Raw genomic sequence first — 55397 nt, 5'->3', positions numbered from 1 at the left:
GCCGATCGGATCGCCGTCATGCGCGACTCGAAGCTGGTCGAACTCGGGCCGAGCCGCGAGCTTTACCAGCGTCCCTCGACGGAGTTCACCGCGAGCTTCCTCGGCGCGTCCAACCTCATCCCGGTCGAGCTGATCCAGGCCGACGGCACCCGGGTCCGGCTCGGTGATCGCGAACTGGCGGCCGATCCGTCCGGGACGTTCCGGGCCGGGCAGCCCGTCGCGCTCGGCGTGCGGCCGCACCGGGTCGGGATCACCGCCGTGGACGCCCCCGGCGCGCTGCCCGCGGTCCTGCGCGGTGTCCAGTGGCGCGGCACGGGCTTCCGGCTCGACCTCGAACTCGCGCACAACGGGGACGAGGTCCGGGCCGAGGTGCCGGACGTCGAGGGGCTGCCCGGCGTGGGGGAGAAGGTCGGAGTGTCCATTCCGGACGGTTGCCCGCTGGTGGGCATCGGATGACCGGCCTCGCACTGGCCGCCACGGCGGCACCGGCGCGGCGGCGGGAGAAACAGCCTGGCAGTGGCTGGCTCCTCCTGCCGCCGGTGCTCGTCCTGCTCGGCTTCTTCGGCTACCCGCTGGTGCTGGTCGTCCTCCAGTCCCTGGAATCGAAAACCGGCGAATTCGGGCTTTCGGTGTGGCTCGATGTCCTGGGCTCGGCGGAATTCCGGGACGCCGCCTGGAAGACCGTCGCGCTCGCGCTCGGCGCCACCGCGGGCTGCGTGGTGCTCGGGACGTTTCTCGCGCTGGTGATCGCTTTCGTGCCGTTCCCCGGCGCGAGGACGCTTTCGCGGCTGGTGGACACCGTGCTCGCGTTCCCGTCGTTCCTCATCGCGCTCGCGTTCACCTTCATCTACGGCAGCGCGGGCATCCTGGGCGCGGGCGGATTCCTGTACTCGCCGTTCGGGATCCTGCTGGCGGAGATCACCTTCTACACGCCGTTCGTGATGCGGCCGGCGCTCGCCGCGTTCGGCCAGGTCTCGGCGGCGCAGATGGAGGTCGCGGCCAGCCTCGGCGCGAAACCCGGCCGGGTGCTGCGCCAGGTGATCCTGCCGGAGGCCTTGCCGTCACTGGCTTCCGGCGCCTGCCTGACCATGCTGCTGGCGATGAACGAGTTCGGCATCGTGCTGTTCCTCGGCGCCAAGGACGTCACGACGCTGCCGATGTTGGTCTACGGCAAGGGAATCGTCACCTTCGACTTCCCGCAGGCGTGTGTCATCGCGGTGGTCAACGTCGTGTTCTCCCTCGCCCTGTACGGAACCTACCGGGGACTGACGAAGGGAGACCGTCGTGCTGCTGTGGACCAGGCGTAGCCGTTTCCTGCTGTGGGCGGTGTTCGCGGTGCTGTTCACCGCGATCGTGCTGGCGCCGCTGCTGATGATCGTGCTGGCGTCGGTCGCCGGGAACTGGACGGGGCTGCTGCCGGGCGCGCTCACCGGCTCGCATTTCGCGCAGGCGTTCTCCGGTGAGACGTTCGCGAGCCTTTCGGTGAGCATCCAGACCGGCATCATCGCGTCGGTGGTCTCGGTGCTGCTGGGGACGTGGGCCGCGCTCGCGTCGCAGTCCGCGCCGTCCAGGCTGAGGAAGGCCGTCGACACCCTGTTCCACCTGCCGATCGCGGTGCCGTCGGTGGTGCTGGGACTGGCGCTGCTGGTCGCGTTCAGCCGTCCGCCGCTGGCCTTCAACGGCACGCGCTGGATCGTGCTGCTGGGACACGTGATGATCCTGCTGCCGTTCTCCTACAGCACCGTTTCCGCCGCGATCGCGCGGATGGACCCGCTGCTGGCGCAGGCGGCGGCGAGTCTCGGCGCCGGGCCGGTCCGGGTGCTGTTCCGGGTCCGGCTGCCGGTCTTGCTGCCGTCGATCTCGGCGTCGGCGAGTCTCGCGCTGGCGATGTCGATGGGCGAATTGGGCGCGACGATGATGCTGTACCCGCCGGACTGGCGGACGCTGCCCGCGAGCATCTTCGCGCTCACGGACCGGGGGCAGGTGTTCCTGGCGTCGGCGAGCACGGTGCTGTTGCTGGCTGTCACGCTCGCTGGGGTGGTGATCCTCGGACTGGCCCGCGGGCGAGCCGTCCAGCGTTGAATGACAGAGCGCTGATGCAACCTTTCCCGGTCATGGCTCCGTCTTCGGGCCATGAAGAACGCAGCGAAGACGCTGGGCGTGGGGCTCGTGCTCGCCGCGACGGCCGCCTGTGGCGCGGGCGGCCCGGGAGCACCGGCGGACACGAGCGCCCCTCCGGTCGTCATCACCCCCTCGGATCTGCCCACCTCGCTCCCGGCGAGCCCGCCGGTCGCGAAACCACCGATGTCCCGGCCGACCGTCGGCCCGCCGCCCATGGACAAGATGCTGCTGCCGGGCCAGGTCGACGCCAAAGTGCCCGCGCAGGTCAGCGCGGAGAACGGCGGCCTGAACGTCCACATCGAGCTGAGCGGTTGCGACGAGGCGACGGCGAACCTCGCCGACCAGAACGCGCAGCGAGTCGTGGTCAAGGTGAAGATCGACCACGGCAAGCCGGGCCAGATGTGCCCGCAGGTCATCCGCTACGCCGTCCTGCCGGTGAAACTCGCCGAGCCGGTCGGGACGCGGACCGTCGTCCTGGAAGCGGGTTGAGATCATGTGCAACCCCACGACGGCCTCGTTCCGTCCTAGCCGCATGAGGTACTTAACGAATGTCATCGGCCTTGGCCTGATCGTCGTTGCGGTATCCGCTTGCGGGGCACAGAACCAGGCAGCGGAACCCGCGGCCGGACCCGGGAGCGGCACCCTGAGTACCGTGCCGCCGCCGTCGCCGACCGTGCCGCCGTCTTCGTCGGCGCCGTCCGTGCCGGGCAGCCTGCCCGGGCAGCCGGGCGCGCCGCGGCAGGAAGTTCCCGAAGGCAGCACGAAGGTGCCGGAGAAGCAGCTCGACGCGGCCGCGCTGCCCGCGGACTATCCGCGCGAGGTGTACACCAGCAACGGCGGGACGATCCTGAACATCCGCGGCCAGGAAGGCGGCTGCGGGCACGCGACGGCGGAGGCCGCGCAGCAGGACGGGAACCGCGTCACCATCAACCTGACCGAGCTGAAGGGCCAGACCGGCCAGATGTGCACCATGGACATCCGGCATCCGGTGATCTCGGTGGCGCTTTCGGCGCCGCTGGGGGAGCGGACCATCGTGCTGAAGCAGATGCGGTAACGGCAGAGGTACAGGAAGGCCCCCTTCCTTGCGCTAGACGCAAGGAAGGGGGCCTTCCTGTACTAGCGGAAGCTGATCTGCAGCACCGGTTCCGAAGTGGCCTCGAAGAAGTCGTTGCCCTTGTCGTCGATGACGATGAACGCGGGGAAGTCCTCGACCTCGATCTTCCAGACCGCTTCCATCCCCAGCTCGGCGTACTCGAGGACGTCGACCTTCTTGATGCAGTCCTGCGCGAGCCGCGCGGCCGGGCCGCCGATCGAGCCGAGGTAGAACCCGCCGTGCTCGTCGCACGCGGCGGTCACCTTCTTGGACCGGTTTCCCTTCGCCAGCATCACCAGCGAGCCGCCCGCCGCCTGGAACTGCTCGACGTAGGAGTCCATGCGGCCCGCGGTGGTCGGCCCGAAGGAACCCGACGCGTAGCCCTCGGGCGTCTTCGCCGGGCCCGCGTAGTACACGGGGTGGTCGCGAAGATACTGAGGCATCTCTTCACCGGCGTCGAGCCGCTCGGCGATCTTCGCGTGCGCGATGTCGCGGGCGACGACGAGCGGGCCGGTCAGCGACAGGTGCGTCTTCACCGGCAGCTGCGAGAGCTGGGCGCGGATCTCGGCCATGGGGCGGTTGAGGTCGACGGTCACCACCTCGTCGGACAGGTCGTCCTCGGTGACGTCCGGCAGGAACCGCGCCGGGTCGCGCTCCAGCTGCTCCAGGAACACGCCGTCGGCGGTGATCTTCGCCTTCGCCTGGCGGTCGGCCGAGCACGAGACGGCGACGCCGACCGGGCAGGACGCGCCGTGGCGAGGCAGACGGATCACCCGGACGTCGTGGCAGAAGTACTTGCCGCCGAACTGCGCGCCGATACCGAACTGGCGCGTCATCTCCAGCACCTGCTGTTCGAGGTCGACGTCACGGAAACCGTGGCCCAGCTCGGAACCCTCGGTGGGCAGGTCGTCGAGATAGCGGGCCGAAGCCAGCTTCGCGACCTTCAGGTTGAACTCCGCCGACGTGCCGCCGACGACGATCGCGAGGTGGTACGGCGGGCAGGCCGCGGTGCCGAGGCTGCGCAGTTTCTCGTCGAGGAACTTCGCGAGCCGCTTCGGGTTCAGGACCGCTTTCGTTTCCTGATAGAGGAACGTCTTGTTCGCGCTGCCGCCACCCTTGGCCATGAACAGGAATTCATAGCTCGGGTCGCCTTGCCCGTCTTTGTGATAAAGCTCGATCTGCGCGGGCAGGTTGGTGCCGGTATTGCGCTCATCCCAGAAATTCACCGGCGCCATCTGCGAATAGCGCAGATTCAGCTCCTGATAGGCGTCGAAAATGCCCCGCGACAGCGCGCGTTCGTCTTCGGCGCCGGTGAGCACGCCTTCGCCGCGTTTGCCGATCACGATCGCGGTGCCGGTGTCCTGACACATCGGGAGGACGCCGCCGGCGGAGATCGCCGCGTTGCGCAGCAGGTCCATCGCGACGAACCGGTCGTTGCCGCTCGCCTCGGGGTCGTCGACGATCGCGCGCAGCTGAGCCAGGTGTGACGAGCGCAACAGGTGCTGGATGTCGGTGATCGCCGTCTTGGCGAGTTTGGTCAGCGCCTCGGGCTCGACCTTGAGGAACTTGCGCCCCGCGGCTTCGACGACCTCGACACCATCGGTGCCGAGAAGCCGGTATTCGGTGCGGGTGTCCTTGGCGAGCGGAAGGACTTCGGTGTGCTGGAACGTGGTGGGCGCCACTGAGCGGGCTCCTTTGCCGGCATCGGGAACCCGCTCACGGTACCCAAGCCCGGGCGTCGTGGCGGAGAGGCCACGGCTGAAGTAACCGGGACCACTGCCGGAGGGCGCCGACGCGAGTGGGTCGTGAGTGGTAAGTGCCGTTAGAACGGCACTTACCACTCACGACCAACGGGACCGCCTGCAATTCCCGGGCTGCAATTTGTCGCTGCTCTCCACAAATTAGTTCGGGAGGCCGGGCCCACCCCGACGGACCCGACCTCCCGGGGAAAGCGATCCGGGCGCGAACACCCGACCGCGAAGACTTATTTACCTGCTCGACGGTCTCGTGACGCAGGTCATAAGTCAACGCTGCCGAACGGGTGTTGCTTTTTCCGCGCCGAAAGGCTCAGTGGGGACTACGAAGCGTAGGCGCGCAAGCGGTCTGCCCGCTCACCCTGACGAAGCTTCGACATGACCTCTCGCTCGATCTGCCGAACGCGCTCACGGGAGAGCCCGAAGAACTTGCCGATCTGGTCAAGCGTGCGCGGCTGGCCGTCGTCGAGGCCGTAGCGCAGGCGGATCACCTGGGACTCCCGGTCGTCCAGTGTCGCGAGCACGCGGCGCAGGTCGTCCTGGAGCAGACCGGAGATCACGGCGCTCTCGGCGTCGGTCGCCTCGGAGTCCTCGATGAAGTCACCGAGCGGGGCGTCCTCCTCGGTGCCAACCGGCATGTCGAGGCTCACCGGGTCCCGCGAGTGGTCGAGCAGATCGGAGATCTTGTGCGCCGGAATGCCCGATTCGGCCGAAAGTTCCTCGTGGGTCGCGTCACGGCCGAGCTGCTGGTGCAGGTCGCGCTTGATGCGGGCCAGCTTGTTCACCTGTTCCACCAGGTGGACCGGCAGCCGGATGGTGCGTCCCTGGTCGGCCATCCCCCTGGTGATGGCCTGGCGGATCCACCAGGTGGCGTAGGTCGAGAACTTGAACCCCTTGGAGTAGTCGAACTTCTCCACCGCGCGGATCAGACCCAGGTTCCCCTCCTGGATCAGGTCGAGCAGCGGCATCCCCCGGCCGGTGTAGCGCTTCGCGAGCGAGACCACGAGGCGGAGGTTGGCCTCCAGCAGGTGGTTCTTCGCGACGTGGCCGTCACGCACGAGAGCGGACATCTCCGAACGCCGCTTCGGCGTGAGGCTTTCGGCCGTGTCCAGCATGTGCTGGGCGAAAACCCCGGCTTCGATGCGCTTGGCCAGCTCGACCTCGTCGGCGGCGGACAGCAGTGCCGTCTTGCCGATTCCGTTGAGGTACACGCGAACGAGGTCCGCGGCAGGGCTCTGGGCGTCGAGATCGGCGTCGGTGAACACCCCCGTGCTCACCGGCTCCTGGGTGGATTGCGCCGGGATACGGCGCTCGCGAATCCCGCGCGCTTCGCGTTCGAGAGTCTGGACTGACATTCTGCCTCCCCGGTCACGGGCTGAACGTGCTGCGATGTGTCCGCCGGATCCGCCTCGGCGTAGCAAGCCCTGTGGAAAACCCGCTACTCCTCGTCGGCCCAGCTTGGCTGGACACTTTCCTCAACGCCGGGAGGTCCCGAAACGTTCCCGGCCGCTACAGAGGAGACGGGCGGCTGACCTGGGACGTTGCTCGACCAACCCTGAGCTTTTCCTGAGAATGACCGCGCGCGGGAGAAACCAAGGTGGTCTAGACCTCTATGAGGAGCGTGAACGGACCGTCGTTCACGCTCCGGACCGCCATCATGGCCCCGAACCGGCCGGTCTCGACCCGCGCGCCGCGTTCGCGCAAGGCGTCGACGACGGCCGTCACGAGAGGTTCGGCGACTTCGGGGCGGGCGGCCGCCGTCCACGACGGACGGCGGCCTTTGCGGGTGTCGCCGTAAAGGGTGAACTGGCTTACGACAAGCAGGGGAGCGCCGGTGGTGGCGCAGGACTCCTCGTCGCGAAGAATGCGAGCTTCGTGCAGTTTGCGTGCCATCGTCGCCGTCTTCGACACATCGTCGTCGGCATGGATTCCCAGCAGTACCAGCAAACCCGGCTCGTCGATGGCGCCCGTCACCTCGTCGCCGACGGTCACGCTCGCTTCCGTGACCCTCGCCACCACCGCCCGCATCAGGCGGCGGGGAGGAGCATGCCGTGCCGGACCAGGTTCCGCACGACGGGCAGCGCGGCTTCGGCCAGTTCCTCCGGTTCGAGGCCCTGAGCGGCCGCCAGGAGGACGATCAGGTCCTCCAGTGGCAGCGCGCCCTGGCAGCCCGCGAGCAGCCGGGTCGCGAGTTCGTCGACCTCGTGTGACCACCCGGGACCGTCGGTGCGGTGCAGGCGCTGGACGGTGGTGGCCCAGCCCTTGTCGCCCGGCTCGGCGACGCTCTCCAGAAGAACGCTTTCCGGCACCCGGAACCGGACATCGAGGAGGGAATCGCCGTTGGCGCGCAGCCATTCCACGCGATCCAGCCAGTTCGCCGCCTCGGCGCCCAGCGGGTCGTCGTAGGCCTGGCGCAGGTCCTCGCACACGATCGTCGGTGTCGCGCCGTCCGCCCGGCGAAGGGTGACGAAGCCGAAACCGATGCCCTGGACGCTGTTTTCGGCGAACCAGTCGAGCCAGGCGCCGGATTTCGCGCGGCCCTCGGGGGAGCGGGGGTCGATGCCCGCGTCGCGCAGCCACGTGCCGACGTACAGGCCCGGATCCGCGATGTCCCGCTGGACGAACCACGCGTCGGTCTCGGCGGGCAGCCAGCGGGTCACCCGATCGCCCCAGTCCTCGCCCTCGACGTGCAGCCAGGACGCCAGGAGCTGGCCCGTGCCGCCTTCGTTGAGGAACCCGGGCAGCTGCCGCACCACGAGCGCGCTGGCGTCGTCACCGGCGAGACCGGAGTCGCGGTAGGTGTAGTCGACACGCGGCGGGCCGACCACGAACGGCGGATTGCAGACGATCTGGTCGAACCGGCGCCGCGCGACCGGTGCGAACCACTCGCCCCGCACGAGTTCGACGTCCAGTTCGTTGAGCCGGAAGGTGGCCGCGGCCAGGGCCAGCGCGCGGGCCGAGACGTCGGTCGCGGTGACCTTCTTCGCGTGCCGGGTGGCGTGCAGCGCCTGGACGCCGTTGCCGGTGCCGACGTCGAGCAGGCTGCCGACCTGGCGGCGGCTGGTGGCCCGGACCAGGCTCATCGAGGCGTGCCCGACGCCGAGCACGTGGTCCTCGGGCACGGACTCGCCCAGGATGTCGGCGTCGAGGTCGGAGACGACCCACCACGAGCCTTCGTCGTCGCCGTGCGGCCGGATGTCGAGACCGGCCCGGTAGCCGTCGGCGGCGGGCACGAGCAGCGTGGCGGCGACCGCGTCGTCGAGGGACAGCGGCGCGAAAGCGGCCTCGACGTCCTTCTCCGGCTCGGTCGAGCCCAGCAGGAACAGCCGGATCAGCGTGCCGAGGTCGCCGGAGTCGCGGGTCGCGCGATAGGCGAGTTCGGGTTCGCCGCGCCCGAGGGCGGCGTGCGCCGAGCCGAGGGCGTCGACCACGCCGTCGGTGTCGTAACCCGCCCGGCGGAAGGCGTCCCGCAGCCTCGCGCAGACGTCGTCGGACAGGTCGGGGAGGGCCGCTCGTGTGCTCACGGTTAGTAATACTGCCAGGATGAGGTGGTGAGCCTCGAAAGTGTCCTGGCACCGCTGCAGGCGGCGCTGCCCGGATTGGAAGACCTGTACACCGACCTCCACCGGCATCCGGAGCTGTCGTTCGCCGAAACCCGCACCGCCGCCGAACTGGCCCGGCGCCTGGAGGCCGACGGTTACGAGGTGCACACCGGCATCGGGCGCACAGGCGTCCTGGGCGTGCTGCGCAACGGGCCCGGCCCGAAGGTGATGCTCCGCGCCGACATCGACGCGCTGCCGGTCGAGGAGAAGACCGGCCTGCCCTACGCGAGCACCGCGCGCGGGGTCGACGCCGAGGGCCGCGACGTCCCGGTGATGCACGCCTGCGGCCACGACATGCACGCCACCTGGCTCTCCGGCGCCGCCTCGCTGCTCGCGGCCGGACGCGAGCACTGGTCCGGCACGCTGATGGTCGTGTTCCAGCCGGGTGAGGAGGCAGGCGACGGCGCCGTCGGCATGGTCCGCGACGGGGTCTTCGGGCCCGCCGGCAAACCTGACGTCGTACTCGGCCAGCACGTCGTCCCCGGTCCGGCGGGCTGGGTGCTGACCAGGCCGGGCGTGATCATGGCGGCCACCGACGCGCTCCGCGTCACGCTGCACGGCCGGGGCGGGCACGGCTCGCGCCCCGAGACCACGGTGGATCCCGCCGTGCTCGCCGCGTCGGTGGTGCTCAAGCTGCAGACCATCGTCTCGCGGGAGATCTCGGCGACCGAGTCGGCGGTGGTGACCGTCGGCTCGCTGCACGTCGGCACCGCGCACAACATCATCGCCGACCACGCCGTCCTCGAGGTCAACATCCGGTCGTTCGACCAGGCCGTACGGGAGAAGGTCGTCGCGGCCGTCGAGCGGATCGTCCACGGCGAGGCCGCCACCGCGGGCGCGCCGAAGCCGCCGGAGATCGAGCGGATCGGCACGTTCCCGGTCACCGAGAACGACGAGAAGGCCAACGAAGGACTCACCGCCGCCTTTGTCGACCACTTCGGCGAGGGCCGAGTCATGCCCGCGCCGCTGGTCACCGGCAGCGAGGACTTCAGCGAGTTCGGCCGCGCCGCCGGCGTTCCGTCGGTGTTCTGGCTGGTCGGCGGACTGGACGCGGAGAAGGTGATCGCCGCGATGACCGCCGGCCGGTTCGAACAGGACATCCCGTCGAACCACTCGCCGCTCTTCGCGCCGATCCCGCATCCGACGCTTTCGGCCGGCGTCGAAACGCTTGTGGTCGCGGCCCTGCACCGGCTCACCCACCCGGGTGTCGGATGAGGCCGGGGAGTGGGAGCATGGAAGCCGGAGGTGGTGCTGTGAACGCGCCCGCCCACGGTCCCGAACCGAGGGAACCCGCTCCGGTGCTGATCACCGAAGCCGCCCCGTCCTACGAAGAACAACTCGCCAAACGGAAGCGGAAGTACATCATCATGATGTCGTTCCGCATCCCGTGCCTCATCCTCGCCGGCATCTTCTACGAGACGTGGTGGCTCGCGCTGGCGCTGATCGCGATCTCGATCCCGCTGCCGTGGATCGCCGTGCTGGTGGCCAACGACCGGCCGCCGCGCAAGAGCGAGTCGGTCAACCGTTTCCAGGCCGAACCGACCCGCATCGAAGGCACTACGCACCGCGTCATCGACGGCGGCTGAAGGCCCCTTCCCAAGTACATGAAGGCCCCCTTCATTGCGCCAGGCGCAATGAAGGGGGCCTTCATGTACTGAGGGGGCTACGGCTGCGGCCCGACCTTCGCCACGGCGCGGGCGCCCAGCCGGGTGCCCGCGCGAAGGACCTCCACGGTGGACTCGCCGCGCAGCCACGCCGCCAGCACCCCGGCGTCGAAGGCGTCCCCCGCGCCGGTGGAGTCGACGCATTCGGCCGGTTGCGAAGGCACCGAAGTGATGGTGCCGCCCGCGTCGACCCAGCTGGCGCCGTCGAGACCGGCGGTGACCACGACCTCGCCCACGTAGTCCAGCAGTTCTTTCGCCGCTTCGGGATCGCTCGACCCGGTCAGCGCGATGAGTTCGCTGGTGTTCGGCATCAGCAGGTCGACGCCGCGCACGTCGTCGAGGAAGGCCGCCGGATCGGTGATCAGCGTCGCCGCCTGCGGGTCGACCGACGTCGTCAGCCCGGCCTTCTTCGCCGCCGCCAGCGAGGCGAGCGCCGCGGGCCGCGACGACGGGTACAACAGGACGTAGCCCGAGAGGTGCAGGTGACTCGCCCCGGCCAGCGCCTGCTCGGTGATGTCCTCGGGGCTGAACTTCGCGTTCGCGGCGCGGTCGGCGAGCATGCTCCGCTCACCGGCGCCGTCGACGAGCACCACGACACAGAACGTCGGTTCCTCGGGGTCCACGGCGAACTCGCAGCGGACACCGGCCGCTTCCAGTTCGCCCTTCACCATGCGGCCGCCGGAATCGTCGCCGATCCGCGCGACGAGGGTGGTCTCCGTGTCCTCGGCCCGCAGCCACAGCGCGGTGTTCGCGCCCGCGCCGCCGCTGGTGAAGTGGACCTTCGCGCGGATGTCGCCCCCGTGCGGGATGGGGCCTTCGTGCCGCGCGACCACGTCGAGGCCGACGTCGCCGACGACGACGATGCTGCCGCTGCCGCCGCTCATGCCGCGTTCCCGGCGAGCTCGACGGCCACCGCGGTGGCCAGTTCCGCGTTGGACAGCACCAGCGCCTCGTTCGCGTCGAGGCTCACGCCGCCGCTCGCGGTGTGGAAGTGCTCCAGCAGCACCGGCGTGACGTCCTTGCCGTGCACCCCTTGCGTCTTCAGGAGTTCCAGCCCTTCGGCGAGCAGCCGGTCGTGCAGTTCCTTGTCCATTTCGGACGCTTCGGGGATCGGATTCGCCAGCAGCACCCCGGAATCCGCGTGCGCGCGGTGCGCCGCGATGACGGCGGCGGCCTGCGCGGCGTCGTCGACCCGCCACGGCACCTCGAATCCGGACGAGCGGAGGTAGAACGCGGGGAACTCGCCGGTGCGGTAGCCCAGCACAGGCACCGAGTTGGTCTCCAGCAGTTCGAGTGTCGCGGCGATGTCGAGTACCGACTTCACACCGGAGCAGACGACCGTTGTCGGCACCTTCGCGAGCACGCCCAGATCCGCCGAGACGTCCCAGCTCAGCTCCGCGCCCTGGTGCACGCCGCCCAGCCCGCCGGTGGCGAACACGCCGATCCCGGCCGCGGCGGCCAGTGCCGCGGTGCTCGCGACCGTCGTCGCCCCGGAGCGGCCGAGACCGACCGCCGGGCCGATGTCGCGCAGGGAGAGCTTGTCCAGGTCCGCGCCGGGCGCGCAGACGCGTTCCAGCTGCTCGCCGGAGAGACCGACCAGGGGGACGCCGTCGAGCACGGCGATGGTCGCGGGGACGGCGCCGCCGTCCCGCACGACCTTCTCCAGCCGCCGGGCGACGTCGAGGTTGCGGCCGGGCGGGAGACCGTGGGAGAGGATGGTGCTCTCCAGCGCGACGACGGGGTCACCGGCGGCGAGGGCGGAGGCGACCTCTTCGTGAAGGGACAGTTGCGGAGTCACGAACGAACATCATCGGTGATGTGGGTCCGCGTCACGCCATCGGGTCAGTTCGTTCGTGAGGTTCTCGCGCGCCTTGCTCTCCCAGCGTGCCCGCGCGATGTCGCTGCGGTACAGCCGCGGCCGGGCCAGCAGGTTCTCCAGCACGGCCGAGCGGCCCGCACGCCAGTCCTCGTCGGAGTAGATCGAGTACTCCTCGCGGACACCGGCCGCGTACTGCGCGTAGCTCTCCGGTGGCGCGCCGAGGATCGCGAGATCGGCGTCGAGCAGCGCCGTGGCGAGGAGGTCGGCGTCCGGGGCGGAGTGGTGGATCGTACTGAGGACCAGGTCCTCCGCGCGGGTGACGTCGGCTGCCGGGACCCGGGCGTTGGTGAGCTCCTCGCGGGTCCAGGCCGCGCTCGCCTCTTCGTCCTCGCCGGGCCGGGCGTCGTAGACGACGTCGTGCGTCCACGCGGCGACGGCGACGAGGGCACGCTCGCGGGCGCTCAGGCCGAAGGCGACGGCGAGGGCCCCGCTGTCGCGGGCGACGGCCGTGACGTGCCGCAGATCGTGGTAGCGACGATGCGGCTCGGCGTAGCGGGTCCGGAGGTCGTTCCACGCGACGGCGGCGATCCGGTGATCGCCGCCGAGCCTGGTGATCGCTGTCGGCCAGTCCATCTCAGTCGAAGATTCCGCGTGATTTGGCCACCTCGTGCAACCACCCTTCGAGCTGTGGCTCCCATTTGACCCGGTCCAGCGCGGCGTGTTCGACCTTGAACAGGCCGAGGAACTCCTGCCCGCGCCCGCCGAACCCGCCGGTCTTGGACACCCGGACCCGCTTGGTCACCTCCAGCACGACCTGCGTCTCCGACGGCGAGGACAAGAACGTCACCGCCACCGAGGTGAAGACGGGCGCGAACCGCGGCGACGGGGTGAAGCGGATCTCCTGGAAGAACGGGAGCTGCTGGGTCGCGCCGTTGATCCGGCCGCGTTCCAGCACGGCCTCGCGGAAGACGAAGCCGATCCGGCTGAAGGCGTCCAGTATCCGTTTCTGAGCCGGCAACGGCTCGATCGAGGCGCCGTCGACGTCGACCGGGTCGGTGACGGAGTTCGCGATGTCGAGGCTGGTCTGCAGGCCGACGGCCATCCCGTTCAGCGGTTTGCCGAAGACGCTGGAGATCGGCGTCTCCCAGGGCAGGGCGACCTCGAACGGGATCCGGACCTGCTGGCCCGGCCCGATCCGCTCGCTGCCCGCCAGCTGCTGGGTGCCGAACTCGAGGTCCTCGACGCCGGGGGAGCGCTCGTCCGGCGTCTGGACGCGGGCGAGCAGCTTCACCGAGAGACCGTTGATCTCTTGATCGACTTCGCCGCCGAGCAGCAGGACCTCACCGCGCAGGGGTCTGCCGGGGGAGACCGAGCGGTCGAGCAGCCGGGCGTCGATCTTCGCCCCGCCCGAACCGAATGTCGCGAGCACCTTCTGGAACATGGGCGAGATCCTGCCAGGTCGCCGGTGTGCGCAGGAGGATTTGGGGCATTATGGAGGGGTGAGTACACAGACCCTTCCGAAGCCGGATACCCGTCCCGAGGGCACCGACGGCACCGATGACGACGCGCCGAAGATGTTCCACTACGTGCGCAAGAACAAGATCGCCGAGAGCGCGGTCATGGGCACGCACGTCGTGGCGCTGTGCGGCGAGGTCTTCCCGGTGACGAAGTCGGCGAAGCCCGGTTCGCCGGTCTGCCCCGACTGCAAGAAGATCTACGACGGTCTCAAGCCGGGCGACTGACAGCCGTCCGTCCGGTGTCCGAAACCGGACAAAATCTGAAAATCCTTCACATGGTGGCTGCCCGTCCCGGTGATCGCTGGTAATCAGTACCCGCCAGCGAAACCCCGCCGGGACGGAGCCTTCATGCGTAGAACCGGGATCGTGCTCGCCATCGCCGCGTTGGTCGCGGTGTTCTCACCCGCCGCCGCCCAAGCCGTCACAGGCTGGACCACGGTCGGTTCGGACAACGCCCGCCCGCTCGACGAGGGCCAGGGCCTGGCCACCATCGAGCGGCCTTCCGGGACGATCTACCGCTACACCGGGATCACGACCGTTCCCGTCGACCTCGCCTCTCAGGGCTGGAAGCATGTCGGCGACCCTGGCTCCGCCCAGGGTTGGTACGTCGAGCCGTACCAGCGTGACGACAGGGGAGAGAAGCTCTTCCGCGTCGAGTCGCCCGACGGGAAATGGGCGAACTACAAGCACGCGCTGGAGTCTTGGGAAGCGAACAACAACTCGTTCGCCGCCGTGACACCCGACGCGCGCTGGATGGTGGCGGGTGAGTGGGGAACGATGGACAGGCTCCTCGTGCACCCGATGCCCGGCGTCGCGCACACGAACCCGTCGGCGAACCTGCCGTACTCGTCCGCGATCCGGCTCGACAAGCCGGTGCGGGACATCCAGGGCTGCGACTTCGTCACCGCGACGCGCCTGCTGTGCGCGTCCGACGATCCCGAGGGCTCGCTCTTCGGGACGACCAAGCCGCTGCTACAGGTCGATCTTTCCGGCGCGCTGTCCGGTTCGGACGTGACCGGGCGGGTGACCTCGCTGGGGCAGCTGCCGCTGAAGAGCACCTGCAGCGGGAACTTCGAGACCGAGGGCATCGACGTGGCCGCCGACGGGACGCTGCGGGTGGTCGTGCTGTCGCCTTCGTGGTGCGTGGCGTTCGACAGCAAGACCTGGCGGTTCCGGAAGGCGTGAACCCCGTGCTTGAAGCCGTGACTCACGTGCTTGAAGCCGTAACTCGCGTGTTTGGAGCCGTAACTCGCGTGCTTGAACGCGTACCTGGCCCAAGCACGCGAGTCACGGCCCCAAGCACGCGAGTTCCGGCTCCAATCACGCGAGTCACGGTTCGAGACACGGGGCCCTGCCCGCGTCGGCGCAATTAGTCGACTAAACGCGAAGCGACGAAAGGCACGCCGGGCGTCCCACCGGCCCGGCGTGCCTTCCTCCCCCGCCCCCAGGTCTCGCGGTCTCGTGAGTGGCTAGGACGGTTAGAACCGTCCTAGCCACTCACGAGCCAGCTACGAAGTCGGCTCGGGCGTCAGCGTCTCGGAAGCCGGAGCCTCCGAAGACCGCGACCGCCGAGCGTCCTTCTTCGCGCGACGCTTCTCTTTCCGCGTCTCGACCATCGTGTACAACGTCGGCACCAGGATCAGCGTCAGCAGGGTCGAGCTGACCAGCCCGCCGATGACCACGATCGCCAGCGGCTGCCCGATGAACCCGCCCTGGCCGGTCAGGCCGAGCGCCATCGGGACCAGCGCGAAGATGGTCGCCGCCGCGGTCATCAGGATCGGCCGCAGCCGTCGCCTGCCGCCTTCGACGACGGCGTCCGCGACGCTCATCCCCGAAGCCCGGTACTGGTTGATCAGGTCGATCAGCACGATCGCGTTGGTCACCACGATGCCGACGAGCATCAGCATCCCGATCAGCGCGGGCAGGCCCAGCGCGGTCCCGGTGGCCAGCAGCAGCCCGATCGCGCCGGTCGCCGCGAACGGGATCGACACCAGCAGGATCAGCGGCTGGATCAGGCTGCGGAACGTCGCCACCATGATCAGGTACACGATCGCGACCGCGGCCAGCAGCGCGAGGAACAGGTTCCCGAAGGCTTCCTGCTGGTCCTCGCTGACGCCGCCGAGCTTGTACGCCGCGCCGCCGGTGAAGGTCAGTCCGTCCAGTTTGGACTGGATGGCCTTCGTGGTGGCGGCCAGGTCCGCGCCGGTGTTCTTGGCGGTGACCGTGGTGCTCAGCTCGCCCGAAGTGCGGTGCACCGCGGCGGGGCCGTCCACTGTGGACACGTTCGCGATCGCGTCCAGCCGGACGACGCCGGTCGCGCTCGGGATCGGCAGCGCCTTGACCGCGTCCACCGACACCGGCGCGGAGCCCGCGCGCAGCACGATGTCCGTGCGCTGACCGTCCACCGGCAGCTGGGTCACCGTGCGGCCGGCGATGGCCTGGTTCGCGATCTGGCCGATCGTGGTCGCCGAAAGCCCGCTCGCGGCGGCCTTGGCGGCGTCGACCTCGACCTGCACGCGCGGCGAACCCTGCGCGAGGTCACTGGTCACCTCGGTCAGGTCCGGCACCCCGGACAGGGCCTGGCGGATCTGCTCGGCGGCGGGCTTCAGCGCGCCTTCGTCCGGTGCGGTGACGGTGATCGAGACCTGGTCCGAGTTGAACCCGCCCGCTTCCGCGCCGACCTTGACCTCGCCGAGTTCCGGCTTGTCCAGCTTGCCGCGCAAGCGATCCGAGAGCGCGTCGAGGTCGGTGTCCTTGGCGACGGTGGCCTGGATGTTGGTCGCCGTCCCGCCTCCGCCGAAGAAGCCGCCTCCGCCGATGCTCACCTGGTAGGTCTCGACGGCGGATTCGGCGGCGAGCGCCTGTTCCACCGCGCCGGCGGCCTTCTCCTTGGCTTCGGGGCTGGTGCCGGGCGGCAGCTTCTGCGACAGGCTCAGCGTCGTCGAGCCGGACTGGTCGAGGAAGTTCGTGTTCAGCCGCGAGGCCAGCCCGACCGTGCCACCGAAGATGATCAGCGCCAGCAGTACCACGGTGACACGGCGCTGCGTGGCGAACCGGATCACCGGCACGTACCCGCGCTGAAGCGGCCCGCGGCGTTCCTTGTCCTCGGCGGCCAGGCGCATGAGCTCGGCTTCGTGCTCGTTCGCAGGGGTCTTGGGCGGCTTGAGGAACCAGTACGCCATCACCGGCACGATCGTCAGCGAGACCAGCAGCGACGCCAGCAGCGCCACGGTGACTGTGATCGCGAACGGTGAGAACAGCTCGCCGACGAACCCGCCCACGAAGGCGATCGGCAGGAACACCGCGACGGTGGTGAGGGTGGACGAGGTTACGGCTCCCGCCACCTCACGCACGCCGTCGAGGACCGCGCGCTGCTTCTCCTCGCCGTACGCCAGATGTCGTTTGATGTTCTCCAGCACCACGATCGAGTCGTCGACGACCCGCCCGATGGCGATGGTGAGCGCGCCGAGGGTGAGCAGGTTCAGCGACAGATCACCGGTCCACAGCGCCAGGAGCGCCACGACCACCGAAAGCGGGATCGACACCGCCGTCACGAGCGTGGAACGCAGCGACATCAGGAACAGCAGGATCACGATGACCGCGAAAGCCAGTCCCAGCAGGCCTTCGGTGGTCAGCCCGCTGATCGCGTCCTTGACCGGGGTGCCCTGGTCGAACACGACGCTCATCTCGGCGCCGATCTTCTTCGACAGCTCGGGCAGCTTGTCCCGCACCGATTCCGAGATCGCGACCGCGTTCCCGTTCTCCACCATGGTGATCGACAGGCCGAGGCTCGGCTTGCCGTTGGTGCGCGTGATCGACGTCGGCGGCGCGAACCCGGCCTGGACGTCGGCGACGTCGCCGAGCTGCACCGGCTTGGGAGCCTGGGCGCCGGGACGCGCTCCCGGGGTGGCCGACGGCGTCAGGTAGAGGTTCTTGATCGTGTCCACTGTGGTCGGTCCGCCGCCGACCTGGACGGTGAGCGTCTTGTCGCCTTCGGTGAGCGTCCCGGCCGGGACGGCGGCACCGGCGGTCTGCAGCGTGGTGGCGATCGACGACGGGTCGACGCCCGCGGCGGCCAGTTTCGCGTAGTCCAGCGCGATGGTGACCCGCGGCTGCCGCGCGCCGGTCACCTCGACGTCGCGGACGCCGTCGATCTTGCGCAGTTCCGGCGCGACCTCCCCGGTCAGCGCGGGTGCGAGCGCCTGCGGGTCACCGGTGGTCCCGGCGGCGAGCAGCACGACCGGGAGGTCGTCGGTGGACCCCGCCGAAACCGACGGCTCGCTGTTCTGCGGAAGCCGCGCCTTGACCCCGTCGACGACGCGCTGGATCTGCCCGACGGCCGCGTCGATGTCGGTGCCGAACTCGAACTGCGCGGTGATCCGCGACAGTCCTTCCGACGACGACGAGTTCAGCTCTTCGAGCCCCTTCAACCCCTGCAGCCCGCCTTCGAGCGGCTCGGTGACCTGGCGGTCGACCGCGTCCGGTGAGGCGCCCGCGTACGGCGTGATGATCTGCGCCTGCGGGAACTGCAGGGACGGGAACAGCTGCTGCTTCAGCTGTGGCAGGGCGAAGGCGCCGAAGCCGATCACCACCAGGGCGAGCAGCCCGATGAGACTTCGGTTGCGCAGGCTCAGTCTGGCCAGCGTGGACATGACGGGATCCCCCAGAAAGGCGATTCGGAACGTGCGATTACCGCGAGCTTTTCATGGCGGAGGGTGGACTGGATTCACACCACGGGTGGAATCGGAGTACGACTTCGGGATGAGGTCGTCCCCCGGACGACGTCAATTTCGCCGTTCTGTCACCTGATCGGTTTCGCTCTGCGTTTCTTCGTTCACCGATTGTTCCGACGCGTGTTCGGCGTCACCTTCGGGAGAATCGCCGTTCTGGCGGGGACGGCGCAGCGGGACCGTCGTCCGTTCCCACAGTTTGCGACCCTCTTCGGCGCGGATCCGTTCCCCGGCGCGCTCCATTTCCAGCCGCCGCCATTTCCGGCGCTGGCGTTTCGTGGCCTTGGCGGGCCACAGTTCCTGGATCGCGCTGTTGAAGTACGCGCCGCCGACCACCGCGAGCCCGATGAAGAACATCAACAGCAGGAACGCGATCGGCGCGGCGAGCGCGCCGTAGGTGTAGCCGGTCTTGGTGATCCAGTTCAGGTAGATCCGCAGCCCGATGCTGGAGAGCAGGAAAACGCCCATGGCGAGCATCGCGCCCGGCAGCCCGCGGTGCCACGGCAGCCGACGCGGCAGCGAGAGTTTGTAGAGCGTGGTGAGCGCCAGCACGATCATCACGGCAAGCACCGGGTAGTACAGCGTGCCGACCCAGAACGCCACCGTGTCGCGCCAGTCGTTCGGGAAGAACTGGGGGAGCAGGTCCGGCCCGATCGCCAGCAGCGGCAGCCCGACCACCAGGATGACCAGCCCGGCCAGGTACAGCAGCAGCGAGAAGATCCGCTGCCAGACGTCGTTGCGGACGCCGTACTGGTCGTGCGCCACGGTGATCGCGTCGACGAACGAGGACATCGCCGACGAACCCGCCCACAGGGAGATCAGGAAGCCGATGGAGACGATCTCGCCCTTGCCGACGAACAGGATGCTGTTGACCGTCGGCTCGATGATGTCGTGGACGGCGTTGTCGCTGAAGATCGTCTTGCTGAAGGTGATGATCCGGTCGTGGACCGCGGTCACGACCTCCTGGCCGAACCAGTCGCCGACGAAGCCGAGACAGCCGAGGAGACCCAGCAGGAGCGGTGGCAGGGACAGCGTCTGCCAGAACGCGGCTTCGGCGGCCTCGGAGAAGATGTTGCCTTCCCACGCCTTGTTGAGCGTGCGGCTGAGCAGGCGCAACGGCCCCTTGCGGGGCACCTTGGCGGCCGGTGCCCGCCCGGCGGCCGTTTCGGGACGGCCGTTCTCCTCGCTCATGCAGCTCCTCCGCCGGCGCCTGGCGCCCTTGACGGTGTCAAGCATGGTCCATGCGCGGGCATTCGGCTCGTCACCCCTGGGTTTTCGGGTGAGTAAACCGACAACGGGGGTGGCGCTTCCGGCGTTCCACGGACCCGGCAGGTAGGCTCTCTGGAGTGCCCTCACCTCAGGCGCCGGCGTCGCGGCCGGCTGGCAAAGTGAGGGTTTTCGCTTGTGACAGGGCGTGTGACCAGGGGTTTCGGGTGAGGGAGGAGGGGAACCGGCATGTCTGAAACGGTTGAGCGCAATCGAGGCGAGCTGGGCGCGCCTCCCGCGGCGAAGGACAGCACTGCCCGCCCGCTGCGTGCCTGGCAGCGCCGTGCGCTGACGAGGTACCTGACGAAGAAACCGAAGGACTTCCTGGCCGTCGCGACGCCGGGCGCGGGCAAGACGGTGTTCGGTCTCCGGATCGCCGCCGAGCTGCTGAGCGACCGGACCATCGAAGCGATCACCATCGTCGCGCCGACGGAGCACCTGAAGCACCAGTGGGCCGCCTCGGCGGCGGCCGCGGGCATCGCGATCGACTCGAACTTCCGCAACGGCGCCGGTGCCACGTCACGCGACTACCAAGGTGTCGCGCTGACCTACGCGCAGGTCGCGGCGCATCCGACGCTGCACCGCGTGCGCACCGAGAACCGCAAGACCCTGGTCATCCTGGACGAGATCCACCACGGCGGTGACGCGAAGTCCTGGGGCGACGCGGTCCGCGAGGCGTTCACGCCCGCCGTCCGCCGTCTCGCGCTGACCGGGACGCCGTTCCGCAGCGACGACTCGCAGATCCCGTTCGTCACCTACGAGCCCGACGGTTCGGGCTTCCAGCGCAGCAAGGCCGACCATTCCTACGGCTACGCCGACGCGCTCGCCGACGGCGTGGTCCGGCCGGTCGTCTTCCTTGCCTACTCCGGTGAGGCCTCCTGGCGCACGAGCGCGGGGGAGGAGTTCACCGCGCGGCTCGGCGAGCCGCTGACGGCCGAGCAGAACGCGCGGGCCTGGCGCACGGCGCTCGACCCGGCGGGCGAATGGGTCCCCGCGGTGCTGCAGGCCGCGGACACGCGCCTCGCGCAGCTTCGCGCCAACGGCATCCCGGACGCCGGCGGCCTGGTCATCGCCACCGATCAAGAGTCCGCGCGCGCCTACGCCAAGATCCTGGAGCGCCTCTCCGGCCAGACCCCGACGGTCGTCCTCTCCGACGACCCCAAGGCGTCCGGGCGGATCAAGGAGTTCGCCGACTCGACAGACCGCTGGCTGGTCGCGGTCCGGATGGTGTCCGAAGGCGTCGACGTCCCGCGCCTGGCCGTCGGCGTCTACGCCACGAGCGCGTCGACCCCGCTGTTCTTCGCGCAGGCCATCGGCCGGTACGTGCGTTCGCGCAAACCCGGCGAGACGGCCTCGGTCTTCCTGCCGAGCGTGCCGGTGCTGCTGGAACTGGCCAGTGAGCTGGAGGCGCAGCGCGACCACGTCCTCGGCAAGCCGCACCGCGAGAAGGACGGCTGGGAGGACGAGCTCCTCGCCCAGGCCAACCGCACCGAGGACGAGCCGGGCGAGGAGGAGAAGGCGTTCACCTCGCTGGGTGCCTCCGCCGAGCTCGACCAGGTCATCTACGACGGCAACTCCTTCGGCACCGCCGTGTTCTCCGGCTCCGACGAGGAGCAGGAGTACCTCGGCCTGCCGGGGCTGCTCGAACCGGACCAGGTCCGCGCCCTGCTGCGGAAGCGGCAGGAGGAGCAGCTCTCCGACGACAAGCGGCGCAAGCCGAAGGCCGAGGAAGCCGCGCCGGTCGCGCGGCCTCAGTCAGTCAGCGAGCGGCTCGGCGCCCTGCGCAAGGAGCTGAACGCGCTGGTGGGCGTGATCCACCACCGGACGCGGAAGCCGCACGGCGCGATCCACAACGAACTCCGCCGGATCTGCGGCGGGCCGCCGACCGCGATGGCGACGGTGGAACAGCTCGAAGAGCGGATCGTCACCCTGCGCACCTGGTAGCGCCCCGTACCCGTGTAATGAACGGGACTTTCATTGCAAAATTCGCAATGAAAGTCCCGTTCATTGCATCCGGGGCCAGGACGGTGAGCCGCGCTCATCACCCTGCGTAAGTGGTGGCGGTCACACCGTCAGCGGACCTAGACTTCGTACGCCTTGCTACGGCCACGTTGCCAAACCGTGTCCATTTGATGAGGCTTAATCGATCCAGCCATCTTCCGCGAAACACGTTCGGCGGCATATGTTGTCGCCCACAACATATGCGCGATGGTGCGACGGGTCCTCCAGGATCGCCGCCCGCGAGCAAGATCGGAGAAGGAACGAGGATGCGCAGCAGAACCCTTACCCTCCTCGCCGCGACGGTGGGCGCCGGCCTGGTGCTGTCCGCCTGTGGCGCCAACACCGCAGACTCGGGCGCCAGTGGCAACTCCTCGCAGTCCGCCCCCGCCCCGGGCGGTGCCGCCGCCGGCGGCAAGGTCGGTGTCATCCTGCCGGAGACCGCCACCTCCGCGCGCTGGGAGTCCTTCGACAAGCCGTTCCTGACCAAGGCACTCAAGGACGCGGGCTTCGACGCCGACGTCCAGAACGCCCAGGGCGACGTCCAGAAGTTCACCACGCTGGCCGACGGCATGATCGCGCAGAACGTCAAGGTCCTGATCATCGCCGCCATCAACGGTGAGGTCGGTTCGGCGGTCGCCAAGAAGGCGCAGGCCGCCGGTATCCCGACGATCGACTACGACCGCCTGAACCTCGGCGGCAGCTCCGACTACTACGTCTCGTTCGACAACGAGAAGGTCGGCCAGCTGCAGGGCCAGGGCCTCGCCGACGCGCTGAAGGACAAGAAGGGCGCCGAGGTCGTGATGATCGAGGGTGCCCCGACCGACAACAACGCGACGCTGTTCGCCAACGGCCAGAAGTCCGTTCTGCAGCCGAAGTTCGCCAGCAACGACCTGAAGCTCGTCCGTGAGCAGGCCATCGACAACTGGGACAACCAGAAGGGTGGCCAGACCTTCGAGCAGATCCTGACCGACAACAAGGGCAAGGTCGACGGCGTCATCGCCGCGAACGACGGTCTCGCCGGCGCGGTCATCACCGTGCTGAAGAAGAACGGCCTCAACGGCAAGGTCCCGGTCACCGGCCAGGACGCCACCGCGGACGGCCTCATGGCGATCCTGCGCGGCGACCAGTACATGACGGTCTTCAAGCCGATCAAGGAAGAGGCCGAGGCCGCGGCGAAGCTCGCCGTCCTGCTCGCCAAGGGCGACAAGGCCGGTGCCGACGCGCTGGCCACCGGCAAGGCGAAGGACCCGAAGGGCAACCGCGAGGTCAAGTCCGTGCTCCTCGAGCCGAAGCTGACCACCAAGGAAGGCGTCAAGGAGGTCGTGACGCAGGGCTACGTCAAGGCGGCCGAGATCTGCGGCGGCGACCTGGCGGCGGCGTGCACGCAGCTCGGTATCTCCTGACCCGTTAAATCCAGACAACCGGGCCGGGCCGCGCTCGGACACAGCGCGGCCCGGCCCGGTAACCAGCCGGGAGAATTCGAGAAACCCCCATGAGCGAACCCATCCTCGAACTGAAGCAGCTGAACAAGAGCTTCGGGCCGGTCCACGTCCTCCACGACGTGGACTTCAACGTGCGCGCCGGTGAGGTCACCGCACTGGTCGGCGACAACGGTGCCGGCAAGTCCACTTTGGTCAAGTCGATCGCCGGCATCCACGGCTACGACTCGGGCACGGTGACTTTCCAGGGCAAGCCGGTGCACATCCACGGCCCGCGTGACGCCGCGGACCTGGGGATCGAGGTCGTCTACCAGGACCTCGCCCTGGCCGAGAACCTCGACATCGTGCAGAACATGTTCCTCGGCCGGGAGCGCGGCAGCAAATGGCTGCTCGACGAGGCCAGCATGGAGAAGGCCGCCCGCGAGACGCTCGCGTCGCTTTCGGTCCGCACCGTGAAGTCCGTCCGCACGCCCGTTTCCGCCCTCTCGGGTGGGCAGCGGCAGACCGTCGCGATCGCCAAGTCCGTGCTGTGGGACTCGAAGGTGGTCCTGCTCGACGAGCCGACCGCCGCGCTCGGTGTCGCGCAGACCCGCCAGGTGCTCGACCTCGTCCGCCGCCTCGCGGAACAGGGCCTCGGTGTGGTGCTGATCAGCCACAACATGGCCGACGTCTTCGAGGTCGCCGACCGCATCGCGGTGCTCTACCTCGGCCGCCTCGTCGCCGAGGTGCACACCAAGGACGTCACCCACGGCCAGGTCGTGGAACTGATCACCGCCGGCCGCTCCGGCGATCTCGGCCTTGCCCGCCCCGAAGCCGCCGTCCTCTAGTACGAGGCGAGAAAGAACCGGAAATGACTGAGACACCTGCAAAGCCCGCCTCGCCGGAGGGGGGCAAGCCGGCGGCCGCCGCGCTCAACCCGTCGGCGGCCATCACGGACTTCGGCATCGACACGACATCGATGTCAACGGGTGAGGCGATCGGCGACTACTTCTCCCGGCTCAAGGCGGGACAGCTGGGTTCGCTGCCCGCGCTGCTCGGCCTGCTCGTGCTGGTGATCGTGTTCGCCTCGCTGTCGGACACCTTCCTGACGATGAACAACATCGCGAACCTGATGGCGCAGGGCGCCGGCAAGGCGATCATCGCGATGGGCATCGTGTTCGTGCTGCTGCTCGGTGAGATCGACCTGTCCGCGGGTACCGCGTCCGGCGTCACCGCCGCCGTGCTCGCGATGCACTACGTGCGCAACGGGAACCTGCTGGGCGGTATGGGGAACGGCGTGTTCATCACGTTCCTCGTGGTGCTCGCGATCGCCGGTCTGCTCGGCGTGATCCTGCGGATCTGGGCGGGTGTCGGGTTCGCCGTGCTCGCCATCGCGCTGGTGCTGTCGGGAGCCGCGGCCAACCCGTGGATCGAGATCGTGCTCGCGATCAGCGTCGGCGGCGCGATCGGTGTCCTCACCGGGTTCCTCGTCTCGAAGATCGGGATGCCCTCGTTCGTCGTGACGCTGGCGCTCTTCCTCGCCTGGCAGGGTGTCATCCTCCAGTTCATCGGCGAGGGCGGCACGCTCGGCATCAGCACCTCGGATGTGCTGTTCAAGGTCGCCAACGGCAACCTGTCCACTTTGGGCAGCTGGATCCTCTTCCTCGTCTTCGCGGGCGGTTTCGCCGCGGTGAGCCTCGGCCAGCACTTCTCCCGGCTCAAACGCGGCCTGGTCACCCAGCCGACGCCGATGGTGCTGTTCAAGGTCGGCGCGATCGGCGTGGTCGCCGCGATCGCGACGTACCTGCTGACGCTGAACCGCGCGCCGAACCCGAACATCGTGATCTCCGGTGTCCCGTACGTCGTGCCGATCGTGCTCGCCCTGCTGGTGCTCGGCACCTACGTGCTCAACCGCACCCAGTACGGCCGCCACATCTACGCCGTCGGCGGCAACCGTGAAGCGGCCCGCCGCGCCGGTATCAACGTCGAGAAGATCCGCGCCTCGGTGTTCGTCATCTGCTCCGCGGTGGCGGCGATCGGCGCGATCGTCTACTCGTCGAAGGTCGGTTCGGTCGACCCGCAGGCCGGTGGCCTCAACACGCTGCTGTTCGCGGTCGGTGCCGCCGTCATCGGTGGTACGTCGCTGTTCGGCGGCAAGGGCCGGGTCGTCGACGCGGTGATCGGTGGCCTCGTGCTCGCGGTCGTCGAGAACGCCTTGGGCCTGCTCAAGCAGTCGGCGGCGGTGGTCAACATCGTCACCGGTCTCGTGCTGCTGCTCGCGGCCACGGTGGACGCGCTGTCCCGGCGCCGCGCGGCTGCGTCGCCGCGCTGAGTCCGCATGGAATGATGAAGTCCGTGACCAGCACACCCGTTGCACGACCAGACGAGGTGCGCAGGCACAACCGCACGACCTTGCTCAGGTTGCTGCACGTCAGCGGCCCGAGCACCAGGGCGACCCTGGCCACTTCGCTGGGGCTCAACCGCAGCACCATCAAGACCCTCGTCGACGGCCTCGCGGAAGCGGGTGTCGTCGAGGAGCGGGTCCCCAGGCCGGGACGAGGGGCGGGCCGCCCCTCGCTCCTGGTCCTGCCGCAGCCGCACGCGGCGGTGGTGCTCGCGGTCGACCTCCAGGTCGAACACGTGGCGATCGCGCTGGTCGGGTTCGGCGGCCAGATCCTCGGGCGCAACAGCTGGAACCTCCGCGGCCGGATGCGGGAGGCCGACGAGGTGATCACGCACGTGATCGAGTCGACCACCGTGCTGGCGGGCGACCTCGGCGTGCAGCCGATCGCCGCGGGGGTGTCCGTGCCCGGTGTCGTCCGCCGGACGGACGGGTACGTCCACGAGGCGCCCAACCTGCGCTGGACCGACGTGGCGCTCGGGGAACGGCTCGGCGGTGTGCTGCGCATTCCCATCCTGGTCGGCAACGACGCCGAACTCGGGGCCATCGCCGAACACCTGCGCGGTGCCGCGCGGGGCTCGTCCGACGCCGTGTACGTCTCCGCCGACGTCGGTGTCGGGGGAGGGATCATCGCGGACGGTTCGGCGCTGCGCGGTGGCGCCGGGTACGTCGGCGAGATCGGGCACATGGCGATCCGGCCGGGCGGCCGTCCCTGCTACTGCGGATCCAGCGGCTGCTGGGAGACCGAAGTCGGCGAAGCGGCCCTGTGCCGTGCGCTCGACCTGCCCGAGGACACCCCGCGTGGCGCGATCCTGTTCGAACTGCGCGAACTGGGCCGTGACCCGCGCGCGGCCGAGGAACGGCTCTCGGAGTTCGCGGAATGGCTGACGCTGGGCCTGGTGAACGTGGTCAACCTGCTCGGCCCGCAGCTGGTCGTGCTGGGCGACCTGCTCACCGTGCTGCCCGATTCGGTCGTGCGGACGGTGGCGGCCGAGGTGCGGCGGCGGAGTCTCGTCAGCCGCGCCGTCGGCGGGACTCAGATCGTGAGCTCGGCACTTGGCGCGGACGTGAAGCTGCTCGGCGCGGCCGAAGCGGCGTTCGAGATGATCCTGGACACGGTTTAGCGCGCGAGCCCCGACAGCAGGGCCACCAGAGCGGCGAGGGACTTCTCCTTCGCCGCTTCGGGGTCTTCGGCATGCGCGATCATCAGCGCCGCCTCCGCGCAGGCGCTCAGCACCAGCTGGGCGAGCTCCGGGATCGGCCCGTCCACCAGCCGCCCTTCCGCGGCGACACCTTCCAGGAACTCCGTGATCAGGCCCAGCCCATAGCGGTTCTCCAGCTCGCGCCAGGCCGGCCAGCCGAGGACGGAGATGGCGTCGGTGAGCGAGATCCGGACCACCTCGGGCCGCAGGCACAGGTCCAGGAAGCGGCCCAGCGCGCCGATGGCCGCCGACCACGGGTCGTCCACCGACCGCGCGAACGCCCGGAGCTCCTCGGTGATCTCGGTTTCGATCTGCTCGATCACCGCGCGGAACAGCCCCTGTTTGTCCCCGAAGTGGTGGTACAGCGCGCCACGGGTGACGCCTGCCGCCCGGACGATCTCGTCGGCGGGGACGGCGGCGTACCCCGGGTCGGCGAACAGCTTCCGCGCCGCGGTGATCAACGCGGCCTGCGTCGACTGCGATCGTTCGGTCTGGCTACGTCGTGGCGTGGGCACGCAGGAATTCCACCATCATGCCGCTCAGCCGCTCCGGCTGGTCCTCCGGCACGAAGGTGTACGAGTCCTCGATCGTCTTCAGTTCGGCGTCCGGCAGCACCTCGGCGAGCTTGCGGCCCAGCCACAGCGGGAAGTGGCGGTCTTCGGGCGCCCAGACCAGCAGCACCGGTTTCCCGAACGCGGGCAGCCGCTCGGCCGCGGTCAGCGTGTAGCGCTTGTCGACGCTCGCCATGAACCGGCGCAGGTCGTCCCGGATCTCCTGGCTCCGCCTGCTGGGCAGTAGGTACGCGTCCAGGACGTGGTCCGGGACCGGGCGTTTGGTCAACCAGAGGAAGTCCGTCTTCTTCAGCAGCCATCGCCAGCGCATCGCCTGGACCACCACCCGGGTGCCGCCGGGGATCCGCGCCAGCGGGCCCAGTGCGGAGAACGTCGGCGGCAGGAACCACTCGAAGCAGTCCGACGGAGTCAGCACGACGCGGCCCACCCGTTCCGGGGCCGTGGTCATGAGCAGCTGGGTGAGCGCGCCGCCGGTGTCGTTCGCGACCACGGTGACGTCGGTCAGGTCGAGTACTTCGAGGAACCGCGCGATCAGCGCGGCGACCCCGGGCGGGCTGAGGTCGGCATCGGGAACCGGGATCTCGTGCGAGCCCAGCGGCCAGTCCGGGGTCAGGCAGCGGAAGCCGGCGTCGGCGACCGTGGGGGTCACCTTGCGCCAGAGCAGGCCGTTGGTCAGCAGTCCGTGCACGAAGACCACGGGAGGGCCTTCGCCACGGTCGCGGTAGCGGATGCGGGCGCCGCCGAGGTCCACCTCGTGCGTCTCGCCCAGGAGCTCGCTGGTTGTCATACCAACTAACATACATGCTGTCTGTATGTTTTTGAACGGCAAAAACAGGGCGGCCGGCTCTCTCCCTGGGGAGTAGCCGGCCGCCGGTGGTCGTGGACTGGTGGACTACCGCTGAATGTCCGCGGACATTTCTTTGAGCTTCGTTTCGTGTGCGCGGGCGTGGTGACCACAGAAGAGCAACTCGCCACCGGTGCTGAGAATGGCTCGAACCTGAGCTGCCGCACCGCACCGGTCACATCGGTCGACAGCGGTCAGTTCGGGGCGGGTGAGCGTCGGCGAAGTCATTGGAGTCTCCCTCCGTCCCGGCACCGGTGACCCGGTGCCATCGATCCAGCTACGACCACTTCGGCACTGATGCCGGAAACGTTCGTTCCCGGCCCCGCCGTGTTCGTGCTTCCACTCTTCCAGACGTTTGGCGGCCCGCAAGTGTTCCCGTGCGGGTGTCTCGTTTGTCACTGGTAATTACCTCGGATGCCGTAGCGTAATCACGCAAAGTAGGAGAAGACTCCCCGCTGAACCGCCTTTTCCCACGTCAGGCACCATGCGGGGGTGGGTATCGCAGTCGTCCGGAACCGCCTTCCGAGCGTGCCGGCACCGATCTTGTTCGTTCTCAGCGGAATTTCCATGTACGCCGGTGCGGCCGTCGCCGTAGGTCTCTTTTCGGTCGCCTCCCCCGCGGGGGTGGCTTGGCTCCGCTGTCTCGGGGCGGCGATGGTCCTCCTCGCGTGGCGCAGACCGCCCCGCTCGGCGTGGACCGGGCACACGTTCCTGCTCGCGGGCGCCTTCGGCGTCGTCACCGCCGGGATGAACGTGCTCTTCTACGAGGCGATCGCCCGGCTGCCCCTCGGCACCGCGGTCGCCCTCGAGTTCACCGGGCCCGTGGTGGTGGCGGCGTTCGGTTCGCGGACCCGCCGCGATGTCTTCGCGCTGGTGCTGGTGGCGGCCGGGGTGGTCGCCATCGCGGACGTCCGGCTGGACGGCAGCCTGCCCGGCGTGCTCTTCGCGCTGGGCGCGGCCGCCGCCTGGGCCGGGTACATCCTGCTCGGGAAGCGGGTCGCGGTCGGCGGGAACGGCATCGACGGGCTGGCCGTCGGGTTCACCGTCGGCACCGTGGCGCTGTCGCCGCTGGCGCTCGGGACCGGCGCGGTGTGGGGTTCGCCACGCCTGCTCCTGCTGGGCGTCGGGGTCGGTGTGCTCGCGACCGTCGTGCCGTACGCGCTCGATCAGGTGGTCCTGCGCAAGGCGGGGCAGGCGCGGTTCGCCCTGCTGCTCGCGCTGCTGCCGGTCACGGCGGGGGTGATCGGGTTCCTCTGGCTCCGGCAGGTCCCGGCCCTGCCCGAGGCGCTCGGCACGCTGGCCGTCGTCGCCGGGGTGGCGCTGCGCTCGCCGGGGAAACGTGATGGCCCGGCGCCCCTCTGAGCGGGATACTGACCAGTCTGTGGCGCTTCGAGCACCAGGAGGACACGTGGCCGAGATCCGGCGGGCCAAGACCGTCGAAGAGGTCGTCGCCGCCCAGCACCTGTTCGACGGGCCCGCGGAACGGACGGCGTCCGAAAAGTTCCTCGCGGGGGAGGAGAACCACCTCCTGATCGCCTACGAAGACGGCGAACCCGCGGGGATGATCACCGGCACCGAGGTGACGCATCCGGACAAGGGCACCGAGATGTTCCTCAACGAACTCGACGTCAGCCCGGACTACCAGCGGCGCGGGATCGGCCGCGACCTGGTCGACGCGCTGGCCGGGATCGCGCGGGAGCGCGGCTGCCGCGGGATGTGGGTCGGGGTCGAAACGGACAACGAGGCCGCGCTGGCGACCTACGCTTCGGCCGGGGCGGCGAACGAAGGGCCGTTCGTCATGCAGTCGTGGACGTTCGAAGACTGATGTCCTCCGGAATCGACGGCGACCGGACGGGTCTGTCCGGTCGCCGCTGGCTGCCCGGGGGCGAGCACCTCGTCGCCGTCGCGCGGGCCGAACTCCCGCAGAAGGACGGGCTCGCCGGGCCGTTCACGGCGCTGGCGGCCCTGCGCGCGGCGGGGTTCGACGTCGCCGGCCAGGACGACGTCGCGGTTTTGTCGGGAACCACGATGGAGGGCCTGTCGCGGGCGATCAACACGCTGTCTGGCGGACGGCTCGTGGCGGTGCCCGCCCTCGGTGACCGGTCACCGCAGTCGGTGTTCATGCTCCTGGCCGCGCTGTGGCCACTGCCTCGGGTCGCGGTGATCGCGGAGGTCGACCCGGCCGAGTTCGGCGCGCACGACACGCCCGAGCGGGCGCTGCTCGACTACCTCGATACCGGTATCCCACCCCTGTGGTCGTCCCGCTGGCGACCGGCCGAGGCGCATTTCGTGCTGACGGCCGGGATGCGGATCGGCACCGAGGGAACTCTGGTGTCCATTATGGATGGTCGGCACGGGTTGCACGACCAGCCGGTGGAATGGCTGGCCGCGGCGCTGAAGCGGATGCTGGTCGTGGTGGACGACGGCGACACCGGTGCCGCCGTCGCCGCGATCACGACGGCCGGTCTGTGGAGCTGAGGTCGTCCTTGGCGAAGCGGGAATGCTTGCGCCCGTAGAAGACGTAGATCAACAGACCGAGCACCAGCCACGCGGCGAACCGCAGCCAGGTCATCACGTCCAGGTTGAGCATCAGGTAGAAGCACGCCAGCGCCGCCACGATCGGCAGGTAGGGCGAGAACGGCACGGTGAACGGGCGATCCAGGTCCGGACGGCGCTTCCGCAGCGCGGGGACCGCCAGCGCGACGATGATCATCGCCGACAGCGCGCCGATGCTGACCATGTCGGCGAGTTCGGAGATCGGGACCAGCGCGGCCAGCACCGCGATCAGCACGGCACCGGCGATGGTCATCCGGTGCGGGGTGCCCCAGCGCGGATGCGCGGTGCCGAACTTCTTCGGCAGCAGGCCGTCGCGGCCCATCGCGTACCCGATCCGGCCGATCGTCACCAGTTCCACCATCATCACCGACGTCAGCCCGGTGACCGCGCCGAGCGAGATCAGCGCACCCACCCAGTGCTGCCCGACCCGGTCGAAGGCGTCGGCGAGCGGGGCGCCCGTGTCGATCTCGGCGAACGGCACCATCCCGGTCAGCACCAGCGAGACCCCGATGTAGAGCAGCGCGCAGACCCCGAGCGCGCCGAGGATGCCGACCCGCAGATCGCGTTTGGGGTTCACGGTCTCCTCGCCGAGGTTGGCGAGCGCCTCGAAACCGGTGTAGGCGAAGAAAACGACCGCGGCGGCCGTCACCATCCCGGCGATACCGTAGACGGACTGTTCGAGCCCGAGCGCGGCTTGCACGATCGGCTGATGCAGAGTCCCGGCCGCCTCGGTCGGTGGCTGGGCGGCCGGGATGAAGGGCGTGAGATTCTCGCCGCGGATGTAGAACACGCCGACCGCGAGGATCAGGACGCACACCGCGACCTTCACCAGCACGAGCAGATTCGTCACCCGCGCCGACTCCTTGATCCCGATGACGGCGATCACGGTCAGCACGGCGATGATCGCGACCGCGCCTATGTTCACCTTCGCGTCTTCGCCGAACCACTCGGGGGAGAGCCCCATCAGATTCGCGAGATAGCCGGACCAGCCGCGCGACACGACGGCCGCGCCGAGGGCGAACTCGAGCAGCAGGTCCCAGCCGATGATCCAGGCGAAAGTCTCGCCGAGAGTGGCGAAAGCGTAGGTGTAGGCGCTTCCCGCCGTCGGCACGCTGGAGGCGAGTTCGGCGTAACAGAGGGCGGCCATCCCGGCCACGACGGCGCCGAGCACGAACGACAACGTGACCGACGGGCCCGCGTGGGACTTCGCTTCGACACCCGCGAGGGTGAAGATCCCGGTGCCGATGATGATGCCGACCCCGAACCCGACCAGGTCGCGCGCTTTGAGGCGGCGTTTCAGCTCACCCGAGTCCTGCCGTTTCAGGACCTCGTCCACGTCCAGAGTTCGCCGCATGAAGGCTCACGCTAGAAGATCGCCGCCTACCTCGCAGATCGGTGGGAGTTCCACGCTCCAGGGCTGGGTGGGCCGGGGTGGTCGTGAGTGGTGAGTGTCGGCCTAACGCGACTTACCACTCACGACCCACTCAACCGACGCCTCACCGGTCACACCACCACTCCGGTCACACCACCACTCCAGCCGCCGAGCAGCACCGCCGGGAGGTACGGCCCGGGGTGGTCGTGAGTGGCGATTCGGTTCAGAGCCAAGGATGTCTTAGGTACCCGCCTGCGATCAACCACAGCCAGAATCCGGTAGATACCGACCACCTGTACCGAACGCTTCACGCGACCTTTCAGTCTTCCAGCACGACGCCGTTCTCCTGCGCCAGGATCGCCGCCTGCACCCGCGACCGCAGCTCCAGTTTCGTCAGCACCCGCGAGACGTGCGTCTTCACCGTGGTCTCGCCGATGTGCAGCCGCGTGCCGATCTGCGCGTTGGACAGGCCGCCGCCCAGGCACGCCAGCACTTCGCGCTCCCGTTCGGTCAGGTCGTCGAGCCCGTCGGGGACGAGGGAAGGTTCGCGGGTCCCCGCGGCGAACGCGGCGATCAGCTTCCGCGTGACCTGCGGCGCGAGCACTCCTTCGCCCGCCGCGACCAGCTTCACCGCTTCGATCAGCCGTGACGCCTCCACCGACTTCAGCAGGAACCCGGCCGCGCCCGCCCGCAGCGCGGCGTGGACGTACTCGTCGAGGTCGAAGGTGGTCAGCACGAGGACCTCGCACAGGCCCTCCGCGATCAGTTCCCGCGTGGCCGCGATGCCGTCGACGCCGGGCATCCGGACGTCCATGAGCACGACGTCCGGCTTCAGCGCCTTCGCCTGGCGGACGGCGGTGGCGCCGTCGGCCGCCTCGCCGACCACCTCGATGCCCTCGGCGTTGCCGAGGATCATCATCAACCCGGCGCGGATCGCGCCGTGGTCGTCGGCGACCAGCACTTTGATGTTCTCGTCGCTCAAGACCCCTCCAGAGGCAGTTCGGCGCGGACCAGCCAGCCACCGCCGGACGGACCGGCGGCGAGAGTGCCGCCCACCGCGGCGGCGCGTTCCCGCATGTTCAGCAGGCCGAGTCCGGTCCCGCCGTCGTCACCCGAGCCGGAGCCGGGACGAAGATCGTTGCGCACTTCGACGGTGAGTATGCCTCCGTCGGAACGGATGTCGAGGACGGCCCGGCCCCCAGCGGCGTGTTTCGCCGCGTTGGTGAGCGCCTCCTGCGCGATCCGGTACGCGGTCAGGTCGACGGCGGCGGGCAGGTGCCGGGACTGGTCCGGTACGGAACCGAGCTCGACCTCCAGCCCGCTCGCCCGCGCCGATTCGACCAGTTTGGACAGTTCGGCCAGCCGGGCGGGCGCGGTCGGCTCGATCTCGGCGTCCCCTGTGGAGGGATCCGCGCGCAGCAGCCCGATCATCGCGCGCATCTCGTCCAGCGCGCTCACACTGTTCTCCCGCACCGATTCCAGGACCTTCCTGGACAGTGCCGGGTCGGCGATGGCCATCGACAGCGCGGCCTCGGACTGGATCGCGATCGCCGAAAGATGCCCGGCGATGACGTCGTGCAGATCCCGCGCCATCTTCGACCGTTCGCCCGCCACGGCGACGTTGCGGTCCAGCTCGCCGATCGTGGCCAGCTGCGCCGCGTTCGCCCGTTCGCTGTCGGCGATGTCCCGCTGCTGTCGCACGTTGGCCGCCCACCACACCGGGGTGACCAGGAACGGCAGGAGGGCGAACGCGGCCAGGATCGCCGTGCGCCACTGCGCGGAGAAGATGAGCGCCAGGCAGACCACCGCGATGGTCCCGATCGCGGCGACGCCGATCATCAGCCTGCTGGTGCGCCGCGAGCCGTAGAGCGTCGTCGCGTACAGGAAGTCGGTGAAGACGAGGAGGATCGGAAGCGAGGGACCGACGGCGATGTCCACGGCGAGCACGGCCAGCGCGCAGATCAGCGCCAGCGGGATCCTGCGGCGCAGCATCCCGAGCGCGCACATCGCGGTCAGTTCGCTCAGCCGGATCCACAGCGGCGTTTCGTCGGGGCCCGCCAGCAGCACCTGCACCCCGCTCACGTACACCAGCACACCGAGGACCCACGTGCCGAGGACGATGAAGAGGTCCTGTTTCCATTCGGCGAGGTGGTTCAGGCGCGGGACGAACGTGGGCACCGCCCCATCCCAGCACACCCTGACGCGCGGCGGGGTCCTACTAACTGATGACGGTGGTGTCGATCCCTACGCCGACGCGGGCGGCCGGTGTGTTCGGAGAGGCTTGTCCCGTGAACAAGATCTGGGACTTCATCGCGGACAACCCCATGGCGGCCGTGGTCGCCGGAGGGGAGATCGGCTTCTGGGTCGCCATCGTCGCCGGCCTGGTGGCCCGCTACCTGCTCAAGCTGAAGCGGACCAGCGTCGCACTGCTGCTCCTGACCCCGGTGATCGACCTGGTCGTGCTGGTCGCGACGGTCATCGACCTGCGCAACGGCGCCACGGCGAACTTCGTGCACGGCCTCGCCGCGGTGTACCTGGGCTTCAGCGTGGTGTTCGGCCACTCGATGATCAAGTGGGCGGACGTGCGTTTCGCCCACCGGTTCGCGGGCGGGCCGCCGCCGGCGCCCAAGCCGAGGGGCCGGGCGAAGCTGCGCGCCGAATGGCGTGACTGGTTCAAATGCGTGCTGGCCTGCGGGCTCGCCTCGGGCGTGCTGCTCCTGCTGATCTTCATGGTCGGCGACACCGAGCAGGTCGCGCCGCTGTGGGACTGGCTGCCGAGGATGGGGGTCGTGACGGCCATCTGGTTCGCCACCGGACCGCTGTGGCAGGAGCTCTCCAAGAACGACGACCGGGTTTCGGAAGGGGCGCGACGATGATCGAACTGCTGGGGATCCTCCTGGTGGTGCAGGGCGGGGGCGGCCTGATCAACCGGCTGCTGGGCAGCACCGAACCGAGCTGGTTCGTGCAACTCCACCTGCTCCCGCCGGGGATGCACGTGGTGGCGAGCGCGCTGATGGTGGCCGCCGGCGTCGGGCTGCTGTTCGCCGAACGCGCCCGCAAGCAACGCCGCCGCTCAGAGTGACACGAGCACCTGCAGGACCCCGAGGACGATGGTGACGACCGTCAGCACGACGGTCACCACGGTGAGCCGCGTGACCCGCGCGCTCACCGTGTTCTCGTAGGAGTACCGGGTCTCCTCGTCCATCGCCTCGGCCTGGCGGTCGAGCTGGGCGATGATCCGCTCCACGCCCATGCTGGTGACCAGGCGCCGCTCCAGTGAGTCGATCTCGGGCGGGAGCACCGAATGCAGCATTTCGAGGATGTCGTCGAGCGAGCCCCGGAGCAGCCGGGTGCGGCTCGGCGACTTCTTCTTGTCCCGCAGCGCCCGCATTTCCCGCTGAGCGGTGCGCAGCCACTGGTCGGCCAGCGCCATCCGGATCAGGACCCGTTCGAGGATGAAGAGCATCCCGTGGTCGAGCCCGCCGACGTCGCTGTCGATGCCGAAGTACGGTTCGGCCGCGCCGAACGGGCCGCGCATCAGCTCGTCCTGATGCTCGACGTAGTCGGAATCCTTGCTGTTGAGGCAGACGATCCCGCCCGCCATCGTGTAGGCGGCGACGAACGAGCGGGTGCCCCATGACGGGCCGAGCGCCTCCCTGGCGACCTCGCGGGGCACGAACCGCCAGCCCTCGTCGCTGGTCGCCAGCCCGTAGAACGGCCGGGGATCGGCGGCGACCCGCTGGGCGGGCGGATGTCCGTCGTGGGACCGCAGTTCGACGCACCAGCCCTTGCGGCCGAGCCCTTCGGTCAGGCCGCAGCCCTTGGTCAGGTCCTCGAAGATGTGGGTGACGGCTTTGAGGAGCGAGGGGAAGGACTTCTCGCCGTAGCCGCCGTGCAGGCCGTTCGCCCCGTTCACCGTTTCGCGGCCCTGAAGGCTCTGCAGGACGGCGATGGCGAGATCGAATTCGGCGGCAGGCCCGTCCGCCGCCGTCCCGGTGATCGTGGTGGCGAGGACCAGCGTCATCGCGTGATAGGCCGGATGCCAGGTGACGACGAGTTCGCACGGCAGGCTGGCCGCGCCGACGCGGATCGACAGCCGGGAGCCGCCGGTGCGTTTGCGCAGCGCCCGGCGTCGCGGCGGGGTCGTGTAGCTGGCGAGGAAGTTCTCCGCGGCTGCCCACTCGTCGCCGAGTTTCCCGTCGAGGTGGGCCAGCAGGCCGCGATCCCGGCCGCCGTCCAGCACCTTCCCCGCCTCCTGTTCGGACAGCGGGACCGCCCAGGCGAAGGTGAGGAGCGCCGCTGTCATGCGTGTTCGCGGCGCAGCAGGGTGATCAGGTCCCGGCCGAGGTGGCGGCGCAGCGGTCCGGAGGCGTTGACCAGTTCGTCGCGGTCGATGTGCTCGTCGGCGGGACCGAGATCGTCGAGGACGTGGTAGGTCCACTCCCAGTCGGTGCGCCAGCCCGCTTCGGTGGCTTCGGCGGCGACCTCCGCGGGGTCGAGGTAGCGGACCGGGAGCGCCGGGCCGCTGCCGTCACGCAACGCCTTGTCGAACTCTTCGCGCGACACGCGGCGGGAGCGGACCTCGTCGCCGGCTTCGACGCTGTCGAGGCTGAACGCGCCCCGCCCGACCGGCGACCGGCTGTAGGCCAGCACCAGGGTGCCGCCGGGTGCGGTGATCCCGGCCAGCCGCCGCAGGATCGGCGCGACGTCCGGCGTCGGCACGTGCTGGATGACGTGGCTGCACACCACGAGGTCGTACGGGCCGCCGTCCAGTTCGGTGATCGGCGAGACGGCGAAGGAGAACTCGGTGTCCTCGACGACGGTCTCGCGGGCCTTCGCCAGCCTGTCCGGGTCGGGATCGGCGGCGGTGACGTCGGCGGAGAACCGGGCGAGCCAGGGGAGGAGGCGGCCTTCCCCGCAGCCGGCGTCGAGCGCCTTGACCTCTTCGCGGCGGCCGAGGCTCGCGGTGAGGTGTCCGGCGACCTTCCCGAGCGCGCGGTCCTCGCTGGCGGTCCAGTAGCCGTCGTAGGGCTCGTGCCGTCGGATGAACATCCCGGTGACGTGGTCGCCGGTGTCCGGGTAGCGATAGCTCTCGGTCAGCACAGCCGCGAATATAGCCCGGATTCGCGGCTTCTCCGGTGCTCCGCTCGGGGGTTACCCTGAGCCGTGGCCATCGGGCCTGTCGCGCTGTACACCGCTGTCGCCGTGGCGCCGTCGGTGCTTTTCTGGTGCGCGCTGAAAGTGCCCGTCGTCCTGCGCCGGTGGCGCGTCCGGCGCGAACCGGAAGTCCCGGCCGGGCCGCCCATCGAGAAGCTCGCCGCCGACCTCCGCCGGGTGCATCGGCTGCTGGCGGAGCTTCCTTCCGGGGCTTCCGCCGTCCGCCGGTACGGCACCAGGCAGGCGTACGACGCGCTGCTCGTCCAGGCCTGCCGGGAGGTCGAAGTCGAGCACCGGCTGGGCGAACTGCCGGAGGGCTTCGACCGCGGCATCGAACGGCTGCGCGTCGAGGAATCGTTGGCCGAGCGCGGGGTTTCCGTGTCCTGAAGCGGTTTGTATCGAAAGTATGCGCGCGGCCGGGAGGCTCGCGGCATGAAGAGGCTGGGACTGCTCGCTTCACTTCTGCTGGTGTTCTCGCTCATCCCCGGGGTCGCCTCCGCCGCGGCCGCCTTCCCCCGGATGGACGCGGCCACGGTCGACGGCTTCCGCTGGACGTCCGGGACGACCTTCGACTCTTACGGCACGCGGATCGCCGCGCTGGAGAAGCAACTCCCGGCGCGGGGCCTGCCGGAGATCCTGTCGTCGGCGAACCGGAAGGCGCGGCCGCTGTGCCACGGCACGTACCTCGCGGCAGAGCTGAAACCGGCGGGATTCTGCTGGGAAGACGCCGGAGACGACAAGACCAACGACTGGATCCCCCAAGGACTGACCGGTTCCGGCGACGCCGACGCGGCGACCGGGAAGGTCGGCGGCAAACGGGTCGTGGCGACGTCCTGGCACACCCCCGGCGACACCATGGTCCGGCTGTCCTTTGTGGACGCCACCGGGCTGGGATATCGGCACGTGCTGCTCGTCGAACCGACGTCGAACGACAACTTCGCCGTCGTGCAGGGCCACGGGCACGGGATGACCTGGATCGGGAACCGGTTGTTCGTCGCGACCACCGGGGGACTGGTGCGGGTCTTCGACACCACCCACTTCTGGAAGGTCGACGACAGCTCCGGCGTCGTCGGGAAGGGCCCGGACGGCAAGTACCACGCGGCGTTCTACGACTACGCGATGCCGCAGATCGGCGCGTACTGGTATCCCGGCGGCGGCACCTGCACCAACGCGCCCGGACCGCGGCCCTGTCTCTCGACGATGTCCTTCGACCACGGTGACAGCTCGATCGTGACCTCCGAACACCTGTCCAACGCGGCCGGGAGCCGGGTGCTGCGGTGGCCGTTCGACCGCGCGACCGGCCTGCCGAAGACCTCGGCCGACGGCACCGTACACGCGAAGGAAGGATTCGTGTCGCCGGTGTGGGGCATGCAGGGAACGGTGGCGCGCAACGGGTACTTCCTGATGACCGGGGTGTGTCCCGAGTACGCCGGAGTGCCGGGCGACCATCCGTCGTGCCTGCACGGCGGGGTCGGCGGCACTTCGACGTCGCGGCTGAGCGGCAAGGCGCCGGTGAACTCGCAGAACCTGTCGTACTGGCCGGCGACAGGGGAGCTGTGGCTGATGAACGAGCAGCTCCGGGAACGGGTGACCGTGCACGTGCCGTGGACGGCACTGACCGGCCGCGCGTGATCAGAGCCGGAACTCGCGTGATCAGAGCCGGAACTCGCGTGATTAGAGCCGGAACTCGCGTGACTGGCTGCCGCACCCCCGAGTTCGCCCTCCAATCACGTGAGTTCCGTTTCCAAACACGCGAGTCCCGTCTCTGATCACGCGAGTCACGGGTTCAGGAGGTGAAGTCCCAGCGGGTGGCGCCGTGCGGTTCGGCGCTCGCCACGCCGATGGCGCGCCGCAGGGTGAGGCGGTACAGATGCCAGGGCGGCGGCCCCGCGCTGGGCGCGCTGAACGGGGCCGTGAGCGCGTCGCCCGCCACCGAAGCGGGCCAGCCGCCGGTCCGATAGACCGCCGCCACCCGCTCCAGCGTCGCCGGGTCGGTGACCCGATGCGCCTCGCCCTCCAGTGTGAGGTCGATACCCCGCAGGCGCACCGAAACGGCGCACGCCGGGTTCACGGCCAGGTTGCGGGATCGGCGGGTGCCCGGCCCGCCCTTGAAGTAGAGGGCGTCGTCCACCCAGACCGCTCCGACCCCCGCCGAGTGCGGCCGGCCGTCGGGCCGCACTGTCGTCACGAAGAAGGTCAGATCGGCGGTGGGAGTGTCCTCGGCGAGGATGTCGCGCGGGCGGCTCCACGGCAGTTCCGCGGAGCCGTAGCGGTCGAGGTTCTCGGTCGCGTGAGGGTTCGTCATACCCATGCGTCGAACGGGCGGGCCGCGAATCGACACCGGACGCGAAAAACCCCGCCACCGAAAAACGGTGACGGGGTCTTCCGTGAGCCTGGGATCAGTCCAGGTAGTCGCGCAGCACCTGCGAACGCGACGGGTGACGCAGCTTCGACATCGTCTTCGACTCGATCTGCCGGATGCGCTCACGGGTCACCCCGTACACCTGGCCGATCTCGTCGAGCGTGCGCGGCTGGCCGTCGGTGAGGCCGAACCGCAGCCGCACCACCCCCGCCTCACGCTCGGACAGCGTCTGCAGCACCGACTGGAGCTGGTCCTGCAGCAGCGTGAACGACACCGCGTCGACCGCGACGACGGCCTCGGAGTCCTCGATGAAGTCACCGAGCTGCGAGTCGCCCTCGTCGCCGATGGTCTGGTCGAGCGAGATCGGCTCGCGGGCGTACTGCTGGATCTCGAGGACCTTCTCCGGGGAGATGTCCATTTCCTTCGCGAGCTCTTCGGGAGTGGGCTCGCGGCCGAGGTCCTGCAACAGCTCACGCTGTATACGGCCGAGCTTGTTGATGACCTCGACCATGTGCACCGGGATACGGATGGTGCGGGCCTGGTCGGCCATCGCGCGGGTGATCGCCTGACGGATCCACCAGGTGGCGTACGTGGAGAACTTGTAGCCCTTGGTGTAGTCGAACTTCTCGACCGCGCGGATCAGACCGAGGTTGCCTTCCTGGATCAGGTCCAGGAACGCCATGCCACGGCCCGTGTAGCGCTTGGCCAGCGAGACCACGAGCCGGAGGTTCGCCTCCAGGAGGTGGTTCTTCGCCCGCTCACCGTCACGCACGATCCACTTGAGGTCGCGCCGCATCTGGGTGACGAGTTTCTCGCCCTCCTCCTCGGCGTTGCGGACGCGCTCGGCGGCGTAGAGCCCGGCCTCGATGCGCTTGGCGAGCTCCACCTCCTCCTCGGCGTTCAGCAGGGCGACCTTGCCGATCTGCTTGAGGTAAGCGCGGACCGAGTCGGCCGAAGCGGTGAGCTCGGCGTCCTTGCGGGCCTGGCGCAGCGCCTCGGACTCTTCCTCGTCCCAGACGAAGTCCGGGTTGTCGGAGGTCTTTCCGGCGTTCTTGTCGGTCGAAGTGCGGCGCCCGCGAGGGGGCGTCTCTTCGACGTCCTCCTCGGACTCCGCGTCCTCTTCCGTCTCCTCGGTGACCGTCGCGTCGACGACGTCGACCTCGACCTCTTCGAGGTCCGACAGATCCGGGGTTTCGAGGTCGGCTTCGTCGAGCTCGCCCGGACCGTCTTCCGGTTCGCCGTCTTCGGTCTTGGCACCCTTGGTGGTGGGTTTCTTGGCCGGAGCCTTCTTCGCCGGGGCCTTCTTCGCGCCTGCCGCCTTGGCGGCGGTCTTGCGCGCAGCGGGCTTCGCCTCGCCGGTGGCTGCCTCGTCGGCCGGCTCGCCGGTTGCGGTCGCTGTCTTCGTCCCGCTTCGGGTTGCGGTTCTTGCGGCTGCCACTTACGCCCTTTCGCAGCGGTCGAACATGACGAGCCGAGGCGTGATGGTCTCGGCTGCCTCAAACTTCGGGGAACATCCCTCGGCCTGCGGTTTCCCTCGTTCTCGTGGGTGCCGCCGCCGTGGGCCGTGTTCCATTGTAACGACGATACGTGACAGCGTCGCGGCGTGGACCACCAACCGGCGGGCGCGACACGCCGTCCGACCCGCCGAAGTGACATCCATGGCGCGGATGTCAGCACGGTCGAGTCAGTGCTCGATGCCCTCGGCCGCGGCCGCCGCCGCGCCGACGATGCCCGCGTTGTTCTGCAAGGAAGCGACGATCACCGGGGTGCGGATGTCCAGCAGTGGCACCCACTTGTGCGACTTCTTGCTGACCCCGCCGCCGACGATGAACAGATCCGGCCAGATCAGGTTTTCCAGCACGGAGAGATACCTGTTCACCCGTTCCGCCCATTCGGGATACGACAGTTCCTCGGTGTCCTTCACCGACGCCGCGGCCTTCTTCTCCGCGTCGAAGCCGTCGACCTCGATGTGGCCGAACTCCGTGTTGGGCACGAGCTTGCCGTCCTGGAAGACCGCGCTGCCGATGCCGGTGCCGAAGGTCAGCAGCGCCGTCACGCCGCGCCGCGCGATCGGGTCGCCCCAGCGGATCTCGGCCATTCCGGCCGCGTCCGCGTCGTTGAGCATCGCGACGTCGTCCACGCCGCGGCCGAGCCGCTTGGCGAACAGGGCGTCGGCGTCGGTGCCGATCCACTTGCGGTCGATGTTGGCCGCGGTGTGCGCGACGCCCTTCTTGACCACCGCGGGCAGCGTGACACCCACTGGGCCGTCCCAGTCCGCCTGAGCGGTGATCTCCGCGACGACGTCCGCCACCGCCTCGGGCGTCGACGGCTTCGGCGTGTCGATGCGGATCCGGTCGCCGATCAGCTGCCCTTCCGCCAAGTCGACCAGCGCGCCCTTGATCCCGCTGCCGCCGATGTCGATACCGAAACCTCGGGTCGCCTCCACCACGGACGTGGTCCCTTCTCGCACGATTCAGAAGCCTGCCTCGGAGACTTTAACCGGATGTGGTGACATGGCGGACGTGGGAGTTGACGAGACGTTGCTGAAGGGTGTCGCCGAGCGTGTCGCGGGCGAGGCCGCCGAACTGGTCCACGAGGCCTGGACCGGGATGAACGCGGGCCGCGAGGTGCGGGTGGACACCAAATCCGCAGACACCGACGTGGTGACCGCGGTGGACCACGAGTCGGAACGGCTGGTGCGTGCCCGGCTCGCCGAACTGCGCCCGGACGACGCCGTGCTCGGCGAGGAGGGCGGCGGGACCGCCGGCGACGGGGTGACCTGGGTGGTCGACCCGATCGACGGGACGGTGAACTTCCTCTACGGGCTGCCGTGGTTCGCCGTGTCGGTGGCCGCGCAGGTCGGCGGGGTGTCGGTGGCGGGCGCCGTCGTCGAACCGGTCAGCGGGCGCCGCTGGACCGCCGCGCGCGGGCAGGGCGCGTTCCTCGACGGGCGGCCGCTGTCGGTCAACGCCCCTTCTCGGCTGGATTTGACGCTCGTCGGCACCGGGTTCGCCTACAAGGTCGAACGGCGGGCGAAGCAGGCCGGGTTCGTCGCCGGACTGGCGACCAGGGTGCGGGACATCCGGCGCAACGGCGCCGCCTCGCTCGACCTGTGCGCGGTCGCGGCGGGCTGGCTGGACGCCTACGTCGAACACGGCCTCGGGCAGTGGGACTGGGCCGCCGGGGCGCTCATCGCCGCCGAGGCGGGGGCCCTGGTGTCGCTGCCGGGGGAGGACACCAAGCTGGGACCGGACGCGACGTTCGCCGCGGCGGCGTCGATCGCGGCCCCGTTGCGTCAGGCGCTGATCGACTCGGGTGCGGGCTCGATCTGAGGCAGGGAAGGAAGGTCAGCAGGGGGTTTCGCGGGCGGCCTTCAGCAGCGCCTGGTCGATGACCGGGGCACCGCCGCCCGCGGACTGTTCGCCGCCGCCGCTGCCCTGCTGCGCCTTCGACCACTGCGTGAGCTGGTCGAGGACCTTGCGGGCCTCCGTCTTCGGGCGGATGTCGCCGAGCAGGGTGCCGGTGGTGAGCGTGACCGACGCGTCCTTGCGGTTGTCCTTGACCAGTTCGGCGCACGGGATCACCAGGCTGAGCGTGCGGGCCGCGGCCGCACCGTTCTCGCCGAAGCGGATCTGGCCGCGGCACTTGGCTTCGGCGTCTTTGTAGGCCGGGTCGCTGGCGGGCTCGAGGATCTTGGAGAAGCCCAGTTCCCGGAGCGTGTTGGTGGCGATGCCGCCCTGGCCGCGGACCTGCGAGCCGTTGAGCACCTGGACGGCGACCTTGTCCGGCGGTACCGGCGCGCGGTCGTCGAGCCCGTTGTGCGCCAGTGAGGTGTAGGTGACGCCCTGCTGCGGGAGGGGCGGTGGATCACACCGGACCCTGGCGTCGACGTCCGCGCCGCCCGCCACGACGTTCACCCAGACGATGACCGCGCCGAGCGCCAGCACCCCGATCACGATGAGCGCGGGCAGCGGCTTGTGCTTGCGATACGGCCTCGCCCCGCGGTCCCCGATGCCGTTCCCCGACGCCACCTGCCAGTCCCTTCCCCAAAGCCCGGATCCCCGGACGGTGCTTTATCTCACCATCGTGTCCGATCAGCCTATGCGTTGCGGCGGAGGTGATCGGCGCGGGCCTCCGGATAGCACCACGTTATGGCCACTCCGGGCAAGCGGCCGGGCCCATGGGGTGAGGTACCCGACGCGGGGGCAACCCATTCGGACGACGAACGTCTTGAAGGACAGGTTCCCCCTGTTGGGTGACGTAATCACAGCAATGTCTGACTCGTTGCAGAGCCGGTATCGGCGTGAGCTACCCTTCGCGGGCTCAGGCGACAGTAAGAGGCACAAAAGAGAGACCTCGCTCACTGCCCGGCCGGGCACAAACAGGGGCGCTGGGACGTTAACCAGCGGCACGAAGGACTCACGAGCCGCGCGCTCGCGAGTCCGGGCCATCTGACATCGAAGCATCGCAGGGGTGAGGGACTAATGGCGACCGACTACGACGCTCCGCGCCGCAGCGAAGCCGACGAGCTGGCCGAAGACTCGTTGGAAGAGCTGAAGGCACGGCGTAACGAAAACCAGTCCGGCGTCGTGGACGTCGACGAGGACGCGACCGCCGAAAACTTCGAACTGCCGGGCGCGGACCTCTCCGGACTTTCCGGTGAGGACCTGACCGTGAAGGTCGTGCCCAAGCAGGCCGACGAGTTCACCTGCTCCGTCTGCTTCCTGGTGCATCACCGCAGCAGGCTGGCGGAGGAGAGTGGCGGACGGCTCATCTGCCGCGACTGCGCCTGAGCCTACGGGCACAGGGGACGGCGCGACAGGGGTTTCGGGGTTCTAAACAGGAATAAGGGGGTCGGCCATCGGGCCGGCCCCCTTTCCCGTGCTCAGGATTTCGAAGCGGGCTGCCGGAGCAGCGCGGCCACCTTCTCCGGATGCCGGGTGCTGAACAGCCAGTAGGGCGTCGGGTCTTCGGGGTCGGTGAGCCAGACCCGCACCACCGGGCCGACCCAGCCCCGGTGCAGCACGAAGGCGGCCGGATCGGCGTCGCGGCCGAGCGCCTTGCGCTTCGCTTCCTTGTCGATGACCTCGACGTCACCGACGAACTTCACCGGAATGTGCGCGTCGCGCAGCCACAGTTCCGGCTCGGCCCCTCCGGTCACCTTCACCTTCGACCGGCCCAGCGAGACCATCAGCGCGATCACCGCGGGGATCAGCACCACGTACGGCAGCCAGCCGCGGAGCCCGGGATAACCCATGTCGATCTCCGCCGACAGCAGCCCGCCGCCCAGCAGCGGCAAGGGCCAGCCCCACCACGGGACGTAGAGCCGCTCTGAATGCTTGACGGCGTCGCCTTCGGCCGCGTTCACGCTTTCACCCACGCGTTCAGGGTAGTCTCGCCGCCCGTGTCCACCGTTCAGGTACTGCTTTCCCGGATCGATCCTTCGGTCCCCCTCCCCGCCTACGCGCGCCCCGGCGACGCGGGCGCCGACCTCGTCACCACTTCGGATCTCGTCCTCGCGCCCGGCGAGCGCGGCGTGGTCGGGACGGGCGTCGCGATCGCCCTCCCACCCGGGTACGCGGGCTTCGTCCACCCGCGCTCCGGCCTCGCCGCCCGCGTCGGCCTCTCGGTCGTCAACACCCCGGGCACGATCGACTCCGGGTACCGCGGTGAGATCCGCGTCTGCCTGATCAACCATGATCTCTCCGGGAAGGTCGTGCTCACCCGCGGCGACCGGATCGCGCAGCTGGTCGTGCAACGGGTCGAGGAAGCCGAGTTCGTCGAGGTCGCCGAACTCGAGTCGTCCGAGCGCGGCGAGGGAGGGTATGGCTCCACGGGCGGACACGCCACACTGGGAGCCGGAGCCAGGGAAGGAACGGAGAACTAGTGGGGATTTTCGGACGCAAGCGCGAGGCCAAGCCGAGCGGACGGCACGCCGCGCCCGAGGTCGAGGAGCGCCCCGGCGGCGACGCCGAGGAGATCGAGCCGCAGCTGTCGGAGACCGCCGACGGCCCCTTCGACCTCGCCGACGCCCCCGAGGACGGCATCCCGCGGATCGACCTCGGCTCGGTGAAGGTGCCGGTACCCGACGGTTCCCAGGTCCAGGTCGAGATGGACCCGGAGACCGGCGGCGTCCGCGCGGTACACGTCGTCACCGAACAGGGCCAGATCACCGTCAGCGGCTACGCGGCACCCCGATCCGGCGGCCTGTGGAAGGACGTCAGCACCGAGCTCACCGAGCAGCTCCGGGCCGACGGCGCCAAGGTCTCCGTCGGCATGGGGGAGTGGGGACTGGAACTGTCCGCGATCGTCGGCGACGTCGCACTGCGGTTCGTCGGCGTCGACGGCCCGCGCTGGATGCTCCGCGGCGTCATCGCCGGGCCGCAGTCACAGGCCTCGCAGGCACCCGCGGTACTGCGGGAGATCGTGCGGCACACCATCGTCGACCGCGGAGACGCGCCGATGCCGGTCCGCACCCCGCTGACCATCACCCTGCCCGACGCGGTCGCTCAACACATCGCCGAGCAGAGCTAGTCTGTCGCGCGCTGGGCGCCCTTGGGGAGATCGTTTGGTCGAGGCAGCGTGGGGGCCGGTGCGTGTGGTGTCGTGTCTGGGGTTAGTGGGATCGGGCTTCTAGCCAGGCTTGGATGGTGGCGTGGCCTAGGGATTCTCTGTCGGTGCCGAGGGCGGTGAGGGTTGACTCGCCGACTTCGGCGCGCGGTAGGGCGTCCGCCCACGCGCGGGCGACCTCCGCCGGGTGGATCGGGTCGTCCACACAGGTGCCGATCCCGGCGGGCACGTCGAGGCCCTTGAGCTCTTCGAGTGCCGGGGCGGGATGGGACGCGGCCGTGCGCAGGCTCGCCGCCAGTCCGTCGCCGTGCCGCCGCCACGCGCGGCCGAGTTCCGTGGCGAGCCAGTCCGGGACGCCGTCCGACGACTTCGCCAGCGCGCCGTCGACCCCGTTTTCGGCCACCAGATCCGCTGACAGCCGCGCGGCGAGCGACGCGGGTGCTCGCCCGGCCGGACCGTTCCAGGCCGGGAGCGCGGCCAGCAGGCCGGTGCAGCGGCCTGGATTGCGGACCGCCCACTCCGCCGAGAGATGCGCGCCGAACGAGATGCCGCCGACGAGCAGCGGGCCGTGCTCGCCGGACAGCCTGTCCAACTCCGCGAGATAGCCGTCCGCGAGACGGTCCCCCGCCGGCGGTGGGGGCGCGAGCAACCGGATGCCGAGTGCCCGCAGCGGGCCCGAGAACACGCTGCGCACGAACACTTCGTCGGACCCGGTGCCGGGGAGCACTACGGCCGTCGTAGGCGGAATAGCGGAGGTCACGTTGCGATCTTCTCCCAAACAGGTTGTCCTGGTCCGAGCACAGTTACGCTGGATTACGCACGGGCCGTTCAAGTCGGGGGCCCCGGAGCACAGGAGCACCGTTATGCCCGCCAAAGACGGCGGCTACTTCAGCCGGTTGGTTCGCAAGCTGACCAGCGACGTCGAGGATCTCGACGCCGACGACCTGTCCGAAAAATCCGAGGCCGGCGGGGCGCAGCGCGCCTGCGACTGCCGGTCGGGCGAAGAGGTGACGGTGCTCGGCAGACTCCGCAGCGTGGAGCTCTGCCCGACCAACGAAGCGGCGACACTGCAGGCCGAGCTGTTCGACGGCACCCAGGGTGTGACGCTAATCTGGCTCGGACGCCGCCGGATCCCCGGAATCGAACCCGGGCGAACCATCAAGGTGCGCGGCCGGATGGCCGAACGTGATGGTCAGAAGGTGCTTTACAACCCTTATTACGAACTTCAGAGCCCTGTGAGTTGATCCCGTATCGTGACTGAACCAGCCGGCGGCGAGCAGAAGAAGACCGGGGAACCGGACGAGGGCGACAAGCCTCAGCCCACCCTGCTGGAACAGATGGGTGGGCTGTCGGGACTGTTCTATTCCTCGCTGCCGGTCATCGTGTTCGTCATCGCGAACGCCATCTTCGGCCTGACGGTCGGCATCTGGGCCGCGGTGGGCAGCGCGGTGGCGATCACCGTGCTGCGGGTCGTGCGCAAGGAGCCGCTGCAGCCCGCCATCTCCGGGTTCTTCGGCGTGGCGATCGCGGCGTTCATCGCCTACCGGACCGGTTCGGCCAAGGGCTTCTTCCTGTTCGGCATCTGGACGAGCCTGGTCTACTTCGGGGTCTTCGTGCTGTCGATCGTCGTGCGCTGGCCGCTCGCCGGGGTCGTGTGGAACGCGCTCAACGGCGGCGGCCACGCCTGGCGCAAGGACAAGAAGTCGCTGGTCGCCTATTCGATCGCGACCGGCGCCATGGCGCTGATCTTCGGCGCCCGGTTCGTCGTGCAGCGCTGGCTGTACGACGAGGACTACACCGGCTGGCTGGCCTTCGCGAAGATCGCGATGGGGTACCCGCTGTACGCGCTCGGCCTGCTCGCCGTCGTCTGGGCGGTGCGGCGGTCGGACAAGCACCTCAAGGCGCTGGCCGAAGAGGCCCCGGCCGAGGAGACCGACGAAGAGGCCGAGGCGCGCCTGCGCGCGAAGTACGCGCAGGCGCCCGACACGGCCTAGTACCCCTGCTTTCTAGTACCCCAAAGCGGTCCGGATCTCCGGCTCCACGTCCGACGTCGCCACGAACAAGAGCTCGTCACCCGGCTCCAGCGGGTCCTCCGGCTGCGGCACGATCACCCGGTCCCCGCGCAGGATCGTCACCAGCGCCGCGTCGCGCGGCAGGTTGATCTCGCTGACCGCCTTGCCCGCCAGCGGGGTCTCCTCCGGGAGGGTGAGTTCGACGAGGTTCGCCTGGCTCTGCCGGAACGTCATCAGCCGCACCAGATCGCCGACGCTCACCGCCTCCTCGACCATCGCCGCGAGCATCCGCGGGGTCGACACGGCGACATCGACGCCCCAGGCGTCGTTGAACAGCCATTCGTTGGCCGGGTTGTTCACCCGCGCCACCACCCGGCGCACCGCGAACTCGGTCTTCGCCAGCAGCGACACCACGAGGTTCGCCTTGTCGTCGCCGGTCGCGGCGATCACGACGTCGCACTGCTCGATCCCGGACTCCTCCAGGATCGACACCTCGCACGCGTCGCCCAGGACCCAGTCGGCCTGCTCGACGGTGTGCGGCTCGAACTGGTCGGCCTCGCGTTCGATGAGCATCACCTGGTGGCGCCCGTCGATCAGCTCCGCGGCGATCGACCGGCCGACCGCCCCGGCTCCGGCAATCGCGACCCGCATCAGTTCTCCTCTTCCGGTTCGCGAGCGGCGACGCTGGTCACGTCGCTGACGGTGCCTGACTTCGCGGCGACGTACACGACGTCGTCCGCCTGGATCACGGCCTTGATGTCGGGCAGGACGGCGGTGCCGAACCGCATGATGAACGCGACCCGCGCACCGGTGGTGTCCTGCAGGTCGCGCACGCTGTGCCCGACCCAGCCCTCGTGCAGCGGGAGCTGCAGGAGCGCCACACTGCCCGAGGGGTCCCGCCACTCCGAGGCGACGCCGTCGGGCAGCAGGGTGCGCAGGAACCGGTCGGTCGTCCACGGCACGGTCGCCACGGTCGGGATGCCGAGCCGTTCGTAGACCGCCGCGCGCTTGTGGTCGTAGATCCTGGCGACGACCTTGTCGATGCCGAAGTTCTCCCTGGCCACCCGCGCCGAGATGATGTTGGAGTTGTCGCCGCTGGACACCGCCGCGAAAGCACCCGCGCGTTCGATCCCGGCCTCGATCAGCACCTGCCGGTCGAATCCGACGCCGACCACCTGCTGACCGTGGAAGTCACTGCCGAGCCGCCGGAACGCCTGCCTGCTCTTGTCGATGACAGCGACGTCGTGCCCCAACCGCCCCAGCGCCGCGGCCAGGGATGCGCCGACCCGGCCGCATCCCATGATCACCACGTGCACGCCCTGCCTCCTTAGTCTTCGGACGTTCACCCGTCCGCAGGTACCCGGACATACCAGCGCCGAACCTACCGTGGAGGTCGCCCAGTACCTCCACCATCCTCCCCTCCGCCACCCTCAACGGGGACGCTGCGCGTCGCAGCTAGGCTTCTGCGGTGTCGAAGTTCCCGACCGTATTGAAGCGGCTCGTCCTCGGACGTCCATTCCGGAGTGACCGCCTCTCGCATACGCTGCTGCCGAAGCGCATCGCGCTGCCGATTTTCGCGTCCGACGCGTTGTCGAGCGTCGCCTACGCGCCTGAGGAAATCTTTCTGACCCTCAGCGTCGCCGGGCTGTCCGCGTACGCGTTCGCGCCCTGGATCGGGGTCGCCGTCGCGCTCGTCATGCTGGTCGTGGTCGCGTCCTACCGGCAGAACGTGCACGCCTATCCCAGCGGCGGCGGTGACTACGAAGTCGCCAACACCAACCTCGGCGGAAAATTCGGTCTCACCGTGGCCAGCGCGCTGCTGGTCGATTACGTGCTCACCGTGGCTGTCTCGACGTCGTCCGGCGTGGCGAACATCGGTTCCGCCATTCCATGGGTGGCCCAGCACAAGGTGATCACCGCGGTCGTCATCGTGGTCGTCCTGACCGCGCTGAACCTGCGCGGGGTGCGCGAATCGGGCAAAGCGTTCGCGATCCCGACCTACGGATTCATTCTCGGCATTCTCGGCATGGTCGTCTGGGGCCTGATCGAGGCGGTCTCGGGCGCCGACATGCGCGCCGAGAGCGCCGATTTCGGATTGCACGAAGAAGCGTCCCTGACCGGTTTCGCCTTCTTCTTCCTGTTGCTGAGGACGTTCTCCTCCGGCGCCGCCGCGCTGACCGGGGTCGAGGCCATCAGCAACGGCGTCCCGGCGTTCCGGAAGCCGAAGTCGAAGAACGCGGCGACCACACTGCTGATGATGGGCGTGCTCGCGGTCACGATGCTGGTCGGCATCATCACGCTGGCGATCATCACCGAGGTCAAGTTCGCCGAGCATCCGGAGACCCAGCTTTCCGGCACGCCGGCGGGGTACGAGCAGAAGACGATCGTCGCGCAGATCGCGCACGCGGTGTTCGCCGACTTCACCCCGGGCTTCTACTACATCTCCTTCGTCACCGGGATCATCCTGCTGCTGGCCGCGAACACCGCGTTCAACGGCTTCCCGGTGCTCGGCTCGATCCTCGCGCAGGATCGCTACCTGCCGCGCCAGCTGCACACCCGGGGCGACAGGCTGGCCTTCTCCAACGGCATCCTGTTCCTCGCCGCGTTCGCGCTGGTCCTGATCGTCGCGTTCGACGCCGAGGTCACCAAGCTCATCCAGCTCTACATCGTGGGGGTCTTCGTCTCCTTCACGATCAGCCAGGCGGGCATGATCCGGCACTGGAATCGCCTGCTGGCCAGGGAAACCGATCCGACGGTGCGGCGGCGGATGCGGCGCTCGCAGACGGTCAACGCGATCGGTCTCACCATGACCGGCACCGTGCTGGTCATCGTGCTGGTCACGAAGTTCCTGCTCGGCGCCTGGATCGCCATCGCGGCCATGGTGGCGATCTACGCGCTGATGACCGCGATCCGCAAGCACTACGACCGGGTCGCCGAGGAATTGCGCGAGATGGAGCGGAAGCCTGCCGTATTGCCTTCCCGCAACCACGCGATCGTGCTGATTTCGAAACTGCACCTGCCGACCTTGCGCGCGCTTTCCTACGCCAAGGCCGTGCGGCCCGACGTGCTCGAAGCCGTCACCGTGAACGTCGACGACATGGAGACACGCAAACTCGTCCAGGAATGGGACGACCACAATTTCAAGGTGCCGCTGAAGGTGATCGAGTCGCCGTATCGCGAGATCACGAAGCCCGTGCTGGACTACGTGAAGCGCGTCCGCGGCGACAACCCGCGCAACGTGGTGACCGTGTTCATCCCCGAATACGTGGTCGGGCACTGGTGGGAGCAGGTCCTGCACAACCAGAGCGCGTTGCGGCTCAAGGGACGGCTCCTGTTCCAGCCCGGTGTCATGGTGACCAGCGTGCCCTGGCAGCTCGAATCGTCGGAAAAGGCGATCAAACGTGACCGGAAGGCACGTCCGGCGGCAGGCGACGTGCGCCGCGGGTTCTCCCCGGTGGTCAAGCAAACCGAAAAAACGAAGGACAAGGAAAAATCAGAATGAGTGTGGACGCGTCGACCGGTACGTGGCTCGGACGGACGATCGAGCTGGAGGTCGGCGCGGTCGCGCACGGCGGGCACTGTGTCGCGCGGACCGAGGGCAGGGTCGTCTTCGTGCGGCACGCGCTGCCCGGTGAGCGGGTGCTGGCCTCGGTCACCGAGGACAAGGGCGGCTCGTTCTGCCGCGCCGACGCGATCGAGGTCCTGGAGGCGTCCCCGGAACGCGTGGAGGCGCCGTGCGCGCTCGCGGCGCCGGGGGAGTGCGGCGGCTGCGACTGGCAGCACGCCGCGCCGGGATACCAGCGTGAACTCAAGGCCGCGGTGGTCATGGAGCAGCTGAAGAGGCTGGCCGGGATCGACCGCGAGGTCGTCGTCGAGGCGCTCGACGGTGGCCCGCTGGACTGGCGCAGCCGCGTCCGGCTCGTCGCGGGCAAGGACGGCCGCGCGGGTTTCCGGGCGCACCACAGCCACCGCGTTATCCCCATCGACGACTGCCCGATCACCGTCCCGGGCGCGCTCGACGACGTCGTTTCCCGGAAGTGGCGGCCCGGCAGCGAAATCGAGGTCACCAAGGACGGCGAGGGGCAGGTGCACACGCGCGACCTCTCGACGGTCCACGGGAAGACCCGGCCGCGGCAGCTGACGGGAGGTCTCGCCGTGCAGCACGCCGCCGGCCGCGACTGGCGGTTCGACGCCCACGGTTTCTGGCAGGTCCACCCGGCCGCTGCGGACACGCTCGCCGCCGTCGTCGCGGAATGGGCCGAAGCGCCGCGTGACGGCGTCGCGTGGGACCTCTACGCCGGTGTCGGTCTCTTCGCGTCGGTGCTCGCTTCGCAGGTCGGCCCGCGTGGCCGTGTCCTGGCCATCGAATCCGGCCGCCGTGCCGTCAGCGACGGCGAGGAGAACCTGGCCGACCTCCCGCAGGTCCGCTGGCGCTCCGGCCGCGTCGAGCACCTGCTGGCCGATGCCCCGAAACCCGTCGACGTCGTCGTCCTCGACCCGCCGCGCAAGGGTGCGGGCAAGGCCGTCGTCGAGTCTATTGTGGAGGGTTCGCCGGACCGGGTCGTCTACGTGGCCTGCGACCCGGCGGCGCTGGCCAGGGACATCGCCCTGTTCGCGGACCATGGTTACCGTCTGGTGGATTTGCGCGCTTTCGACGCTTTCCCGATGACGCACCACGTCGAATGCGTTGCATTGTTGCAATAACGGTGTCTTTGTAGACCGTCGGACTGGATTGGCTTCGTTCGCCTTGTCCGGGTGCCGGAGTGCTCGCTAACTTGAGTTTCGTGTTCACGGGGCTGCGCGGGTACTTCGGACACTTTTCCTGAGGGCGTGGAATTTCTTTGGCCTTGGTTGTTTCCGAGGTCTATTTCGCGACCCTTGCCGGGCTTTCGACGCGAATGGGTTTCGACTTATGGACTATCTTACTTCAGTATGCGGTGACTGTGACGGAAAAGGCTGTGCCGGTTGCGACGGGCACGGCACGATCACCATCGTGGAGGACTGACCGGGTGCTCCCCTCAATGCTTCCGCCCGGTGTCACGGCGCAGGAGATCAGCTATCGCAACGGCCGGAAACAGATCATCTACACGGCGCCGTACCAATCCGAAGGGCCGGTGCTCGTACGGGACGTGATGGGCAGGCAGGCATGGATGTTCATGTATGCCCATTTCGTCTTCACCTGGGTGGAAGGCGCGGTCCGGGTGCAGGTCAGCCACGGAACACTGAACGGGCCGAAAATGCCGCTGTGGCCGGGTATCAGGATTCCCGCCTACTGGTCGGGGCCCGCGCTGGCCGAGTTCGGGCAGGCGTGGGCGCTGGAGCAGATGACCGGGAGCCGGGGCACGCCGGCCGTCGTTTCCATTTGAGGTTTGCTCACGTGCGGTGACCGGAGGTGCGGGGCGGCCGGGGGGGGGGGGGGGGGGAGTTGGGTGGGTAACTCGTACTAAAACAACTCCCCAACACACCCCAAAGGGGGTGCGCGGGGGGCGGGGGGCCGGGCGGGCGCGCCGGGCAGCTTTATTTTGTGTGTTGGGGCGTGTGGGGGTCGGTGGGGGGGGGGCGGCCGGTGTGGTTGGTGTTTTTTATTATTTAAACCCACCAAACCCCCCCACGACCCGCTTGGCCGGCTGGTTTGCCGGGTGTGGGCATGGCGAGGGGCCCGTCGCCGGTGTGGCTGGCGGGCTCCTCGGCCTGTGGTGGGTGGTTAGGTGACGATGCGGTGGAGCAGGTTGCGTCGTGGATGTCGTAGCGGGTCCAAATATTGCGGTGGGATGAAGTCGGGTATTCCGTCTCCGGCGATCCGGACTTGCCAGTCGTCGTGGTGGATGAGCCGGTGGTGGAAGCCGCAGAGCAGCACCAGATTCCGCAGGTCGGTGGGCCCGCCGTCGGCCCAGTGCTGAATATGGTGGGCGTGACAGTGCTTCGGCGCCCGATGACACCCGGGGAAGGCGCAGCCTCCGTCGCGGATGTTCAACGCGCGGCGTTGGCCGGGGGTGACGAATCGTCTCAGGCGTCCGACGTCGAGGGGTTCACCGGCGGCGTTGAGGACGACGGGGATCACGAGGCAGTCGCAGGCCATCAGGCGTGCTTCGCGGGCGGTGATGGTGCCGACGAAGTCGAGGCACGCGGTCCCGAGCCCGGTTTTCAACGCGTCGAGGGCGACGGTGACGTGCACCATCGTGCGGTAGCCGGTGGTGCCGGGCTGATCCGGGCAGGCGATGGCGAGGTCGAGCAGGTCGGCCCAGGCGTCGCCGTAGCGTTGCGGCATGGTGCGGTGGTCGGTTTGGCCGAAGTCGTCGACCGGGCGCCGGGCGGCGTGGGCGTCCAGTGCGGCGGCGGTGCGGGCCCCGGTCTCGGGGTCGAGTAGCCCGGAGAGTTTCCAGAAGCCGTCTTTGCGGCGTTGCACGAACACCTCGCGCCGCGGCGGATCGGGCTCTGGGTCGTCCTTGGGTTCGTTCCCGTCGGGGTCGAGGTGTGCGAGCAGGTCTGCGCCGGCTTCGGTGATCTCTTTCGGTCCGGCGGCGCGGGCGAGGTTCGCGAGGATCTTCTCCGCGCCGTCGCGCTCGTCGGCGGGCACGTCGGGCGGGATTCTCCGGAGGATGTCCAGGATCGCGTCGATGTGCTGGTCCCCGAGTGCACCGTCCGCGGCCGCGGCGGCTGTCGCGGGCGCGAACACCGTCGCTTCGCCACCGGCCACGGCGACGGGGTTGAGCGCCAGCGCCCGGTCTACCGCGTCCTGTGCGTCGCCCCGGGGAATCCGGGCGACGTCGGCGAACCAGCGGGAGGCGCTGCTGTAGCCGTAGAGGTCTTCCGCGCCCCGTGACTCGACCTCCGCCAGGTAGGTCCCGAGCCCTGCCGTGGCCGCCCGGATCACCTGCAGCAGCTGCGTCACGCCGTGGGCGAGCTCCTGCTTGCCTGCGCGCCACAACTCCTGCGGCAGTTCGGGAATCGTCGTCTCGGGCACGACTCCATAATACCGAAATATGTCGAACAAGTGTTCGTAATTTTAAGCGACGATACCTGCGGCATAATTCACCATCAGAGGGTGAATTGCGGCGCGACAGCCGTAACGCAACGCAATACTCGTGAGTGGCGATTCGTGTTCTAACCCGAATCGCCACTCACGACCACCTCGAGGACACGCGGCCCGCCACCCTGAAGGTCACCTTTGAGACGGTGAGCGTCCCGAGGGTGGCCTTCAGGGCAAGTCATCCTTCTGCCGGTCCGCGATGAAGGGCGGCGGGGGGGGGGGGGGGGGGGGGGGGGGGGGGGGGGGGGGGGGGGGGGGGGGGGGGGGGGGGGGGGGGGGGGAGGGGCGCCCAGACCGCGCGCCCCCGCCGGCCCGGCCGCCCAACGACGGGAAG

General features: G+C 69.2%; 57 protein-coding genes (1 of these 57 running past the window's edge). 30 read left to right on the top strand and 27 right to left on the bottom strand.

Translation table 11 applies throughout. The features are described from left to right. The 5 genes from ACZ6YV_RS18600 to ACZ6YV_RS18580 all read left to right on the top strand — a co-directional run. Positions 1-456, top strand: partial view of an ABC transporter ATP-binding protein gene (locus ACZ6YV_RS18600; protein ID WP_465510773.1) — the final stretch only. The gene continues 606 nt to the left of window position 1, outside the view; 456 of the gene's 1062 nt are visible here — the last part of the coding sequence; the start codon falls outside the window, past its left edge; its stop codon occupies positions 454-456. Next, a complete protein-coding gene (locus ACZ6YV_RS18595) occupies positions 453-1307 on the top strand; it encodes a 2-aminoethylphosphonate ABC transporter permease subunit (RefSeq protein ID WP_465510772.1) in 855 nt (284 codons plus the stop codon). The genes ACZ6YV_RS18600 and ACZ6YV_RS18595 overlap by 4 nt, the downstream gene beginning before the upstream one ends. Next, entirely contained in the window at positions 1285-2082 is a 798-nt protein-coding gene (locus ACZ6YV_RS18590; RefSeq protein ID WP_465510771.1) for an ABC transporter permease, read from the top strand. The genes ACZ6YV_RS18595 and ACZ6YV_RS18590 overlap by 23 nt, the downstream gene beginning before the upstream one ends. A 51-nt stretch (positions 2083-2133) precedes the next feature. Then, on the top strand, positions 2134-2610 hold the full coding sequence (locus tag ACZ6YV_RS18585; RefSeq protein WP_465510770.1) for a hypothetical protein: 477 nt from the start codon (positions 2134-2136) through the stop codon (positions 2608-2610). A gap of 163 nt (positions 2611-2773) precedes the next feature. Beyond that, complete coding sequence (locus tag ACZ6YV_RS18580) at positions 2774-3175, top strand: hypothetical protein (protein WP_465510769.1); 402 nt, start codon at positions 2774-2776, stop codon at positions 3173-3175. A 62-nt stretch (positions 3176-3237) separates the two neighbouring features. Here the strand turns inward: ACZ6YV_RS18580 and ACZ6YV_RS18575 are convergent, their stop codons facing one another. From ACZ6YV_RS18575 to ACZ6YV_RS18560, 4 genes are all read right to left on the bottom strand, one after another. After that, complete coding sequence (locus ACZ6YV_RS18575) at positions 3238-4896, bottom strand: fumarate hydratase (RefSeq protein WP_465510768.1); 1659 nt, start codon at positions 4894-4896, stop codon at positions 3238-3240. Positions 4897-5291: 395 nt separating this feature from the next. Further along, positions 5292-6323: a sigma-70 family RNA polymerase sigma factor gene (locus ACZ6YV_RS18570; RefSeq protein WP_378236639.1), complete on the bottom strand. Its 1032-nt coding sequence runs from the start codon at positions 6321-6323 to the stop codon at positions 5292-5294. Between the two features lie 247 nt (positions 6324-6570). Beyond that, the gene (gene dtd / locus ACZ6YV_RS18565) at positions 6571-6996 is read right to left on the bottom strand and encodes a D-aminoacyl-tRNA deacylase (RefSeq protein WP_465510767.1); all 426 of its coding nucleotides are present in this window, start codon (positions 6994-6996) and stop codon (positions 6571-6573) included. Next, positions 6996-8492, bottom strand: coding sequence for a DUF7782 domain-containing protein (locus ACZ6YV_RS18560; protein WP_465510766.1), 1497 nt, complete (start codon positions 8490-8492; stop codon positions 6996-6998). The genes dtd and ACZ6YV_RS18560 overlap by 1 nt, the downstream gene beginning before the upstream one ends. 27 nt (positions 8493-8519) lie before the next feature. Between ACZ6YV_RS18560 and ACZ6YV_RS18555 the strand changes: the two genes are divergently transcribed. Together ACZ6YV_RS18555 and ACZ6YV_RS18550 are read left to right on the top strand one after the other, a co-directional pair. Then, positions 8520-9785, top strand: a complete 1266-nt coding sequence (locus ACZ6YV_RS18555) for an amidohydrolase (protein WP_465510765.1) — start codon at positions 8520-8522, stop codon at positions 9783-9785. A 17-nt stretch (positions 9786-9802) separates the two neighbouring features. After that, on the top strand, positions 9803-10156 hold the full coding sequence (locus ACZ6YV_RS18550) for a DUF3099 domain-containing protein (RefSeq protein ID WP_378236635.1): 354 nt from the start codon (positions 9803-9805) through the stop codon (positions 10154-10156). 77 nt (positions 10157-10233) lie between these two features. Here ACZ6YV_RS18550 and ACZ6YV_RS18545 read toward each other — a convergent pair whose 3' ends face one another. From ACZ6YV_RS18545 to ACZ6YV_RS18530, 4 genes are read right to left on the bottom strand one after another with little or no spacing between them, the layout of a single operon-like run. Beyond that, positions 10234-11118, bottom strand: coding sequence for a carbohydrate kinase family protein (locus ACZ6YV_RS18545; RefSeq protein ID WP_465510764.1), 885 nt, complete (start codon positions 11116-11118; stop codon positions 10234-10236). After that, positions 11115-12032: a pseudouridine-5'-phosphate glycosidase gene (locus tag ACZ6YV_RS18540; protein ID WP_465510763.1), complete on the bottom strand. Its 918-nt coding sequence runs from the start codon at positions 12030-12032 to the stop codon at positions 11115-11117. Before ACZ6YV_RS18540 ends, ACZ6YV_RS18545 begins: the two co-directional genes overlap by 4 nt. 9 nt (positions 12033-12041) lie before the next feature. Continuing rightward, positions 12042-12686 (bottom strand): HD domain-containing protein, encoded by a 645-nt coding sequence (locus ACZ6YV_RS18535; RefSeq protein WP_465510762.1) that lies wholly within the window; start codon positions 12684-12686, stop codon positions 12042-12044. A 1-nt stretch (position 12687) separates the two neighbouring features. Beyond that, positions 12688-13494 (bottom strand): sporulation protein, encoded by an 807-nt coding sequence (locus tag ACZ6YV_RS18530; protein WP_465510761.1) that lies wholly within the window; start codon positions 13492-13494, stop codon positions 12688-12690. A 58-nt stretch (positions 13495-13552) separates the two neighbouring features. Between ACZ6YV_RS18530 and ACZ6YV_RS18525 the strand changes: the two genes are divergently transcribed. Further along, positions 13553-13795, top strand: a complete 243-nt coding sequence (locus ACZ6YV_RS18525; protein ID WP_005164469.1) for a DUF3039 domain-containing protein — start codon at positions 13553-13555, stop codon at positions 13793-13795. Positions 13796-13918: 123 nt separating this feature from the next. After that, entirely contained in the window at positions 13919-14755 is an 837-nt protein-coding gene (locus ACZ6YV_RS18520; RefSeq protein WP_465510760.1) for a hypothetical protein, read from the top strand. Positions 14756-15078: 323 nt separating this feature from the next. Here the strand turns inward: ACZ6YV_RS18520 and ACZ6YV_RS18515 are convergent, their stop codons facing one another. Then, complete coding sequence (locus tag ACZ6YV_RS18515; RefSeq protein ID WP_465510759.1) at positions 15079-18222, bottom strand: efflux RND transporter permease subunit; 3144 nt, start codon at positions 18220-18222, stop codon at positions 15079-15081. 132 nt (positions 18223-18354) lie between these two features. Further along, positions 18355-19491: a YihY/virulence factor BrkB family protein gene (locus tag ACZ6YV_RS18510; RefSeq protein ID WP_465510758.1), complete on the bottom strand. Its 1137-nt coding sequence runs from the start codon at positions 19489-19491 to the stop codon at positions 18355-18357. A gap of 264 nt (positions 19492-19755) precedes the next feature. Here ACZ6YV_RS18510 and ACZ6YV_RS18505 point away from each other — a divergent pair, with 264 nt between their 5' ends. From ACZ6YV_RS18505 to ACZ6YV_RS18485, 5 genes are all read left to right on the top strand, one after another. Continuing rightward, positions 19756-21510, top strand: coding sequence for a DEAD/DEAH box helicase (locus ACZ6YV_RS18505; protein WP_465510757.1), 1755 nt, complete (start codon positions 19756-19758; stop codon positions 21508-21510). A 323-nt stretch (positions 21511-21833) separates the two neighbouring features. Beyond that, complete coding sequence (locus ACZ6YV_RS18500) at positions 21834-22970, top strand: sugar ABC transporter substrate-binding protein (RefSeq protein ID WP_465510756.1); 1137 nt, start codon at positions 21834-21836, stop codon at positions 22968-22970. A gap of 89 nt (positions 22971-23059) precedes the next feature. After that, on the top strand, positions 23060-23833 hold the full coding sequence (locus ACZ6YV_RS18495) for an ATP-binding cassette domain-containing protein (protein ID WP_400939111.1): 774 nt from the start codon (positions 23060-23062) through the stop codon (positions 23831-23833). 23 nt (positions 23834-23856) lie between these two features. Beyond that, the gene (locus ACZ6YV_RS18490; RefSeq protein WP_465510755.1) at positions 23857-25317 is read left to right on the top strand and encodes a sugar ABC transporter permease; all 1461 of its coding nucleotides are present in this window, start codon (positions 23857-23859) and stop codon (positions 25315-25317) included. An 11-nt stretch (positions 25318-25328) separates the two neighbouring features. Then, positions 25329-26510, top strand: coding sequence for an ROK family protein (locus ACZ6YV_RS18485; protein ID WP_465510754.1), 1182 nt, complete (start codon positions 25329-25331; stop codon positions 26508-26510). Here the strand turns inward: ACZ6YV_RS18485 and ACZ6YV_RS18480 are convergent. From ACZ6YV_RS18480 to ACZ6YV_RS18470, 3 genes are all read right to left on the bottom strand, one after another. Further along, positions 26507-27103: a TetR/AcrR family transcriptional regulator gene (locus ACZ6YV_RS18480; protein WP_465510753.1), complete on the bottom strand. Its 597-nt coding sequence runs from the start codon at positions 27101-27103 to the stop codon at positions 26507-26509. The genes ACZ6YV_RS18485 and ACZ6YV_RS18480 overlap by 4 nt on opposite strands. Then, positions 27084-27947, bottom strand: coding sequence for an alpha/beta fold hydrolase (locus ACZ6YV_RS18475; protein WP_465510752.1), 864 nt, complete (start codon positions 27945-27947; stop codon positions 27084-27086). Before ACZ6YV_RS18475 ends, ACZ6YV_RS18480 begins: the two co-directional genes overlap by 20 nt. A 105-nt stretch (positions 27948-28052) precedes the next feature. Continuing rightward, positions 28053-28232, bottom strand: a complete 180-nt coding sequence (locus ACZ6YV_RS18470) for a DUF7455 domain-containing protein (protein WP_378236622.1) — start codon at positions 28230-28232, stop codon at positions 28053-28055. A 339-nt stretch (positions 28233-28571) separates the two neighbouring features. Between ACZ6YV_RS18470 and ACZ6YV_RS18465 the strand changes: the two genes are divergently transcribed. Genes ACZ6YV_RS18465 through ACZ6YV_RS18455 form a run of 3 tightly spaced genes read left to right on the top strand, consistent with a single transcriptional unit; the run spans position 28572 to position 30482 of the window. Then, positions 28572-29366, top strand: coding sequence for an EamA family transporter (locus ACZ6YV_RS18465; protein ID WP_465510751.1), 795 nt, complete (start codon positions 28572-28574; stop codon positions 29364-29366). A gap of 46 nt (positions 29367-29412) precedes the next feature. Further along, complete coding sequence (locus ACZ6YV_RS18460; RefSeq protein ID WP_465510750.1) at positions 29413-29829, top strand: GNAT family N-acetyltransferase; 417 nt, start codon at positions 29413-29415, stop codon at positions 29827-29829. Continuing rightward, positions 29829-30482, top strand: a complete 654-nt coding sequence (locus tag ACZ6YV_RS18455) for a DUF6885 family protein (protein ID WP_465511019.1) — start codon at positions 29829-29831, stop codon at positions 30480-30482. The genes ACZ6YV_RS18460 and ACZ6YV_RS18455 overlap by 1 nt, the downstream gene beginning before the upstream one ends. Here the strand turns inward: ACZ6YV_RS18455 and ACZ6YV_RS18450 are convergent. From ACZ6YV_RS18450 to ACZ6YV_RS18440, 3 genes are all read right to left on the bottom strand, one after another. After that, positions 30457-31896 (bottom strand): APC family permease, encoded by a 1440-nt coding sequence (locus ACZ6YV_RS18450; protein ID WP_465511018.1) that lies wholly within the window; start codon positions 31894-31896, stop codon positions 30457-30459. The genes ACZ6YV_RS18455 and ACZ6YV_RS18450 overlap by 26 nt on opposite strands. A 355-nt stretch (positions 31897-32251) precedes the next feature. Further along, positions 32252-32914 carry a response regulator gene (locus ACZ6YV_RS18445; protein ID WP_465510749.1) on the bottom strand — a complete coding sequence of 221 codons (663 nt, stop codon included), beginning with the start codon at positions 32912-32914 and terminating at the stop codon, positions 32252-32254. Then, positions 32911-34110 carry a sensor histidine kinase gene (locus ACZ6YV_RS18440; protein ID WP_465510748.1) on the bottom strand — a complete coding sequence of 400 codons (1200 nt, stop codon included), beginning with the start codon at positions 34108-34110 and terminating at the stop codon, positions 32911-32913. Before ACZ6YV_RS18440 ends, ACZ6YV_RS18445 begins: the two co-directional genes overlap by 4 nt. A gap of 110 nt (positions 34111-34220) precedes the next feature. Between ACZ6YV_RS18440 and ACZ6YV_RS18435 the strand changes: the two genes are divergently transcribed. After that, positions 34221-34808, top strand: a complete 588-nt coding sequence (locus ACZ6YV_RS18435; protein ID WP_465510747.1) for a hypothetical protein — start codon at positions 34221-34223, stop codon at positions 34806-34808. Next, a complete protein-coding gene (locus tag ACZ6YV_RS18430) occupies positions 34805-35014 on the top strand; it encodes a hypothetical protein (RefSeq protein WP_378237636.1) in 210 nt (69 codons plus the stop codon). The genes ACZ6YV_RS18435 and ACZ6YV_RS18430 overlap by 4 nt, the downstream gene beginning before the upstream one ends. Here the strand turns inward: ACZ6YV_RS18430 and ACZ6YV_RS18425 are convergent. Together ACZ6YV_RS18425 and ACZ6YV_RS18420 are read right to left on the bottom strand one after the other, a co-directional pair. Beyond that, positions 35006-36238, bottom strand: a complete 1233-nt coding sequence (locus tag ACZ6YV_RS18425; protein WP_465510746.1) for a hypothetical protein — start codon at positions 36236-36238, stop codon at positions 35006-35008. The genes ACZ6YV_RS18430 and ACZ6YV_RS18425 overlap by 9 nt on opposite strands. Beyond that, positions 36235-37035 carry a class I SAM-dependent methyltransferase gene (locus tag ACZ6YV_RS18420; protein WP_465510745.1) on the bottom strand — a complete coding sequence of 267 codons (801 nt, stop codon included), beginning with the start codon at positions 37033-37035 and terminating at the stop codon, positions 36235-36237. Before ACZ6YV_RS18420 ends, ACZ6YV_RS18425 begins: the two co-directional genes overlap by 4 nt. Positions 37036-37098: 63 nt before the next feature. Here ACZ6YV_RS18420 and ACZ6YV_RS18415 point away from each other — a divergent pair, with 63 nt between their 5' ends. Beyond that, positions 37099-37476, top strand: a complete 378-nt coding sequence (locus ACZ6YV_RS18415) for a hypothetical protein (RefSeq protein WP_465510744.1) — start codon at positions 37099-37101, stop codon at positions 37474-37476. Between the two features lie 45 nt (positions 37477-37521). After that, complete coding sequence (locus ACZ6YV_RS18410; protein WP_465510743.1) at positions 37522-38721, top strand: hypothetical protein; 1200 nt, start codon at positions 37522-37524, stop codon at positions 38719-38721. Positions 38722-38875: 154 nt separating this feature from the next. Here ACZ6YV_RS18410 and ACZ6YV_RS18405 read toward each other — a convergent pair whose 3' ends face one another. From ACZ6YV_RS18405 to ppgK, 3 genes are all read right to left on the bottom strand, one after another. After that, positions 38876-39394 carry a pyridoxamine 5'-phosphate oxidase family protein gene (locus ACZ6YV_RS18405; protein ID WP_465510742.1) on the bottom strand — a complete coding sequence of 173 codons (519 nt, stop codon included), beginning with the start codon at positions 39392-39394 and terminating at the stop codon, positions 38876-38878. A gap of 94 nt (positions 39395-39488) precedes the next feature. Next, entirely contained in the window at positions 39489-40889 is a 1401-nt protein-coding gene (locus ACZ6YV_RS18400) for an RNA polymerase sigma factor (RefSeq protein WP_101606600.1), read from the bottom strand. A gap of 246 nt (positions 40890-41135) precedes the next feature. Further along, positions 41136-41897: a polyphosphate--glucose phosphotransferase gene (gene ppgK, locus ACZ6YV_RS18395; RefSeq protein WP_465511017.1), complete on the bottom strand. Its 762-nt coding sequence runs from the start codon at positions 41895-41897 to the stop codon at positions 41136-41138. Positions 41898-41964: 67 nt separating this feature from the next. On the opposite strand from ppgK, the gene ACZ6YV_RS18390 reads away from it, so the two are divergent. Further along, the gene (locus ACZ6YV_RS18390; RefSeq protein ID WP_465510741.1) at positions 41965-42783 is read left to right on the top strand and encodes an inositol monophosphatase family protein; all 819 of its coding nucleotides are present in this window, start codon (positions 41965-41967) and stop codon (positions 42781-42783) included. Positions 42784-42798: 15 nt separating this feature from the next. Here ACZ6YV_RS18390 and cei read toward each other — a convergent pair whose 3' ends face one another. Further along, the gene (cei, locus tag ACZ6YV_RS18385) at positions 42799-43482 is read right to left on the bottom strand and encodes an envelope integrity protein Cei (RefSeq protein WP_378237643.1); all 684 of its coding nucleotides are present in this window, start codon (positions 43480-43482) and stop codon (positions 42799-42801) included. 453 nt (positions 43483-43935) lie between these two features. On the opposite strand from cei, the gene ACZ6YV_RS18380 reads away from it, so the two are divergent. Further along, positions 43936-44244: a DUF4193 domain-containing protein gene (locus ACZ6YV_RS18380; protein ID WP_005164528.1), complete on the top strand. Its 309-nt coding sequence runs from the start codon at positions 43936-43938 to the stop codon at positions 44242-44244. Positions 44245-44336: 92 nt separating this feature from the next. On the opposite strand, the gene ACZ6YV_RS18375 is transcribed toward ACZ6YV_RS18380, so the two are convergent. Then, positions 44337-44831, bottom strand: coding sequence for a DUF3093 domain-containing protein (locus ACZ6YV_RS18375; protein WP_465510740.1), 495 nt, complete (start codon positions 44829-44831; stop codon positions 44337-44339). Between the two features lie 24 nt (positions 44832-44855). Here ACZ6YV_RS18375 and dut point away from each other — a divergent pair, with 24 nt between their 5' ends. Together dut and ACZ6YV_RS18365 are read left to right on the top strand one after the other, a co-directional pair. Beyond that, a complete protein-coding gene (gene dut / locus ACZ6YV_RS18370) occupies positions 44856-45338 on the top strand; it encodes a dUTP diphosphatase (RefSeq protein ID WP_378237646.1) in 483 nt (160 codons plus the stop codon). Then, complete coding sequence (locus tag ACZ6YV_RS18365) at positions 45338-45985, top strand: DUF3710 domain-containing protein (protein WP_465510739.1); 648 nt, start codon at positions 45338-45340, stop codon at positions 45983-45985. Before dut ends, ACZ6YV_RS18365 begins: the two co-directional genes overlap by 1 nt. Before the next feature lie 82 nt (positions 45986-46067). On the opposite strand, the gene ACZ6YV_RS18360 is transcribed toward ACZ6YV_RS18365, so the two are convergent. Next, positions 46068-46781 (bottom strand): alpha/beta fold hydrolase, encoded by a 714-nt coding sequence (locus ACZ6YV_RS18360; protein WP_465510738.1) that lies wholly within the window; start codon positions 46779-46781, stop codon positions 46068-46070. Positions 46782-46884: 103 nt separating this feature from the next. Here ACZ6YV_RS18360 and ACZ6YV_RS18355 point away from each other — a divergent pair, with 103 nt between their 5' ends. Together ACZ6YV_RS18355 and ACZ6YV_RS18350 are read left to right on the top strand one after the other, a co-directional pair. Next, positions 46885-47265: an OB-fold nucleic acid binding domain-containing protein gene (locus tag ACZ6YV_RS18355; RefSeq protein ID WP_020637383.1), complete on the top strand. Its 381-nt coding sequence runs from the start codon at positions 46885-46887 to the stop codon at positions 47263-47265. A 9-nt stretch (positions 47266-47274) separates the two neighbouring features. Further along, the gene (locus ACZ6YV_RS18350) at positions 47275-48015 is read left to right on the top strand and encodes a DUF3159 domain-containing protein (protein ID WP_465510737.1); all 741 of its coding nucleotides are present in this window, start codon (positions 47275-47277) and stop codon (positions 48013-48015) included. A gap of 12 nt (positions 48016-48027) precedes the next feature. Here the strand turns inward: ACZ6YV_RS18350 and ACZ6YV_RS18345 are convergent, their stop codons facing one another. Beyond that, the gene (locus ACZ6YV_RS18345) at positions 48028-48684 is read right to left on the bottom strand and encodes a potassium channel family protein (RefSeq protein WP_007033567.1); all 657 of its coding nucleotides are present in this window, start codon (positions 48682-48684) and stop codon (positions 48028-48030) included. Next, on the bottom strand, positions 48684-49349 hold the full coding sequence (locus ACZ6YV_RS18340; protein ID WP_465510736.1) for a potassium channel family protein: 666 nt from the start codon (positions 49347-49349) through the stop codon (positions 48684-48686). The genes ACZ6YV_RS18345 and ACZ6YV_RS18340 overlap by 1 nt, the downstream gene beginning before the upstream one ends. Before the next feature lie 152 nt (positions 49350-49501). Between ACZ6YV_RS18340 and ACZ6YV_RS18335 the strand changes: the two genes are divergently transcribed. The 3 genes from ACZ6YV_RS18335 to ACZ6YV_RS18325 all read left to right on the top strand — a co-directional run bounded on the left by ACZ6YV_RS18335 (position 49502) and on the right by ACZ6YV_RS18325 (position 53399). Beyond that, positions 49502-51535, top strand: coding sequence for an APC family permease (locus tag ACZ6YV_RS18335; protein WP_465510735.1), 2034 nt, complete (start codon positions 49502-49504; stop codon positions 51533-51535). Next, positions 51532-52737 (top strand): class I SAM-dependent RNA methyltransferase, encoded by a 1206-nt coding sequence (locus ACZ6YV_RS18330; RefSeq protein WP_465510734.1) that lies wholly within the window; start codon positions 51532-51534, stop codon positions 52735-52737. Before ACZ6YV_RS18335 ends, ACZ6YV_RS18330 begins: the two co-directional genes overlap by 4 nt. Before the next feature lie 317 nt (positions 52738-53054). Then, complete coding sequence (locus tag ACZ6YV_RS18325; protein WP_465510733.1) at positions 53055-53399, top strand: hypothetical protein; 345 nt, start codon at positions 53055-53057, stop codon at positions 53397-53399. A gap of 338 nt (positions 53400-53737) precedes the next feature. Here the strand turns inward: ACZ6YV_RS18325 and ACZ6YV_RS18320 are convergent, their stop codons facing one another. Continuing rightward, on the bottom strand, positions 53738-54997 hold the full coding sequence (locus ACZ6YV_RS18320) for an HNH endonuclease signature motif containing protein (RefSeq protein ID WP_465510732.1): 1260 nt from the start codon (positions 54995-54997) through the stop codon (positions 53738-53740). Between the last annotated feature and the right edge of the window lie 400 nt (positions 54998-55397).

This window comes from Amycolatopsis sp. NPDC102522, assembly GCF_055584485.1.
This window is presented reverse-complemented; position numbering and strand designations above follow the sequence as displayed.

What these genes read in the sequence shown, in the direction of transcription:
- ACZ6YV_RS18595 (WP_465510772.1), top strand. Translation starts at nt 453, where the DNA reads ATGACCGGCCTCGCACTGGCCGCCACGGCGGCACCGGCGCGGCGGCGG.
- ACZ6YV_RS18585 (WP_465510770.1), top strand. Translation starts at nt 2,134, where the DNA reads ATGAAGAACGCAGCGAAGACGCTGGGCGTGGGGCTCGTGCTCGCCGCG.
- ACZ6YV_RS18570 (WP_378236639.1), bottom strand. Translation starts at nt 6,323, where the DNA reads ATGTCAGTCCAGACTCTCGAACGCGAAGCGCGCGGGATTCGCGAGCGC.
- dtd (WP_465510767.1), bottom strand. Translation starts at nt 6,996, where the DNA reads ATGCGGGCGGTGGTGGCGAGGGTCACGGAAGCGAGCGTGACCGTCGGC.
- ACZ6YV_RS18550 (WP_378236635.1), top strand. Translation starts at nt 9,803, where the DNA reads ATGGAAGCCGGAGGTGGTGCTGTGAACGCGCCCGCCCACGGTCCCGAA.
- ACZ6YV_RS18545 (WP_465510764.1), bottom strand. Translation starts at nt 11,118, where the DNA reads ATGAGCGGCGGCAGCGGCAGCATCGTCGTCGTCGGCGACGTCGGCCTC.
- ACZ6YV_RS18535 (WP_465510762.1), bottom strand. Translation starts at nt 12,686, where the DNA reads ATGGACTGGCCGACAGCGATCACCAGGCTCGGCGGCGATCACCGGATC.
- ACZ6YV_RS18530 (WP_465510761.1), bottom strand. Translation starts at nt 13,494, where the DNA reads ATGTTCCAGAAGGTGCTCGCGACATTCGGTTCGGGCGGGGCGAAGATC.
- ACZ6YV_RS18520 (WP_465510760.1), top strand. Translation starts at nt 13,919, where the DNA reads ATGCGTAGAACCGGGATCGTGCTCGCCATCGCCGCGTTGGTCGCGGTG.
- ACZ6YV_RS18515 (WP_465510759.1), bottom strand. Translation starts at nt 18,222, where the DNA reads ATGTCCACGCTGGCCAGACTGAGCCTGCGCAACCGAAGTCTCATCGGG.
- ACZ6YV_RS18510 (WP_465510758.1), bottom strand. Translation starts at nt 19,491, where the DNA reads ATGAGCGAGGAGAACGGCCGTCCCGAAACGGCCGCCGGGCGGGCACCG.
- ACZ6YV_RS18505 (WP_465510757.1), top strand. Translation starts at nt 19,756, where the DNA reads ATGTCTGAAACGGTTGAGCGCAATCGAGGCGAGCTGGGCGCGCCTCCC.
- ACZ6YV_RS18500 (WP_465510756.1), top strand. Translation starts at nt 21,834, where the DNA reads ATGCGCAGCAGAACCCTTACCCTCCTCGCCGCGACGGTGGGCGCCGGC.
- ACZ6YV_RS18495 (WP_400939111.1), top strand. Translation starts at nt 23,060, where the DNA reads ATGAGCGAACCCATCCTCGAACTGAAGCAGCTGAACAAGAGCTTCGGG.
- ACZ6YV_RS18490 (WP_465510755.1), top strand. Translation starts at nt 23,857, where the DNA reads ATGACTGAGACACCTGCAAAGCCCGCCTCGCCGGAGGGGGGCAAGCCG.
- ACZ6YV_RS18485 (WP_465510754.1), top strand. Translation starts at nt 25,329, where the DNA reads ATGATGAAGTCCGTGACCAGCACACCCGTTGCACGACCAGACGAGGTG.
- ACZ6YV_RS18475 (WP_465510752.1), bottom strand. Translation starts at nt 27,947, where the DNA reads ATGACAACCAGCGAGCTCCTGGGCGAGACGCACGAGGTGGACCTCGGC.
- ACZ6YV_RS18470 (WP_378236622.1), bottom strand. Translation starts at nt 28,232, where the DNA reads ATGACTTCGCCGACGCTCACCCGCCCCGAACTGACCGCTGTCGACCGA.
- ACZ6YV_RS18465 (WP_465510751.1), top strand. Translation starts at nt 28,572, where the DNA reads ATGTACGCCGGTGCGGCCGTCGCCGTAGGTCTCTTTTCGGTCGCCTCC.
- ACZ6YV_RS18455 (WP_465511019.1), top strand. Translation starts at nt 29,829, where the DNA reads ATGTCCTCCGGAATCGACGGCGACCGGACGGGTCTGTCCGGTCGCCGC.
- ACZ6YV_RS18430 (WP_378237636.1), top strand. Translation starts at nt 34,805, where the DNA reads ATGATCGAACTGCTGGGGATCCTCCTGGTGGTGCAGGGCGGGGGCGGC.
- ACZ6YV_RS18425 (WP_465510746.1), bottom strand. Translation starts at nt 36,238, where the DNA reads ATGACAGCGGCGCTCCTCACCTTCGCCTGGGCGGTCCCGCTGTCCGAA.
- ACZ6YV_RS18410 (WP_465510743.1), top strand. Translation starts at nt 37,522, where the DNA reads ATGAAGAGGCTGGGACTGCTCGCTTCACTTCTGCTGGTGTTCTCGCTC.
- ACZ6YV_RS18405 (WP_465510742.1), bottom strand. Translation starts at nt 39,394, where the DNA reads ATGACGAACCCTCACGCGACCGAGAACCTCGACCGCTACGGCTCCGCG.
- ACZ6YV_RS18390 (WP_465510741.1), top strand. Translation starts at nt 41,965, where the DNA reads ATGGCGGACGTGGGAGTTGACGAGACGTTGCTGAAGGGTGTCGCCGAG.
- ACZ6YV_RS18380 (WP_005164528.1), top strand. Translation starts at nt 43,936, where the DNA reads ATGGCGACCGACTACGACGCTCCGCGCCGCAGCGAAGCCGACGAGCTG.
- ACZ6YV_RS18355 (WP_020637383.1), top strand. Translation starts at nt 46,885, where the DNA reads ATGCCCGCCAAAGACGGCGGCTACTTCAGCCGGTTGGTTCGCAAGCTG.
- ACZ6YV_RS18345 (WP_007033567.1), bottom strand. Translation starts at nt 48,684, where the DNA reads ATGCGGGTCGCGATTGCCGGAGCCGGGGCGGTCGGCCGGTCGATCGCC.
- ACZ6YV_RS18330 (WP_465510734.1), top strand. Translation starts at nt 51,532, where the DNA reads ATGAGTGTGGACGCGTCGACCGGTACGTGGCTCGGACGGACGATCGAG.
- ACZ6YV_RS18325 (WP_465510733.1), top strand. Translation starts at nt 53,055, where the DNA reads ATGCTTCCGCCCGGTGTCACGGCGCAGGAGATCAGCTATCGCAACGGC.